At 47.6% G+C, this 57,671-nt stretch carries 55 protein-coding genes (2 of these 55 running past the window's edge); all 55 read left to right on the forward strand.

What is annotated here, in order from left to right; genetic code table 11:
* On the forward strand, nucleotides 1-500 hold the 3' portion of the coding sequence (locus tag QMK20_RS10360) for a MinD/ParA family protein (protein ID WP_283655638.1). Its footprint begins 388 nt before the window's first position; only the last 500 of its 888 coding nucleotides appear in the window; its start codon lies beyond the left edge, outside the window; it ends in the stop codon at nucleotides 498-500.
* 30 nt (nucleotides 501-530) lie between these two features.
* The gene (locus tag QMK20_RS10365; RefSeq protein WP_283656246.1) at nucleotides 531-2,072 is read left to right on the forward strand and encodes a chemotaxis protein CheB; all 1,542 of its coding nucleotides are present in this window, start codon (nucleotides 531-533) and stop codon (nucleotides 2,070-2,072) included.
* Between the two features lie 33 nt (nucleotides 2,073-2,105).
* On the forward strand, nucleotides 2,106-4,205 hold the full coding sequence (locus QMK20_RS10370; protein ID WP_283655639.1) for a chemotaxis protein CheA: 2,100 nt from the start codon (nucleotides 2,106-2,108) through the stop codon (nucleotides 4,203-4,205).
* 62 nt (nucleotides 4,206-4,267) lie between these two features.
* Nucleotides 4,268-4,729 (forward strand): chemotaxis protein CheW, encoded by a 462-nt coding sequence (locus QMK20_RS10375; protein WP_014281101.1) that lies wholly within the window; start codon nucleotides 4,268-4,270, stop codon nucleotides 4,727-4,729.
* Nucleotides 4,730-4,732: 3 nt separating this feature from the next.
* Nucleotides 4,733-5,359: a chemotaxis protein CheC gene (locus tag QMK20_RS10380; RefSeq protein ID WP_044644853.1), complete on the forward strand. Its 627-nt coding sequence runs from the start codon at nucleotides 4,733-4,735 to the stop codon at nucleotides 5,357-5,359.
* Nucleotides 5,352-5,849 (forward strand): chemotaxis protein CheD, encoded by a 498-nt coding sequence (locus QMK20_RS10385; RefSeq protein ID WP_025684946.1) that lies wholly within the window; start codon nucleotides 5,352-5,354, stop codon nucleotides 5,847-5,849. Before QMK20_RS10380 ends, QMK20_RS10385 begins: the two co-directional genes overlap by 8 nt.
* Before the next feature lie 2 nt (nucleotides 5,850-5,851).
* A complete protein-coding gene (locus tag QMK20_RS10390; protein ID WP_283655640.1) occupies nucleotides 5,852-6,274 on the forward strand; it encodes a hypothetical protein in 423 nt (140 codons plus the stop codon).
* A 5-nt stretch (nucleotides 6,275-6,279) separates the two neighbouring features.
* Nucleotides 6,280-7,068 (forward strand): FliA/WhiG family RNA polymerase sigma factor, encoded by a 789-nt coding sequence (locus QMK20_RS10395; RefSeq protein ID WP_013309911.1) that lies wholly within the window; start codon nucleotides 6,280-6,282, stop codon nucleotides 7,066-7,068.
* A gap of 45 nt (nucleotides 7,069-7,113) precedes the next feature.
* Nucleotides 7,114-8,523, forward strand: a complete 1,410-nt coding sequence (locus QMK20_RS10400; RefSeq protein WP_283655641.1) for a flagellar assembly protein A — start codon at nucleotides 7,114-7,116, stop codon at nucleotides 8,521-8,523.
* Between the two features lie 76 nt (nucleotides 8,524-8,599).
* On the forward strand, nucleotides 8,600-8,920 hold the full coding sequence (locus QMK20_RS10405) for a hypothetical protein (RefSeq protein ID WP_283655642.1): 321 nt from the start codon (nucleotides 8,600-8,602) through the stop codon (nucleotides 8,918-8,920).
* A 41-nt stretch (nucleotides 8,921-8,961) separates the two neighbouring features.
* A complete protein-coding gene (locus QMK20_RS10410) occupies nucleotides 8,962-9,588 on the forward strand; it encodes a DUF6115 domain-containing protein (protein WP_283655643.1) in 627 nt (208 codons plus the stop codon).
* Nucleotides 9,585-10,232: a peptidase gene (locus QMK20_RS10415; protein WP_283655644.1), complete on the forward strand. Its 648-nt coding sequence runs from the start codon at nucleotides 9,585-9,587 to the stop codon at nucleotides 10,230-10,232. The genes QMK20_RS10410 and QMK20_RS10415 overlap by 4 nt, the downstream gene beginning before the upstream one ends.
* A 258-nt stretch (nucleotides 10,233-10,490) precedes the next feature.
* A complete protein-coding gene (rpsB, locus tag QMK20_RS10420; RefSeq protein ID WP_013309916.1) occupies nucleotides 10,491-11,189 on the forward strand; it encodes a 30S ribosomal protein S2 in 699 nt (232 codons plus the stop codon).
* Between the two features lie 132 nt (nucleotides 11,190-11,321).
* Nucleotides 11,322-11,972 (forward strand): translation elongation factor Ts, encoded by a 651-nt coding sequence (gene tsf / locus QMK20_RS10425; protein WP_013309917.1) that lies wholly within the window; start codon nucleotides 11,322-11,324, stop codon nucleotides 11,970-11,972.
* Between the two features lie 122 nt (nucleotides 11,973-12,094).
* The gene (pyrH, locus tag QMK20_RS10430; RefSeq protein WP_283655645.1) at nucleotides 12,095-12,823 is read left to right on the forward strand and encodes a UMP kinase; all 729 of its coding nucleotides are present in this window, start codon (nucleotides 12,095-12,097) and stop codon (nucleotides 12,821-12,823) included.
* Nucleotides 12,823-13,377, forward strand: a complete 555-nt coding sequence (gene frr, locus QMK20_RS10435; RefSeq protein WP_283655646.1) for a ribosome recycling factor — start codon at nucleotides 12,823-12,825, stop codon at nucleotides 13,375-13,377. The genes pyrH and frr overlap by 1 nt, the downstream gene beginning before the upstream one ends.
* Before the next feature lie 84 nt (nucleotides 13,378-13,461).
* The gene (locus QMK20_RS10440) at nucleotides 13,462-14,229 is read left to right on the forward strand and encodes an undecaprenyl pyrophosphate synthase (RefSeq protein WP_283655647.1); all 768 of its coding nucleotides are present in this window, start codon (nucleotides 13,462-13,464) and stop codon (nucleotides 14,227-14,229) included.
* 17 nt (nucleotides 14,230-14,246) lie between these two features.
* Complete coding sequence (locus QMK20_RS10445) at nucleotides 14,247-15,038, forward strand: phosphatidate cytidylyltransferase (RefSeq protein WP_283655648.1); 792 nt, start codon at nucleotides 14,247-14,249, stop codon at nucleotides 15,036-15,038.
* An 82-nt stretch (nucleotides 15,039-15,120) separates the two neighbouring features.
* Nucleotides 15,121-16,260: a 1-deoxy-D-xylulose-5-phosphate reductoisomerase gene (locus QMK20_RS10450; RefSeq protein WP_283655649.1), complete on the forward strand. Its 1,140-nt coding sequence runs from the start codon at nucleotides 15,121-15,123 to the stop codon at nucleotides 16,258-16,260.
* Between the two features lie 108 nt (nucleotides 16,261-16,368).
* Entirely contained in the window at nucleotides 16,369-17,640 is a 1,272-nt protein-coding gene (rseP, locus tag QMK20_RS10455) for an RIP metalloprotease RseP (protein ID WP_044644842.1), read from the forward strand.
* Nucleotides 17,641-17,690: 50 nt separating this feature from the next.
* The gene (gene proS / locus QMK20_RS10460; RefSeq protein ID WP_283655650.1) at nucleotides 17,691-19,139 is read left to right on the forward strand and encodes a proline--tRNA ligase; all 1,449 of its coding nucleotides are present in this window, start codon (nucleotides 17,691-17,693) and stop codon (nucleotides 19,137-19,139) included.
* 217 nt (nucleotides 19,140-19,356) lie between these two features.
* Complete coding sequence (locus QMK20_RS10465) at nucleotides 19,357-23,673, forward strand: PolC-type DNA polymerase III (protein WP_283655651.1); 4,317 nt, start codon at nucleotides 19,357-19,359, stop codon at nucleotides 23,671-23,673.
* Between the two features lie 312 nt (nucleotides 23,674-23,985).
* Nucleotides 23,986-24,447, forward strand: coding sequence for a ribosome maturation factor RimP (gene rimP / locus QMK20_RS10470; RefSeq protein ID WP_014281118.1), 462 nt, complete (start codon nucleotides 23,986-23,988; stop codon nucleotides 24,445-24,447).
* A 101-nt stretch (nucleotides 24,448-24,548) separates the two neighbouring features.
* Nucleotides 24,549-25,646 (forward strand): transcription termination factor NusA, encoded by a 1,098-nt coding sequence (nusA, locus tag QMK20_RS10475; protein ID WP_013309927.1) that lies wholly within the window; start codon nucleotides 24,549-24,551, stop codon nucleotides 25,644-25,646.
* Nucleotides 25,647-25,670: 24 nt separating this feature from the next.
* The gene (gene rnpM, locus QMK20_RS10480) at nucleotides 25,671-25,979 is read left to right on the forward strand and encodes an RNase P modulator RnpM (RefSeq protein WP_283655652.1); all 309 of its coding nucleotides are present in this window, start codon (nucleotides 25,671-25,673) and stop codon (nucleotides 25,977-25,979) included.
* Nucleotides 25,972-26,295 (forward strand): L7Ae/L30e/S12e/Gadd45 family ribosomal protein, encoded by a 324-nt coding sequence (locus tag QMK20_RS10485; RefSeq protein ID WP_025720915.1) that lies wholly within the window; start codon nucleotides 25,972-25,974, stop codon nucleotides 26,293-26,295. The genes rnpM and QMK20_RS10485 overlap by 8 nt, the downstream gene beginning before the upstream one ends.
* A complete protein-coding gene (infB, locus tag QMK20_RS10490) occupies nucleotides 26,288-28,846 on the forward strand; it encodes a translation initiation factor IF-2 (RefSeq protein WP_283655653.1) in 2,559 nt (852 codons plus the stop codon). Before QMK20_RS10485 ends, infB begins: the two co-directional genes overlap by 8 nt.
* A gap of 20 nt (nucleotides 28,847-28,866) precedes the next feature.
* Nucleotides 28,867-29,217, forward strand: coding sequence for a 30S ribosome-binding factor RbfA (rbfA, locus tag QMK20_RS10495; protein ID WP_014281122.1), 351 nt, complete (start codon nucleotides 28,867-28,869; stop codon nucleotides 29,215-29,217).
* A 52-nt stretch (nucleotides 29,218-29,269) separates the two neighbouring features.
* Entirely contained in the window at nucleotides 29,270-30,247 is a 978-nt protein-coding gene (locus QMK20_RS10500) for a DHH family phosphoesterase (RefSeq protein WP_283655654.1), read from the forward strand.
* Nucleotides 30,244-31,179 carry a tRNA pseudouridine(55) synthase TruB gene (gene truB / locus QMK20_RS10505; protein WP_283655655.1) on the forward strand — a complete coding sequence of 312 codons (936 nt, stop codon included), beginning with the start codon at nucleotides 30,244-30,246 and terminating at the stop codon, nucleotides 31,177-31,179. Before QMK20_RS10500 ends, truB begins: the two co-directional genes overlap by 4 nt.
* A 57-nt stretch (nucleotides 31,180-31,236) precedes the next feature.
* Nucleotides 31,237-32,175, forward strand: a complete 939-nt coding sequence (locus tag QMK20_RS10510; protein WP_283655656.1) for a bifunctional riboflavin kinase/FAD synthetase — start codon at nucleotides 31,237-31,239, stop codon at nucleotides 32,173-32,175.
* A 132-nt stretch (nucleotides 32,176-32,307) separates the two neighbouring features.
* The gene (gene rpsO, locus QMK20_RS10515; protein ID WP_014281126.1) at nucleotides 32,308-32,577 is read left to right on the forward strand and encodes a 30S ribosomal protein S15; all 270 of its coding nucleotides are present in this window, start codon (nucleotides 32,308-32,310) and stop codon (nucleotides 32,575-32,577) included.
* 245 nt (nucleotides 32,578-32,822) lie between these two features.
* Nucleotides 32,823-34,925, forward strand: coding sequence for a polyribonucleotide nucleotidyltransferase (gene pnp, locus QMK20_RS10520; RefSeq protein ID WP_283655657.1), 2,103 nt, complete (start codon nucleotides 32,823-32,825; stop codon nucleotides 34,923-34,925).
* 232 nt (nucleotides 34,926-35,157) lie between these two features.
* Nucleotides 35,158-36,162 (forward strand): polysaccharide deacetylase family protein, encoded by a 1,005-nt coding sequence (locus tag QMK20_RS10525; protein ID WP_283655658.1) that lies wholly within the window; start codon nucleotides 35,158-35,160, stop codon nucleotides 36,160-36,162.
* Nucleotides 36,163-36,228: 66 nt separating this feature from the next.
* Nucleotides 36,229-37,494, forward strand: a complete 1,266-nt coding sequence (locus tag QMK20_RS10530) for a M16 family metallopeptidase (RefSeq protein ID WP_283655659.1) — start codon at nucleotides 36,229-36,231, stop codon at nucleotides 37,492-37,494.
* The gene (dut, locus tag QMK20_RS10535) at nucleotides 37,472-37,918 is read left to right on the forward strand and encodes a dUTP diphosphatase (RefSeq protein ID WP_014281130.1); all 447 of its coding nucleotides are present in this window, start codon (nucleotides 37,472-37,474) and stop codon (nucleotides 37,916-37,918) included. Before QMK20_RS10530 ends, dut begins: the two co-directional genes overlap by 23 nt.
* Before the next feature lie 221 nt (nucleotides 37,919-38,139).
* Nucleotides 38,140-39,036 (forward strand): dipicolinate synthase subunit DpsA, encoded by an 897-nt coding sequence (gene dpsA, locus QMK20_RS10540; protein WP_283655660.1) that lies wholly within the window; start codon nucleotides 38,140-38,142, stop codon nucleotides 39,034-39,036.
* Nucleotides 39,036-39,629 carry a dipicolinate synthase subunit B gene (locus QMK20_RS10545; protein ID WP_044644831.1) on the forward strand — a complete coding sequence of 198 codons (594 nt, stop codon included), beginning with the start codon at nucleotides 39,036-39,038 and terminating at the stop codon, nucleotides 39,627-39,629. Before dpsA ends, QMK20_RS10545 begins: the two co-directional genes overlap by 1 nt.
* A gap of 135 nt (nucleotides 39,630-39,764) precedes the next feature.
* Nucleotides 39,765-40,802: an aspartate-semialdehyde dehydrogenase gene (locus QMK20_RS10550; RefSeq protein ID WP_283655661.1), complete on the forward strand. Its 1,038-nt coding sequence runs from the start codon at nucleotides 39,765-39,767 to the stop codon at nucleotides 40,800-40,802.
* Nucleotides 40,803-40,838: 36 nt separating this feature from the next.
* Entirely contained in the window at nucleotides 40,839-42,056 is a 1,218-nt protein-coding gene (gene dapG, locus QMK20_RS10555; RefSeq protein ID WP_283655662.1) for an aspartate kinase, read from the forward strand.
* A gap of 41 nt (nucleotides 42,057-42,097) precedes the next feature.
* On the forward strand, nucleotides 42,098-42,979 hold the full coding sequence (gene dapA / locus QMK20_RS10560; RefSeq protein ID WP_283656247.1) for a 4-hydroxy-tetrahydrodipicolinate synthase: 882 nt from the start codon (nucleotides 42,098-42,100) through the stop codon (nucleotides 42,977-42,979).
* Nucleotides 42,980-43,332: 353 nt separating this feature from the next.
* Complete coding sequence (locus tag QMK20_RS10565) at nucleotides 43,333-45,012, forward strand: ribonuclease J (RefSeq protein ID WP_044644827.1); 1,680 nt, start codon at nucleotides 43,333-43,335, stop codon at nucleotides 45,010-45,012.
* Nucleotides 45,013-45,250: 238 nt separating this feature from the next.
* Nucleotides 45,251-46,105, forward strand: coding sequence for a ClpP family protease (locus QMK20_RS10570; RefSeq protein ID WP_283655663.1), 855 nt, complete (start codon nucleotides 45,251-45,253; stop codon nucleotides 46,103-46,105).
* Nucleotides 46,102-46,314, forward strand: a complete 213-nt coding sequence (locus QMK20_RS10575; RefSeq protein ID WP_014281138.1) for a YlzJ-like family protein — start codon at nucleotides 46,102-46,104, stop codon at nucleotides 46,312-46,314. Before QMK20_RS10570 ends, QMK20_RS10575 begins: the two co-directional genes overlap by 4 nt.
* Nucleotides 46,315-46,417: 103 nt before the next feature.
* Entirely contained in the window at nucleotides 46,418-49,099 is a 2,682-nt protein-coding gene (locus QMK20_RS10580) for an FtsK/SpoIIIE family DNA translocase (protein WP_283655664.1), read from the forward strand.
* A 229-nt stretch (nucleotides 49,100-49,328) separates the two neighbouring features.
* A complete protein-coding gene (sleB, locus tag QMK20_RS10585; protein WP_283655665.1) occupies nucleotides 49,329-50,174 on the forward strand; it encodes a spore cortex-lytic enzyme in 846 nt (281 codons plus the stop codon).
* A gap of 157 nt (nucleotides 50,175-50,331) precedes the next feature.
* Nucleotides 50,332-51,612: an EF-P 5-aminopentanol modification-associated protein YfmF gene (gene yfmF, locus QMK20_RS10590; RefSeq protein ID WP_283655666.1), complete on the forward strand. Its 1,281-nt coding sequence runs from the start codon at nucleotides 50,332-50,334 to the stop codon at nucleotides 51,610-51,612.
* Between the two features lie 3 nt (nucleotides 51,613-51,615).
* Nucleotides 51,616-52,896, forward strand: coding sequence for an EF-P 5-aminopentanol modification-associated protein YfmH (gene yfmH / locus QMK20_RS10595; RefSeq protein ID WP_283655667.1), 1,281 nt, complete (start codon nucleotides 51,616-51,618; stop codon nucleotides 52,894-52,896).
* On the forward strand, nucleotides 52,896-53,684 hold the full coding sequence (gene ymfI, locus QMK20_RS10600) for an elongation factor P 5-aminopentanone reductase (protein ID WP_283655668.1): 789 nt from the start codon (nucleotides 52,896-52,898) through the stop codon (nucleotides 53,682-53,684). Before yfmH ends, ymfI begins: the two co-directional genes overlap by 1 nt.
* Before the next feature lie 105 nt (nucleotides 53,685-53,789).
* The gene (locus QMK20_RS10605; RefSeq protein ID WP_014281144.1) at nucleotides 53,790-54,044 is read left to right on the forward strand and encodes a DUF3243 domain-containing protein; all 255 of its coding nucleotides are present in this window, start codon (nucleotides 53,790-53,792) and stop codon (nucleotides 54,042-54,044) included.
* Nucleotides 54,045-54,283: 239 nt separating this feature from the next.
* Nucleotides 54,284-55,057: a DUF3388 domain-containing protein gene (locus tag QMK20_RS10610; protein WP_235332175.1), complete on the forward strand. Its 774-nt coding sequence runs from the start codon at nucleotides 54,284-54,286 to the stop codon at nucleotides 55,055-55,057.
* A 30-nt stretch (nucleotides 55,058-55,087) separates the two neighbouring features.
* A complete protein-coding gene (locus QMK20_RS10615) occupies nucleotides 55,088-56,209 on the forward strand; it encodes a helix-turn-helix domain-containing protein (RefSeq protein ID WP_283655669.1) in 1,122 nt (373 codons plus the stop codon).
* Between the two features lie 81 nt (nucleotides 56,210-56,290).
* A complete protein-coding gene (locus QMK20_RS10620; protein ID WP_162833917.1) occupies nucleotides 56,291-56,455 on the forward strand; it encodes a hypothetical protein in 165 nt (54 codons plus the stop codon).
* 143 nt (nucleotides 56,456-56,598) lie between these two features.
* Nucleotides 56,599-57,090, forward strand: coding sequence for a YajQ family cyclic di-GMP-binding protein (locus tag QMK20_RS10625; RefSeq protein ID WP_025685003.1), 492 nt, complete (start codon nucleotides 56,599-56,601; stop codon nucleotides 57,088-57,090).
* Nucleotides 57,091-57,298: 208 nt separating this feature from the next.
* A protein-coding gene (pgsA, locus tag QMK20_RS10630; RefSeq protein WP_283655670.1) for a CDP-diacylglycerol--glycerol-3-phosphate 3-phosphatidyltransferase crosses the window boundary here: on the forward strand, nucleotides 57,299-57,671 show its 5' portion. It continues 215 nt past the right edge of the window; only the first 373 of its 588 coding nucleotides appear in the window; the start codon lies at nucleotides 57,299-57,301; its stop codon lies off the right edge, out of view.

The following is a 57,671-nucleotide window of genomic DNA, read 5'->3' on the forward strand; positions in this document are numbered from 1 at the left end:
AGGTGGAGAAAATTGCCGCAGATATGGATTATGTTTTGTTTGACACCGGTGCGGGGTTATCTAAAGAAAACCTTAAATTTATCACATCCGCTGACGAATGTATGGTCGTAACTACGCCAGAGCCTACGTCTTTAACGGATGCTTATGCGCTGATCAAAGTCGTCAGTGGATTGCAAAAGGATACAGTATTCAAAATTATAGTCAATCGTGCCGATAACGATAATGAGGCCCGTCAAGTTGCCGATAAGATAGCGCTGGTTGCGCGACGCTTTTTGGAGATCGACATTCCGTTGCTGGGACATATCAGTGATGACACTCATGTCATGCAGGCAGTCAAAAGGCAGGTGCCTTTTTCAATTGCTTATCCGGGATGTACGGCATCCAGAGATGTGTTGAATCTGGCGCACCGTTTTGCAGCGATGCCACAGGCTCCACATTCAGGTGCTTTAAGCGGAATCAAAGGGTTTATGCAAAAATGGTTGCGGCGTTCGGCGCAATGATTTTGATGAAAGGAAACAGAGGTGTTTAACATGTGTGCTTACCGGGTGCTGGTTGTGGATGATTCGGCCTTTATGCGCAAAATTGTTTCAGATTTAATTGTAAGGGATGATTCGTTTGACATCGCAGGTACAGCCGCCAACGGCAAAGAGGCTGTAGAGAAAGTGAAGGAGCTACAGCCTGACCTGGTCACAATGGATGTCGAGATGCCTGAAATGAATGGTCTTGAAGCGCTCCCTCTGATTATGGCGGCCCATCCGCTTCCGGTCATTATGCTCTCTGGTATTAATGAACAAGGTATGAAGGAGACCATTATGGCTCTGGAAGCAGGAGCTTTCGATTTTATACGGAAGCCCTCCGTCTCCCATGCTCAGGATATCCAGCAGGTGGGCAAGGCGCTATTGGAGCAGATGCACACTGCTATGCAAGCAGTCCGCAGCCGATTGGAGCGCAAGGAAGCTAACGAACGAAAAGCGGCGCTGGAACAAGCGAAAAAAACGCCGCTAGAGCAGACTCCAGAAGGACAAGCTGTGGCTGACAAGGGAGCGGAAGGTAAGGCTCTTATTGCACCGATTGCTTCTGCAACTGCTGCACCGGTTCCGCCGAAGCGGGATACTGGCAAGTCTGCTCCGGCAGCCAAGCCGGAACAGAAACGGCCGCAGACGGGCAGCTCTGTGCCTGACAGCCGTTTAAGTAAGCCGGTCGCCCAGCCACGGAAGACGGCGCAAGCACCTGCTACGCAGAAGAAGGAGGAGCCACCTAAGGCAGCTGAACGTACGCCAGGGCAACTGAATATTTCCGATACGGCTGCAGCCAAATCGCTGCACGCCACGGATAAGGGAGGGCTAATCAAGCCGGAGCCTCGAAAAACGGTGTCTACGCCGGTTCCTTCGGCTCCAGTTGCTTCTATGGCTGCTACGCCCCCAGTGACGGCACCAATAGTTCCAGCAGCGCCTAAGGGGTTCTCTCTTAAAAAAGGCGGAGTATATTCGCCCAACTTTCGCAAGCTGGTGGCGGTCGGATGTTCTACGGGGGGGCCGCGTGCGCTCAAGACGTTGCTGGAACACATTCCCGGGGATTTTCCCGCTCCGATTGTCATCGTGCAGCATATGCCGCCAAACTTTACCCGTTCGCTGGCACAGCGTCTGAATACGTTGAGTCCGCTCCGGGTGGTTGAAGCTGAGCAGGGGATGACGTTGGAGACCGGAACAGCTTATATTGCTCCGGGAGGATATCAATTGAGAATTGTGCCGGGAGCCAGTGGTAAATACACCGTATCACTGAAGACGGAAGAAGCTCGTAACGGTCACCGTCCTTCTGTTGACACGATGTTCGAATCGTTACTCCCGTTAACCTCTCTGGAACGGCATCTGGTGTTGCTGACTGGCATGGGAAGCGACGGGGCTAAGATGATGAAAAAGCTTTATGATGCAGGGGTACAATCCACATTTGCTGAAAATGAGGAAACTTGCGTAGTGTACGGAATGCCCCGCTCGGCTGTAGAGTTAAAATGTGTGCGCCACCTTCTGCCGATGCAGGAGATCGCCCCCAAGCTTGTACAAGTTGTGAAATAATCGGAGTGTAACTCATGGAGGAGGTGTCTCACAATGGACATGAACCAATATTTAAACATGTTTATTGATGAGTCGAATGATCATCTGCAATCTCTTAACGAAAAAATGCTTCAACTGGAAAGTAGTCCTACCGATCTGGGCATCGTTCAGGTGATTTTCCGGTCTGCCCATACCCTCAAAGGAATGGCTGCTACAATGGGTTTTGAAGACCTGGCATCGCTCACTCACCAAATGGAAAACGTTCTTGATCTGGTACGAAACAACAAGCTTGCGATGCAGGAATTTATATTCGATACCTTTTTTAAAGGGTTGGATGCGTTGGAGTCCATGGTACAGAACATTACAGAGGGTGGCGATGGAAAAGCGGATGTATCCTCTATTGTAGCTTCACTGCAATCCATCGTGCGTGGCGATTTCCAAAAATCTGGAACAGATGCTGTTACTGAGGCGGTTACGCCGAAAAAAGCGGCGGATAGCGAAAGCGCGGGTCTTGTGCTGGATCAATTCCAGTATTCTGTACTGGAGCAATCTATTTCTGAAGGGCATCGGGTTCACTATATACAGGTAACGATTAGCTCAGAAAGCCAGCTGAAGGCTGCACGTGCCTTTATGGTATTTAATACGCTGGAGAACTCCGGTGAAATCGTAAAAGCTTATCCGTCTGTACAGGATATTGAGCAGGAGAAATTCGAACAAAATTTCTCGTTATATTACATAACGCAGAAAGAGGTAGGAGAGCTGGAGAAGGAAATCGCTGGTATTTCCGAAATCGAATCCGTCTCCGTTGTACAGCTGGATCAGGAATCGCTTAAGCAAATGAGCGAAGTCAAGGCTGGGCTGGCAGAGTCTGCTGCGGTGCAGGAAGCCCCGGTAGCTGTACAACAACAGTCCGCTGCATCTCAGCCGCAGTCTCCAACTGCGGCCTCCGGTGCGAAGCCAGCTGATGGTAAAGCTCAAGTAGCCAAGCCTGCAGCACCTACGCACAATCGTACGATTCGTGTAGATATTGAACGCCTGGACGTATTGATGAATTTGTTCAGTGAATTGCTTATTGACCGTGTAAGGCTGGAGCAGCTGGCGAGTGAGGCTTCTAATCCGGCGCTGACTGAAACGGTAGAACATATGAGCCGCGTAAGCAGTGACCTGCAAAATGTTGTGCTTAAATTGCGGATGGTACCCGTGGACACGGTTTTCAATCGTTTCCCGCGTATGGTGCGTGATCTAGCCAAATCGCTGGATAAAAAGCTGGATTTGGTCATTACTGGCGCGGACACTGAAATGGACCGTACCGTTATCGACGAAATCGGTGATCCGTTAGTGCATTTACTGCGCAACTCTGTGGATCACGGCATTGAGCCAGTAGCGACCCGTATTGCGGCAGGCAAACCGGAGACAGGAACAGTTCATTTACGTGCTTTCCACAGTGGCAATAACGTGTTCATCGAGATTGAAGACGATGGAAGCGGCATTAATCGTGAGAAGGTACTGAAAAGTGCCATTTCCAAAGGGATTATGACGGAGGAACAAGCAGCTGCAATGAGCGATGAAGAGGCCCATCAGGTACTTTTCGCTCCGGGATTCAGTACAGCTGAGGTCATTTCGGACGTTTCAGGACGCGGCGTTGGACTCGATGTAGTTAAATCTAAAATCACTTCCCTTGGTGGTAACGTTACGATTCATTCTGTTCTGGGAAAAGGCACCAATTTTTCTGTGCAGTTGCCACTGACACTATCCATTATTGCGGCCATGATGATACAGATCGGTTCCGAAAAATATGCGATTCCGTTGTCTTCTATTGTGGAGACTGCGATCGTCAAACGGACACAAATCCGTTCTGTACACGGCAACAAAATGATCGCTTTCCGCGAATCCCATATTCCGCTTATCTCCTTGAGTCAGCTGTTTGAAGTACCAGACTTCAATGAGGATGAAGAAGAAGAGACAGAGGTTGTTGTTATCCGCAAGGGTGACCGTCTGGCAGCTCTTTCTGTTCAGGACTTTTTGGGACAAAGTGAAATTGTCCTTAAAAACCTGGGCAAATACCTTCCGAACATCCAAGGAATTTCAGGCGCCACGATTCTGGGTGACGGTCAGGTTGCTTTGATCATTGACCCTAATGTTTTCATTAAATAATGTCTTCATTAAAAATGAAAGAAATGTGAAATTGCTGACATCCATAAGGAGGGTTTTTAGACATGGGAGAAGAAATTAAAGTTATCGTATTTAAACTTGGTGAAGAGGAATACGGTGTCGAAGTAGAAAAAGTCCAATCCATTGAGCGCATGGTGCCGATTACACGTGTTCCAAGAACATACGATTTTGTCAAAGGCGTATTCAATATGAGAGGCGTGGTCATTCCCGTTATTGATCTGCGTGGTCGTTTTGGATTGTCTGAGGCGGAGTATACCGATCAAACCCGAATTATCATCGTTGCAGTGGGTGAGATGCAAGTCGGCTTTATCGTTGATTCGGCGAACGACGTAATCGACCTGAATACCGACAACATTGAGACACCACCAGAAGTCGTTGGCGGAGTCAAGGCTAAATATTTGCGTGGAGTCGCTAAAATCGGTGAAGAGCGCTTGCTCATCATGCTGAATTTGTCTGAGGTGCTGAATCGGAGTGAAATGAACCAACTGGAAGGCTTAGAGGATTAATTTATGGAAAATCTTGAAAATCTCGAAGATTTCAAGTTGGATGTTTTGAAGGAAGTCGGTAACATTGGTTCGGGGAACGCTGCTACAGCGCTCTCCCGACTTCTGAATAAACCGGTTGATATGGGCGTACCTAAAGTACAAATGCTGCCTTTTGAGGAAATTGCCGAAAAGGTCGGCGGGAATGAGCAACTTGTCGTTGCTATATTTTTCAGAGTCGAGGGCGAAGCTCCAGGTAATCTCTTTTTCATATTGCAACCCCATGCGGCAAAAAGTCTGCTTTCCCGGCTTGCGAATATTCCCTCGGATGATGAGGACAGCTTTAACGAAATGGAGCATTCGGCTCTGTCTGAAATCGGGAATATTTTAGCGGGTTCATACTTGTCCTCGTTGGCCGATTTCACCCGGTTGTCCATGTATCCGACGGTTCCCGCACTAGCTTTGGATATGGCCGGGGCCATTCTCAGCTACGGATTGTTGCAGTTTGGTCAGATGGGGGATGCAGCCCTGTTGATTGACACAACGTTTCTGGAGGGGCAGAATCAGATTGAGGGTCAATTTTTCCTGATTCCGGATCCGGAATCGTTTGGTAAAATATTCAGGTCGTTAGGAGTCCCGATGAACGATGATTGAGGATAAAAGCATCATCAAAGTGGGCATGGCAGACTTGAACGTAACCAGCAATCCAAACTCGATTCGCACGACAGGACTTGGTTCCTGCGTCGGATTGACCCTTTACGATCCTCATTTAAAACTGGCTGGTATGGCACATGTAATGCTACCGTCCTCAGACATTGCGCGTGAAGGGCAACTTAACATCGCCAAATATGCCGATACCGCGTTGCCGGAGCTATTTGAGCGGATGCTGAAATTGGGAGCCGAGCGCCGCAGACTGGTCGCCAAAATGGCAGGGGGAGCGCAAATGTTCGCCTTTGCCGGCAGCGGGGACACCATGCGAATTGGTCCGCGCAATGTGGAGTCATGCAAGGAAATGCTCGTAGATCTCGGTATTCCTCTGCTTGCGGAGGATACAGGTGGTAGTTATGGCCGAACGATTGAGCTGGACTGTGAAACTGGCGTTTTGAATATTCGAAGCGTACAAAAAGGTGTAAAGGAATTATAACCATGTTATTTGGCAGCTTACGCATTAATCTTTGGTCTGGAGTAGTCGGATTTATTCTGACTTTTGTGTTGTCCACTGGCAGCAATCTGCTGACCACGAGCTTAATTCGTGGCTTGGTCGCTTTCGTTTTTTGGTTCCTGCTTGCATTTGTGCTGCGCTGGACACTGGGTGTCGTAGCGCGGCCAGATCTGGGTAATGCCCAAAGCCGGGCAAGCTCTCAGGTGGATGGCGTAGGGGGGAATCTGGACCTGACGACACCAGACGAAGATGAAAACCTGAATGAATTGTTGAAGCCGAAACCAGAGCAGACGGACGGGAAAAACACCGGTTTTGCGCCTTTAAACCCGCCTAAGCTGGTTTCAAACAAGGACCCTGAAGAATTGGCCAAGGCCGTTCGTCACCTGACAGACAAACAAGGAGGGTGAAGCCGATGAACGAGCGAAAAGCCGCTCATTTAAACCATTCCGAACTGTGGGAGCAATGGAAAGAACACGGTGACAAGGAAGCAAAAAAGCAGCTAATTGAAAAGTACCTCCATATTGTGGAATATGTGTCGGGACGCCTTGCAGTAGGTTTGCCTAAAAATGTATCTAAGGATGACCTGGCCAGCAATGGTGTCATGGGCTTGATTGATGCTCTTGAAAAGTTTGACTATGAACGTGGTTTGCAGTTTGAGACTTATGCTTCCTGGCGCGTTCGAGGAGCGATTTTGGATGGTCTTCGCCAAGGAGATTGGGTTCCACGTTCGGTCAGGGAAAAAGCGAAAAAAATTGAGGATGCCTACCAGCATCTGGAGCAGAGATACTTACGCACGGTAAGTGACGAAGAGATGAGCCATTATTTGGACGTCTCCGAAAAAGAGTTTCAAAATATGATCCAGGAGGTCGCTGTTATGTCGATCGTTTCACTGGAGGACCCGATCCGCGAAGAAGAATCGGAGACACGACTTTCCCTTTTAGTGGATGAAAAGGCGAAAAATCCGGATCACAAGGTCAATGAATTTACACTTCGTGATGCCCTTGCACAAGGCATTGACAAATTGACTGAAAAAGAACGTATCGTTGTTTCTTTATTGTATTACGAGGATTTGTCTCTCAGTGAAATTGCTGAGGTCATGTCGCTTTCCCCTTCGCGTATTTCACAACTACATTCCAAAGCCATATTGCGGCTGAGGGCGACACTGGACAAACAGCGGGATCTGCTAATGCGTAAAGATTAAACGTACGGGAGGTTACAGTAACAGTTAGACGGAAGGAGCACCCCTGTGGAGAAGCAATATGCTTTGGACCAGTATTTAAAAGTGGTCGTCTCACCCGATAAACTTAGCGCTTATTTGGAGTTTGCCAAACGTGAAGAAGGCTTTTCCTGTTCTGTGGAAGAATTGGAGCGTTTCCTGAGTAACCAAAAAATAAGCCATGGTTTGATTACTGATGAGATTCATACGTTTGTGGCAAGATCGGAAGATTATTTCTTCACCAAATTGCTGATTGCTAAGGGAACACCGCCGATTCATGGTACGGACGGAAAAATTAATTTGGCTGAAGTTGTGACTGGTGAAGATGCACGTAAGCCGCTCGAAACCTTGGACGGACGAGTGGACTATAAAGAATTAACCCGTTTAAAAAATGTAAAGCGTGGACAACTGATTGCCGAGCGGATTGATCCATTGCCGGGTGTACCTGGTATTGCCGTCACGGGAGAGGAAATTCCTTATCTTCCAGGCAAAGAGGCACGTTTTAAAGTAGGGAAAAACGTAGTTGTTCATCCAGAAGGCGTTGCAATGTACGCAGCTATCGACGGACTGGTGACTACGACTGAAAAGGGTAAGCTCAATGTGTTTCCCGTATATGAAGTGAACGGGGATGTGGATTATAGCGTCGGCAACATTGATTTTGTTGGAACCGTCGTCATTCGTGGTAATGTCCTGACAGGTTTTCGTATTCGGGCGGCTGGCGACATTCGTGTCATCGGCGGTGTGGAAGGTGCTGAATTGGATGCGGAAGGCTCAGTCGACATCAGTGGTGGTATTATCGGATACCATAAGGGGTATGTGAAAGCTGCACAAAATGTGAAATGCTCTTTTATACAGGATGGTAACGTGATTGCGGGGGGCGATATACTTGTATCCCAAAGCATCATGCATTCCCAGATCAAAGCCAGTAAGAATGTACTTTGCGGAGGGGCTAAAGGACTCATCGTAGGTGGTAGTGTACAAGCTGGTGAAAAGGTAGTGGCACGTACAATCGGTAATACGATGTCCACAGCCACTATAATCGAAGTAGGTGTACTGCCAGAGCTGCGCGATGAGTTGACTGAACTCCGGGCACGTTTGAAGCAACAGACAGACAGCCAGGATAAGACCAATAAGGCCCTCACCATATTGGACCAGCTTGCTGCTGCCGGACAGCTTGCCCCTGAAAGAATGGCGATGCGAATCAAGCTGACATCTACTAAAAAATCAAATGACAACGAGCTTCTGGAAACCAAATCAAGAATGCTTGAGATCGAACGAACCTTGGAAGATACTAGCCGCGCACGGGTAGAAGTCAAAAACGTTATTTACGGCGGCTCTAAAATAGTTATCGGCAGATATACAAAATTTATTAAAGATTCGGTGGAAAGAATGGCGTTTTATTATCATGAGGGTGATATCAGTATGTCCTCCTCCGTGTAATCTGGCACAGGGATAACGAGTTTCCTTATTCCTCGGAAAACAGATACGGATGCCCAATCGGAAAGGGTGTGGTCCAATGAGCCTGAAAGCTGTTGAATTACAAATCGCCGTACCTCGTACCAGTGAAGCGGGTAAGTATCAAAGCGAATACCAGCAACGTCCGATGAATGAGCAAGCGCTGTTAGGGCAAAAGACCGAGCAGGAGACGGAAAAGATTCGCCAGCGAAGCAGTGCGGTGGATGAATCTGCGGAAACATTCGTCAGTGAGAGGGAAAATGGAGGGCAAGGCAGTGATACTTCCGGCCAGAGCCGATCTCGGTCCGGTGAGAATATACTGCCAAAGGAGCATCCTGCAGAGCATCCATACAAGGGACATCATATAGATTTTTCGCTCTGATCCGACAGGTGGAGAAGCGTTATAAAAGGAGACGATGGGCAGTGGATCAACCATGGATATATATTGTTCTGCTGGGCGCCGCAGCTGTTGTCTACGCCTGGCTGCTGCCGAAGCGGCAGGCAGGCCGGGGAACAGAAGAGGCCGTCGTCCAAAAGGTCGAGGCCACCTTGGAGCAATATATGGCCGATATTGAAAACGGCAATGATGAGCTGATTGAGCTCGTATCCGGCATAAAGCAGGAACATGCGGTTAAACAGGCCTCATTGCAGGAGCAAGTGGCTGAGCTTCGGAACCGGATTGTAGAGCTTGAACGCCAGGCTGCGATTGCTTCAGTTTCTACACAGACAGTGCCTGGATCTGAGGTACTGCTACATACAGGCACCCCGCATCAGGCGGTGGCAGCTTATGCTCAGTTCCGCAATACGCAGACTGTTATTCCCATACAGGCAGAGCAGTCTGACGACTCTATTGTAGCTGTGGAAGACCAGACCCCGTTGCAAGAGGCTGAGCCTGAAGCTCATCAGGAATCTATCCGTGAGCGTTATCAGGAACTGTTCGAGCTGTATGAGCAGGGCAAATCGGTGGATTACATTGCTAAGCAATCAGGCATCCAACGGGGCGAGGTACAGCTCATATTACAATTGGCGGAAAGGGAGGACCTGACGTGATCAAAAATCGTTCATTCATGCTGGGCATGGGCACCGGGCTTGTTACAGGCGCACTACTGCTGCAATTGGCGATGATCGGTCAGGGTCAATCGCAGCCGTCTTCAGCGGACCCGAAAAACATGACTCGTGAGCAATTGGAGGAGGCGGCAGCCAGACTGAATCTTCAAATCAGTGAGAGTTCTGATCCGAAGATGACAGAAGAGGAATGGCGTAACAAGGTGATCAAGGAAGGCAATAAAACACCGGTTGCCCCCAAAAAGGCAGAAGCGGCGCAAATTCCGTCGACACCAAAGACACCTGCCAGCAGAACGCCTTCGGCTACTGCTAAGCCTTCAGCAAGCATGTCTGCACTCCAAAGTCCGGATAAGCCGCAAACTAAAGGTTCGAGTGTTACGACTACTCCAGATACCCCTAAACAGCCGGCCACTCCGCAAGTGCAATATAGCATTGCATCGGGAAGCAATCTGAGGAGTGTGGCATCTGGTTTGCAGAAGGCAGGCATCGTATCGGATGCCAGTGCGTTTGAGGCTGAGGCTAAGGCTCAAAAAATCAATACCAAAATCCGTACCGGTACCTATGAGTTTGCCAAGGGTGAGGATTTTGGTTCTATCATTACTAAAATTACAAAGAAGCCGTCCAACTGACCGTGATCGGGAGAGTGGGCGGCTTTTATTTTTCGCTAGAAAGCTCTATAGGCGGGAATAATCAGTCACATTTCGCGCTTATCCTGCTATTGTCGAAAAGTTGGTTGCAACGCTGCGGGTGTTATGGTATATTAATTGACGGTGTTAAAAACGCACGTCGATTAATTTTGTAAAGGGTGCTTTCCAAATGGAAAGTCTTTGCGAGAAATGATGTCGGCGGAGGACACACAAAAAACCAAACTTAGGAGGTGTGTGAAGATGGCAGTAATCTCCATGAAACAGCTTTTGGAAGCTGGGGTTCACTTTGGTCACCAAACACGTCGCTGGAACCCGAAAATGGATCGTTATATCTTCACTGAAAGAAACGGTATTTACATCATTGACTTGCAAAAGACAGTGAAAAAGGTTGAGGAAGCTTACAACTTCGTAAAAAGCATTGCAGCTGAGAATGGTACAATTCTGTTCGTAGGCACGAAGAAACAAGCACAAGATTCCGTTAAAGAAGAAGCAGCACGCGCTGGTCAATTCTATATCAACCAACGTTGGTTGGGCGGTACGCTGACTAACTTCCAAACCATTCAAAAACGTATTGATCGTTTGAAACAACTGGAAGCTTGGGAAGAAGACGGTACATTCGCTGTACTTCCTAAAAAAGAAGTTATCATTCTCCGTAAAGAGAAAGATCGTCTTGAAAAATTCTTGGGCGGTATCAAAAACATGAAGGGCCTTCCAAGCGCTCTGTTCATCATTGATCCACGCAAAGAACGCATCGCGGTTGCTGAAGCTCGCAAATTGGGTATCCCAATCGTGGGTATCGTTGATACAAACTGCGATCCAGACGAAATTGACTATGTTATCCCAGGTAATGACGACGCGATCCGCGCTGTTAAATTGCTGACAGGTAAAATGGCTGATGCAGTTATGGAAGCAAACCAAGGCGAAGAAACTACAGCATAATATTTCCTTACGGAAATACCTATAAGAATTAAATGAAAAGGGTGGTTGGCAGGTGTATAACCTCTCACTACCCTTTTTTTAAGGAATAAAGCTTGTGTACACCACTGAAAATCAAATTTGGAGGGAAATAATATGGCAGTTAATGCTAGCGCGGTAAAAGAGCTTCGTGAAAAAACAGGCGCAGGAATGCTGGATTGTAAAAAAGCGCTTGAAGAAGCAAACGGTGATTTGACAAAAGCAGTTGAAGTGCTGCGTGAAAAAGGACTTGCAGCTGCAGCGAACAAAGCAGGCCGTATCGCTACTGAAGGCGTTGTTGAATCCTACATCCATGCTGGTGGCCGTATCGGCGTACTGGTAGAAGTAAACTGCGAAACAGACTTCGTAGCTAAAACAGACCAGTTCAGAGATTTTGTGCGTGACATCGCTATGCATATCGCTGCATCGAACCCTCGTTATGTTCGTCGCGAAGAAGTGCCACAGGAAGAGATCGAAAAAGAAAAAGAAATCCTGAAAGCACAAGCTTTGAACGAAGGCAAACCAGAAAAAATCGTTGAGAAAATGGTTGAAGGCCGCATCGGTAAATTCTATGAAGAGTTCTGCCTGTTGGAGCAATCTTTCATTAAAGATCCGGACAAAACAATCTCTACACTCATCAACGAGAAAATCAGTACCATTGGTGAGAACATTTCCCTGCGTCGTTTTGTTCGCTTTGAACTGGGCGAAGGTTTGGAGAAAAAAGAAGATAACTTCTACGAAGAAGTTATGTCTCAAGTGAAACAATAATTACCAACGAACGGTAATTGCATACGGAAAGAGCAAAGAATTGGAACACATCAGTGTTCCTTTTCTTGCAACAGGACATCTATCCTGTACATAATATATAGTCGATATTGGAGGGTGATCATTTGGAAAAACCTGTGTTTAAGCGTGTTGTTCTGAAAGTCAGCGGAGAGTCGCTGTCAGGCCCGAACGGTTACGGTATTGATGCGGATACAATTGCGTCGATCGCTGAGCAGGTCAAGGACGTTGTCGAACTGGGAGTAGAAGTTGCTATCGTGTGCGGAGGCGGCAACATTTGGCGGGGTATTGCCGGAAGCGCCAACGGAATTGACCGGGCAACAGCCGATTACATGGGTATGCTGGCAACGGTGATGAACTCACTGGCACTGCAGGATGCTTTGGAACAAATTAAAGTTCCTACGCGTGTACAGACATCTATCGCAATGCAGCAAATTGCTGAGCCTTACATTCGTCGTAGAGCTATCCGCCATCTGGAAAAAGGCCGGGTTGTTATTTTTGCAGCAGGTACAGGGAATCCGTTCTTCTCGACCGATACTACGGCTGCCCTGCGTGCTGCCGAAATTGAGGCTGAAGTGATTCTGATGGCTAAAAATAAAGTGGACGGCGTGTATTCAGCTGATCCATTTAAAGACAGCACAGCCGAGAAGTATGAGCAACTTACGTATTTGGATGTGCTCAACAAAAATCTCGGTGTCATGGACTCCACGGCTTCCTCGCTGTGCATGGATAACAATATTCCGTTGATTGTCTTTGCTATTACAGAGCAAGGTAACATTAAACGTGTCGTGTTGGGTGAGAAAATTGGCACGATCGTCAAAGGGAGTGTAAAATAATGCCACAATCTGTGAAAAAGAGCGCTGAAGAGCGCATGCATAAAGCAATTCAGTCGTTGCAACGTGACCTTGCATCTTTGCGCGCTGGTCGAGCGACACCAGCTCTACTGGATCGCGTTCAGGTTGAGTATTACGGTGCAATGACTCCAGTCAATCAGTTGGCTAATGTAAATACACCGGACAGCCGGACTCTAATGATTCAGCCTTGGGATAAATCCTCCCTGGCCGACATTGAGCGTGCTATCCAAAAATCCGATCTGGGTTTGACCCCTTCCAATGACGGAAACACCATTCGCCTGAGTATTCCTGCATTGACAGAAGAACGCAGAACGGATCTAGTGAAGCTGACGAAAAAGAACGGCGAAGAAGCGAAGGTCGCCATTCGTAACATTCGTCGCGATGCGAACGATGATATTAAAAAAATGGAGAAAACTGATATATCCGAGGATGAATCCCGTAAATATCAGGAAGAAATCCAGAAAACGACAGATAAATTTATCGCCGAAGTGGATAGAGTTTTGGCTGCAAAAGAAAAAGAAATTATGGAAGTATAAGAGACTGGTAGCCCCTCCCTTACGGTGGGGTTTGTCTCTTTTCAAGCCAGAGGCACATTTTCAGAGAATGCTGGAGGAACTGGAATGATCAAACGGGTTCGGTCTTGGTGGAACGGGGAACAAAAACAGCAAACACCGGCCATTTCAAAAGACAATATTCCGCAGCATGTTGCTGTTATTATGGATGGGAACGGCAGATGGGCCAAACGGATTGGAATGCCGCGTATTGTAGGGCATCAAAATGGAATGAAGGCAGTGAAGCGCACAGCGATTGCTGCGGATGAACTAGGCATTAAATATTTGACCTTATTTGCTTTTTCAACTGAAAATTGGTCGCGTCCCAAGGATGAAGTCGATTTTTTGATGCGGCTGCCGCAAGAGTTTCTGGCTATTGAGCTTGATGAGCTGATTGAAAAAAATGTACAAGTGCGTATGATGGGAAATAAGGAGCATTTGCCATCTCATACCGTTGATGCGTTGACTGAAGCGACTCGGCGAACCGAAAATAATACCGGACTTGTTCTTAATTTTGCATTAAATTATGGAAGCCGGCTGGAAATCACTGAATGTATGCAAGCGTTGGGTCGTGAAATTGAGGATGGAAAGCTTAAATCCGGAGATATTACGCCTGAACTGATTGAGAATTCTTTGCTCTCAAGTGGTATGCCGGACCCTGACCTGCTGATTCGAACAAGTGGTGAGCTAAGACTCAGCAATTTTATGCTATGGCAACTTGCTTACAGTGAGCTATGGTTTACTGATATTTATTGGCCTGAGTTTAAGAAAGAGCATTTATACGAAGCAGTAGTCGAATATCAGCGAAGATCACGGCGGTACGGCGGACTGAAGTAAATGGAGGATGAAAGCCGTTGAGACAGAGATTGATTACCGGTATTGTAGCAGGCGTATTTTTTTTGGCGATGGTCCTGTGGGGCGGCTTAGCCTACCATTTGCTCATTTTGGCTATGGCCTTAATTGGATTCTATGAATTCGCGCGAATGACCAGGGTATCTCCTTTCGGCGGTACAGCGTTAGTTGGCTATGCAGGAATATTAGCTTTTGTATTTCCTTATCAGCCCTTGGGTCTGCACTCACCATTACCGTCTATAAGTCTGCTTTGGCTGCTGATGATTATTTTTATGATCATTACGGTGGGAACGAAAAATAAAATCACAATTCAAACGGTGTCCATACTATTTCTCGGTACCGTTTATATAGGCTTTGGATTTTCCTATATGGCGGAATCACGCCATATGGAACATGGGCTTTTATGGACCTTTTTGTTGCTGGCTTGCATTTGGGCAAGTGATGCAGGGGCTTATTTTGTAGGCAAAATGGCGGGGAAGAGAAAGCTATGGCCTGCGATCAGTCCAAACAAAACAGTCGAAGGGTCTATTGGCGGGATTGTTTTAGCGTTAGCTACAGCACTGGTGTTTGCCGGATTGTCAGAAGGGCTGCTGCCGTGGGATAAAGCTTTCGCTATCGGTTTATCTTGTGCAGTTGTGGGTCAACTCGGCGATTTAGTGCAATCTGCGTACAAGCGGGTGTACGACATTAAAGATTCCGGTAATCTGCTGCCAGGGCACGGTGGTATATTAGACCGCTGCGACAGCTGGATTGTCGTTTTTCCAATTGTACATATGATGCTGCTGCTTCCATGACCCTTACCTGGTGCTTACAGTTTATGCTCAGGTCAAAGTTAGCCGCAGAGTAACGGTTATTTTCAAGATAGGAAGGTGCTTCATGAAAAGAATTACGGTACTCGGTTCAACCGGGTCTATTGGAACACAGACGCTGGATGTCGTATCTATGCACCCGGATCAGTTTGCCGTAGAGGCTTTAGCAGGTGGCTCAAATATAAAGTTGCTTGCCGAGCAGGCGCATCTATACCAACCCAAGAAGGTATCCGTCGGCACCAAGCAACTGGCGGAGGAAATCCGTCCTTTGTTGCCTTCCGGAATGGAACTGCATTGGGGGGATGAAGGACTCGTCGAGCTGGCTGCGAATACAGATGCAGATATGGTTGTGACAGCTGTAATGGGCAGTGTCGGATTGCACTCCACGCTGGCCGCGATTGAGGCTGGAAAACAGATCGGTTTGGCCAATAAGGAAACACTGGTTACCGCCGGTCATCTGGTCACAGAACGGGCACGGGCGAAAGGAGTGCCGTTGCTGCCGATTGACAGTGAGCATTCGGCTATTTTCCAATGCTTGAATGGTGAGGGTATGAAAGATGTGGCACATATTACTCTCACGGCATCGGGTGGTTCTTTTCGTGATTTGACAAGGGAACAGCTTCTGGAGGTTACGGTAGAAGATGCATTGAAGCACCCCAATTGGTCGATGGGTGCCAAAATTACGATTGATTCGGCAACGATGGTAAACAAAGGGCTAGAGGTCATTGAGGCGCACTGGTTGTTCGGACTTGATTATGAGCAGATTCACGTACTATTGCATCCTGAAAGCATCATTCATTCCTATGTAGAATTTGTGGATACCAGTATTGTCGCCCAACTGGGCAACCCTGATATGAGAGTGCCTATTCAATACGCTTTAACCTATCCTAAACGGATGAAGTCTCCGGCCAAGCCGCTGTCACTGGCTGAGGTGGGTAAGCTCCATTTTAAGAAAATGGACTTTAATCGTTTTCCTTGTTTAAGGCTTGCCTTTGAATGTGGTAAAATGGGTGGTACAGCACCAACTGCATTTAATGCGGCTAATGAGATTGCTGTTGCCCGTTTTCTGCGTGGAGAAATTCCTTTTCTGCATATCGAAGCCGTTATTGAGCGAGTACTGGAACGGCATGTCAATGTCACTAACCCTGATCTGGCTGCGATTGAAGCCTGTGACCGTGAGGTTCGCAGCGTAGCTGCCGGGATATAAGCTGAATTTGGGTTCGAGAAGCGAATTGTGATTCTCTTGTGTGGGATCGGAGAATAATGATAATCTAGGAAGACAAACTCGATCTCATTGAAAGGGGAACGGAAACGATTGGAAACGATTCGAATAGTTTTGATGACGGTGCTCATGTTTTTCGTCATAGTGACGGTGCATGAATGGGGGCATTATTATTTTGCCAAACGCGCCGGGATTCTGGTACGGGAGTTTGCGATCGGTTTCGGTCCGAAACTGTTTTCTTATAAAAGAAACGAGACGCGATTTACACTACGTTTGCTGCCGTTCGGTGGTTTTGCCCGCATGGCAGGAGAAGATCCGGAAATCAATGAAATTGAAGCCGGACAAACAATTGCTGTACGCGTAACGGACGGTATCGTCAAAACCATTTATTTGGACCAATTGGATAACCGCAAAAATGTGGTGCGCGGCGAAGTGCAGCACATTGATCTGGAGCAGGCACTAACTGTAAAATTGGATGTGGATGGCGAGGATCAGCAATATACTGTACACCCGCAAGCGATGATGGTAACCAAAGGGCAATCCATCCAGATTGCGCCTAAGGATCGACAGTATGGCAGCAAAACAGTAGGACAGCGTGCGATGGCTATTTTTGCTGGACCGCTGATGAATTTTATCCTTGCCTTTGTTCTGTTTGGTCTGCATATCCAGATGGTCGGCGTACAAGTGGACAACCCGACTTATGTCCAGATTAATGACATTACAGCGGGTATGCCAGCTGCTGAAGCTGATTTGCATAAGGGCGATATCATTGAATCCGTGAACGGGGTTGCGATTGGTGCGAACGTTGAAAATATGATCAAACTGATTGCCGATTCCCAAGACAAGCCGATGAAATGGGTTGTTCGTCGTGATAACAAAACTTTTGATCTGACGATTACACCTCGTGCAATGGAAGGACAAAAGGGTGGTAAAGTGGGCATCGTGCCTGAACTTCCGACACGGCAAGCCGGAGTCGGGGAAACATTTAAATTTGCTGGACAATCCATGGTACGAACGACCGATATTATTTTCCAGGGGTTTAGTCAGCTTATCCAACGCTTCTCCATTAATGATCTGGGAGGTCCGGTACGTACCTTTGAAGTGACAGGACAAATTGCCAAACAGGGCATTGAGCAGCTTACGTATTGGACTGCTATAATGAGTCTTTATTTGGGGATATTTAATCTATTGCCAATTCCGGCGCTGGATGGAAGCAGACTTGTTTTCCTCGGCGTAGAGGCGGTAAGAGGACGTCCGGTTGATCCGAGCAGGGAAGGTATGGTCCATTTCGTTGGTTTTGCTATGTTATTCCTGCTCATGATTGCGGTCACGTACAATGATATTTTACGATTAATTAACGGTTAATTAGAGACGGACTTATATAAAAGGGTCTGTATGGGAGGACATGCGTTTCTATGTCGAACGATAAACAGTTTGTCGAGGAAATTACGCCACAGAGCGAAGATTTTTCCCGATGGTACATTGATGTTATTAAAAAGGCAGAGCTGATGGATTACTCCCCGGTTCGCGGGTGTATTGTGTTCCGTCCCGACGGTTTTGAAATTTGGGAGCATATCAAGGAAGCCATGGATGTGCGTTTCAAAGAAACAGGTCATCGCAATGCCTATTTTCCGATGTTCATTCCCGAGAGCTTTTTCCAAAAGGAAAAAGAGCATGTCGAAGGGTTTAACCCTGAGCTTCCTTGGGTAACCGAGGCTGGCGGGGAAAAGCTGGAGGAGCGCCTTGCGATCCGTCCTACTTCAGAGACAATGATCGGTCATATGTACTCCAAATGGATTCAATCCTATCGTGATCTGCCAGTGCTTATCAACCAATGGGCCAACGTGGTTCGTTGGGAAAAACGCACGCTACCGTTCTTGCGTACAAGTGAGTTTTTGTGGCAGGAAGGTCATACTGCTCATGAAAATGAGGAAGAAGCACGCGAAGAAACGATGAAAATGCTGGAAGTATACCGCGAGGTTATCGAGGAAGTACTGGCTATCCCAGTTATTACCGGACAAAAAACGCCTTCTGAAAAATTTGCAGGTGCGAAGGATACATTCTCACTGGAAGCGATGATGAAGGATGGACGTGCGGTGCAAGCGGGGACTTCTCACTATATGGGAACCAATTTTGCCGTTGCTTTTGATATTAAATACTTGAGCCGAGACAATAACCTGGAATACGCTCATACCACTTCATGGGGAACAAGTACGCGTCTGATTGGTGCACTGATTATGGTCCATGGGGATGACCGGGGTTTGGCCTTGCCTCCTAAAGTTGCACCTACGCAGGTCATTATGGTGCCTATCGGGCCGCCTAAGAAGCGTGACGCAGTTATTGCCCGTGCAGATGAACTGTTCGCTGCACTGAAACAAGCGGGTGTACGTGTGAAAATGGACGACCGCAGCGATGTGAGTCCAGGTTGGAAGTTTAATGAGTACGAAATGCGTGGTGTACCGGTGCGTCTTGAAATCGGACCTCGTGATATGGAAAACGGTGTTTGCGTGCTCGTATCCCGTATCAGTGGCGAGAAAAAGATTGTACAGCAGGATAACCTTGTTGAGGAAGTCCATGCGATGCTGGCACAGGTACAGCAGGAAATGTTTGATCGTGCCAAGAGCTTTATGGATGAAAACTTCTATTCCGTAGATACGCTGGATGAAATGAAGGCGCTCATGGAAGAAAAACGTGGCTTTACTTTGGCAGGCTGGTGCGGATCTGTAGAATGTGAAGACAAAGTCAAAGAAGCGACAGGCGCTACAAGCCGTAATATACCTTTCAAAACTACCGAGCAAAAGACCACATGTCTGTGCTGCGGCAAACCAGCCAAGCATACTGTAGTGTTCGCACGGGCGTACTAATAAAGAAGTAAAGCTATACTACTATACTCACTTCATTCTCTCCACTAACGAGCATAATTGTAAGAGGTTGCTATGGTGGAGGATTGAGGGGGCTACGAAAAGCTTTTGCGGTCGGAGATGTTTTAGACGCAGAAGCTTTTCATGTTTTCAGAATTGTAGATTTGGAATCCGGGGTACGATTAGAGTAGTTAAGTCAATGGAAAACGGGGGGAGAGCCATGGGCGGAGCTGAAGAAAAGAGAAAACGGCTGGAACTGCTGATGAAGCAGGTAGTGATGCCGGCGGGAGTGGTGGAACCTTATTTCTTGGACGGTTGGATTGAGCAGGTGGAAATAAGCCGTACCAATAAGGATTGGAATATTATCATCGCCAAGGAAACACTGGTTCCCGCTCAGGTATATCGGGCCTTCTGTATTCAGGTGCAGGAGAAAATGAACCACATCGCTAAAATTACCTTTCGGTTTCGGTATAGTGAGCAGGTTCAGTCTGCGGATATCATCAGTGAATACTGGAAGCTTTTTCTGGAATGGGTGCACCGTGAAATCCCATCCGTGAACGGCTGGATGAACCGGGCTGTACATGAGTGGGAAGACGGCCTGTTATTGCTGACGATGAGCGATAGCATGTCACTGGAGCTGGCACGCAAAAAGCAGATTGACCAAGCAATCATCAAATTCTACGATAAATATTTTGGTCTCTCGATGCGCATTAAAATCCAGGTGGGAGAAAGTAACCAAGAGGCTTTGCAGCAGTTCCAAGAGAAAAAGATGCAGGAAGAACGTGAAGTTATTCAGCAGATGATGGAAAGCATGGAATCAGAAATGCCGCCTCTGGATGAAGAGGAAGGAGATGTACGACTTCAATTTGGCTATGACATCAAGGAGCCGCCTGTTCCGATGCAAGAAATTCAGGATGAAGAGAAGAAAGTCACGTTGCAGGGAACGATTTTCGGTCTCGATAGTAAAGAGCTGCGCAATGGAAGTACATTGTTCACCTATTATTTGACCGATTTTAGTGATTCGCTGCAAATGAAAATGTTTGCCAAAACAAAAGAAGATCTAAAAATTCTCAGCTTGCTGGCTAACGGAAAATGGGTTAAGGTCCGTGGCCGCGTCGAATATGATCGGTTTATGCAAATTCCTGAGCTGGTTATGATTCCTTCTGATCTGGTAGAGGTGCAGGCTCCTCCTTCCCGTAAAGATAATGCAGAGGAAAAACGGGTTGAGTTTCACCTTCACACAAAGATGAGCGCGATGGATGCTGTTAGCTCTATTGACCAGTATGTTAAAACAGCCGCCAAGTGGGGGCACAAGGCGATTGCGGTCACTGATCATGGTGGAGTGCAATGTTATCCCGATGCCGCTAAGGCCGCCAAGAAAAACGGAATTAAAATGATTTATGGTATCGAGGCCAATGTGGTCAACGATGCGGTTGAGGTTGTGATGCAGGCACAGCCACTTAATTTGAAAACAGCGACTTATGTCGTTTTTGATATTGAAACCACTGGTCTGTCAGTCACACAAAACAGAATTATTGAGATTGCTGCTGTCAAAATGCATGAGGGTAAAGAGGTAGAGCGTTATGCTACCTTTGTAAATCCGCATGAGCGTATACCATACAATATCCAGCAACTGACCAACATTAACGATGAAATGGTCAAGGATGCACCGGATGTGGAGCCCGTTATGAAGGAGTTTGTGGCTTTTGCTGGCGATGCTGTACTGGTTGCCCATAATGCGCGATTTGATGTCGGTTTTATCCAGGCTACGCTTAGGAATATGGGATTGCCTGAGATGACGAACCCGGTACTGGATACACTGGAATTGGCCCGCTTGCTGTTTCCTACGATGAAAAATCATCGTCTGAACACATTGACTACCAAATACAAGGTTGCGCTCGAAAGCCATCACCGGGCCATTGATGATACAGTTGCGCTAACAGAAGTGTTGAATGGACTTTTAAATGATGCGGAACAAATTAAAGGTATGAAAGTGCTCGACCGCTTGAACGACTATGTTGGTAAGGATTTATCGACCGTTCGTCCTTACCACTGCTGCATTTATGCGCTTAATCCGATTGGCAAAAAAAATCTGTACAAGCTGGTTTCAATGTCACATACCGAATATTTTAAGCGTGTCCCTTCTATTCCTAAATCGAAATTGTCAGAGATGAGAGACGGGCTGCTTATTATTTCAGGTTGCGAAAAGGGAGAGTTTTTCGAGGCAGTTCTGAACAAATCGGAGGAGGAAGCCGAGGAAATTGCACAGTTTTATGATGTGCTGGAGATCCAACCTTTAACCATGTACATGCATTTGGTGGAAAAACAACTGGTAAGTGGCCCTGATGCTCTGAAAACGGCAGTTCGTAAAGTATGCGAAATTGGGCGGCGGCTCGATAAGCCCGTTATTGCTACAGGCAATGTTCACTATTTGGAAACGCGTGATAAGCTGTACCGTGATATCACGATACATGGAATTACTGGCTTTAGCCCGTTAAAAGATATCCGAAAACCGGATGCGCATTTGCGCACTACAGACGAAATGCTGGCAGAATTCGAGTTTCTGGGCGAGGCGAAAGCCTATGAAGTCGTTGTGAAGAATACCAGCGAGTTGGCGGAGCGGTTTGAGGAACTGGAGCTGTTCCCTGACAAGCTGTTCACGCCTTTGCTGGATGGGGCAGACGAGGAAATCCGCAATACTTGCTACGAAACGGCTAAATCCATTTATGGTGAGGAATTACCCGAGGTGGTCGTAGCCCGTCTTGAAAAAGAACTGGAGCCGATTATTAAATACGGTTTCTCTGCCAACTATCTCATTTCCGAGCGACTGGTTAAAAAGTCCAATCAGGATGGATACCTGGTAGGTTCGCGGGGTTCTGTTGGATCTTCTGTGGTCGCTACCTTCCTTGGTATTTCCGAGGTTAATCCACTACCTGCACATTATATTTGTGGTAATCCTGAATGTAGACATAGCGAATGGATTTTGGATGGCAGTGTGCCGAGCGGATTTGACTTGCCTGACAAAAACTGTCCGAAATGCGGTGGCAAGCTGAAGGGTGAGGGACAGGATATTCCGTTTGAAACGTTCCTGGGGTTTAAGGGAGATAAAGTTCCCGATATTGACTTGAACTTCTCCGGGGAATATCAGCCAGTCGCACATAACTATACGAAAGTACTGTTTGGTGAGAAAAGCGTATTCCGTGCTGGAACCATCGGTACGGTTGCAGAAAAAACGGCCTTCGGCTTTGCGAAGAAATATGAAGAGGCGCATCATAAAAAATGGCGTGGGGCCGAATTAAACAGGCTGGCTTCCGGCTGTACGGGCGTTAAACGCAGCACCGGACAGCATCCGGGCGGGATCGTCGTCGTTCCGGATTATATTGAGGTCGAGGACATTACGCCGGTACAATTCCCGGCTGATGATACAAGCTCGGAATGGAAAACGACGCATTTTGATTATCATGCTTTTGATGCGAACTTACTCAAGCTCGATATTCTGGGCCATGATGATCCGACCATGATGAGAATGCTTCAGGATTTGACTGGAGTCGACCCAACGACGATTCCGATGAATGATCCGAAGGTTATGAGTATGTTCAATTCCACGGAGGCGCTTGGCGTATCGCCGCAGCAGATCCGTACTCCTGTCGCAACCTACGGTGTACCCGAGATGGGAACCAAGTTTGTACGTCAGATGCTAGTGGAATCACAGCCGAGTTCTTTTGCCGATTTGCTACAAATATCGGGTCTGTCCCATGGTACGGGCGTATGGTTGGGGAACGCGCAGGATTTGATCAAAAACAATACCTGCAACATCAAGACCGTAATCGGTTGCCGGGATGATATCATGCTATTCCTGATTTATAAGGCGGGGATGGATGCAGGTCTGGCCTTTAAAATTACGGAGAGCGTGCGTAAAGGTAAGGGGCTTAGTGCGGAATGGATCGAGGAAATGAAAAAATGCAAGGTGCCACAATGGTACATTGATTCCTGCCTCAAGATCCAGTACATGTTTCCAAAGGCCCATGCCGCAGCCTATGTTATTTCAGCAGTGCGGACCGCCTATTTCAAGCTGTATCATCCGATTGAATATTATGCGACCTATTTCTCGGTACGCGCAGCCGATTTTGATATTGAACTGTGTTGTCAGGGGTATGATGCCATCGCGCGAAAAATTGTCGAAATCGAGCAGCTCGGTTTTCAGGCTCCACCAAAGGAAAAAGGAATGCTTCCGATCCTGGAAATGGCGCTGGAAATGACGGCTCGCGGCTTCAGTTTCAAGACGATTGATTTGTACCGTTCCGAGGGCACTCGCTTCAAGGTAGACGGAGATTCACTCATTCCGCCGTTCGGAGCGCTTCAGGGGATTGGGGAAAACGCGGCACGTAACATCGCAGTCTCCCGTGAACAGGGTGAATTTTTGTCTGTCGAGGATTTTCAGCAAAAATCGAAGGCTAGTAAAACGATTGTCGAAATGCTGTCCCAGATGGGCTGTTTCCGTGGACTGCCGGAGAGTAATCAGCTGTCTCTGTTTTAATTGGAATCCCAGTAGTCAAGCTCTGGCACTTGTCACATAACTACGGTTATGTTATAATTTTTTTGGTAATCATGGAGATAAAACCGTTGCTTAAAGAGTGGGGAAACCCACTCTTTACTGTTTGATATACAGTTACAACGTGAAAAGACGATTTTTGGGCAGGAACCGGTACGCCGGTTTATTTGCAGTGAGCCCAAAATGAACATTACATCAAATGAAAATGGAAAATGCCGGTGATGGAGAAGCATTGTCCATGGCAATGGGGCGTCTCTTTTTCACCACAGGAAAGTTTACTTTTGGAGGTTATAATCTTTGAGCACACCAAAGATCAAGTCAGTAGTAGAAGAAATGGCCCAACCTTACCTCGATGAGCATGGTTTTGAACTGGTCGATGTCGAGTATGTCAAAGAGGGCAGCAATTGGTTTCTTCGCGTTTTTGTAGACAAAGACGGGGGAATTGATCTGGACGACTGTAGTATGATCAGTGAATACCTGGGTCAAAAGCTGGACGAAAATGACCCTGTTTCTACAGCGTATTTTCTGGAAGTGTCTTCACCAGGCGCTGAAAGACCGCTGAAAAAAGCGGAAGACGTAACCAAAGCGGTAGGCAAAAATGTATTCGTTACTACATACGAGCCGATCAACGGCCTGAAGGAATTTGAAGGTCGTTTGCTTTCTTTTGAAGATGGGGAACTTACTGTTCAGAGCGGACAAAAGAAGCATGCCATACCTTATGACAAGGTGGCTGGAGCTAGGCTCGCGATCATATTTTAATTCGGATTTGACCGTTGCTGTTTGACATGTACTTCATGTTTTTTTGCCTCGTGTGCCGACCAGGACGCAGGTGCATCATTTGAAAGGGGGAGCAGTAATCCATGAGTATGGATTTTATTGAAGCAATGAACGAGTTGGAACGGGAAAAGGGGATCAGCAAGGATGTGCTGTTTGAGGCCATTGAAGCAGCCTTGATTTCCAGCTACAAACGGAATTTCAACACCGCACAAAACGTGCGTGTCGATATGAACCGCAACTCGGGTGTCATTAAGGTATATGCCCGCAAGCTGATCGTTGAGGAGGTATTGGATCCTCGCACCGAGATTTCGTTGCCAGCAGCCCGTGAGATTAACCCGCATTTTCAGCTGGAGGATATTGCTGAGATTGAAGTTACTCCTCGTGATTTTGGACGGATTGCCGCACAAACAGCGAAGCAGGTCGTAACCCAACGTATCCGTGAAGCGGAGCGGGGATTGATCTACAACAAGTTTGTGGACAAGGAAGAGGATATTGTAACAGGGACCGTACAACGTCAGGACCCGCGTAATATTTATATTGACCTGGGTAAGGTGGAGGCGGTTCTCCCGTTGGGCGAGTTGATGCCTAATGAGAAATTCAGTCATCTGGACCGGATTAAGGCTTATATTACCAAGGTAGAGAATACGACCAAAGGGCCTCAAATCATGTTGTCCCGCTCACATCCAGGTCTGCTTAAGCGTTTGTTCGAACTCGAGGTGCCGGAAATTTTTGACGGTGTCGTTGAGATTCGTTCTGTAGCGCGTGAAGCAGGCTTCCGTTCTAAAATCGCAGTTCATTCCCGCAATGCCGAGGTAGATCCGGTCGGTTCTTGTGTAGGACCGAGAGGAACGCGGGTGCAGACGATTGTGAATGAGTTGCGTGGTGAAAAAATCGACATTGTGCGTTATTCCGATAATGTTGACGAATATGTGGCTAATGCGCTGAGCCCGTCCAAGGTGCTTGAGGTGCAGGTGTTTGAAGAAGAAAAAATGGCGCGTGTCATCGTGCCTGATTACCAGCTTTCTCTGGCCATTGGTATCAAAGGGCAAAATGCCCGCCTTGCTGCCAAGCTCACTGGCTGGAAAATTGATATCAAGAGCGAAACGCAGGCGGAGGAAGAACTCGGCAGACCGAGAACATCCACCGATGAAATGCATCAGGATTCCGTTTCTGTAGATTAAACGGGAGTGTAGGGGGGTTAATGCATGAAACAGAGAAAGGTACCTTTGCGCAAGTGTGTGGCCTGTCATGAAATGATGCCTAAGAAGCAGTTGATCCGTGTCGTCAAAACCCCTGAAGACGAAGTGCTGATTGACTTGACAGGCAAAAAGTCGGGACGCGGCGCTTACTTGTGCGGCAAAGCCGCCTGCTTCAAGCTTGCTCAAAAAAGCAAGGCACTGGATCGGGCATTGAAGCACTCGGTTCATCCTGATATTTATGAGCAGCTAAGTCGTGATTTTGCTGCCGTCGAGGAAGAATTCCTGGCGGCACAAGGCAGCGTGCATGATGAATAAGGCGCTGTCTGGATTGGGCCTTGCCATGAGAGCTGGCAAGCTGCTAACAGGTGATGAGATCGTTTTTAAAGCGATCAGGTCTTCAGAAGCCAAGCTGGTCATTCTTGCGAAAGATGCTTCAATGAATACTCAAAAGAAATTCCGCGACAAATGCGGGACGTACAAAATCCCCTTATTGATAGGATTTGACCGGGAAAGCTTGGGAAGCAGCATCGGCAAGCCTGAACGGGTTGTGCTGGCTGTGACGGATCAAGGATTCGCGAAATTGATCAAGAAACATGCGGGGATAATGTCGGAGGTGGAGTATATTGAGTAAACAAGAAAGCAAAGACAAAGTGCGGGTATACGAATACGCCAAATCGTTGAACATGAGCAGCAAAGAAATTATCACCATTCTTAAACGGCTGGATATTCCCGTGAACAACCATATGAGCGTCATGGAACACGATGCCGTGGGTAAAGTGGAAAATTTTTTTAAGGATATTAAATCCAATGCTGCGGCCAAGCAAGGCGGAGCAGGCACGGCGCAAGTAAGCTCGAACCAGGCCGGTTCAAGCCAGAATAGTAATCATTCAACTGAGCAAACCAAAAATCAACAGGAAAAGCAGGTAAGTATGAATAGGACAAACAACAACCAAAACAGTAACCGAAGCAGCGCTCCAAAAGCGCAAGGCAGTCAGCAGGGCGGTCAAAACCGCAGTCAACAGAGTACAAGCAGACCAAGTGGACAGCAAGGCAGCCAGAACCGTAGTGGCGGCCAGCAACAGGGAGGACAACAGCGCCCGAGCACTAACACGGGTTCACGTCCTCAAGGTAGCCAAAGCACCAACTCACGTCCACAAGGGAGCAGTCAAGGTAGTACGGCAGTAAGAACGGCATCGTCCACGGGAAGTAGCAATGCGAACCGTAGCGGTGGTGGCAACCGTACAGGCAGCAACTCCAATAACGGCGGTAATCGTTCCGGTCAAGGCCGTTTCGACGATAACCGTCAAGGCGGAGGACGCGGTGGTAACGGTGGTCGTGGTGGTAATAGCCGCGGTGGTAACAATCGTGGTGGAAAATTCAACAATCGTGGCAGAGGTCAACAACAGGAGCGCCGCGAGAAAATCGACAACACGCCTAAGAAAATCATTGTGCGTGGTGAGATGACAGTAGGCGAAACAGCGAAGCTTCTCCACAAGGATGCATCGGAAGTTATCAAAAAGCTGATCACGCTCGGAACGATGGCGACCATTAACCAGGAACTGGATATGGATACTATCCTTCTGCTTGCCGGAGATTTCGGTGTAGAAGTAGAAGTGAAAATTCCGGTCGAAGAGGATCGCTTTGAAACAGTGGAAGAAAACGATGATCCAGAGCTTCTGAAAGCACGTCCTCCCGTTGTTACGATTATGGGTCACGTCGATCATGGTAAAACAACTTTGCTGGATGCTATTCGCTCCACTAATGTAACGGGTGGCGAAGCTGGTGGTATTACACAGCATATCGGTGCGTATCAAGTTGAAATCAACAGCAAAAAAATAACTTTCCTGGATACACCGGGTCACGAAGCGTTTACGGCAATGCGTGCTCGTGGTGCTCAAGTTACGGATATGACGATCATTGTTGTTGCAGCTGATGACGGTGTTATGCCACAGACAGTTGAAGCCATCAACCATGCGAAGGCAGCTGGTCTGCCGATCATCGTGGCTGTGAATAAGATCGACAAGCCGGATGCGAATCCGGATAAAGTAAAGCAAGAATTGACTGAGTATGAATTGGTTCCTGAAGAGTGGGGCGGCGATACGATCTTTGTCAACGTTTCCGCGAAACAGAGAATGGGTCTTGAAGATCTGCTCGAAATGATTCTGCTCGTAGCTGAAGTAAATGAGTACAAAGCGAACCCGGACAAACGGGCACGTGGTACGATCATCGAAGCTGAGCTGGACAAAGGCCGCGGTTCCGTAGCCCGTATCCTCGTTCAGAATGGTACACTGAAAGTTGGCGATGCTTTCGTAGCAGGTAACTGTTTCGGACGTGTACGTGCCATGGTCAATGACAAAGGCCGCCGTCTGAAGGAAGCTGGTCCTTCCACACCAGTTGAAATCACTGGTTTGACAGAAGTGCCACTTGCTGGCGATCCGTTCATGGTGTTCGAGGATGAGCGCAAAGCTCGTGCTATCGCTGACAGACGTTCGATTACGCAACGTCAGTCCGATCTGGGCAGCAACACCCGCGTAACGCTGGATGACCTGTTCCAGCACATCAAGGATGGCGAGATGAAAGATCTGAACGTCATTATCAAGGGTGATGTGCAAGGTTCCGTCGAAGCGCTGAAAGGTTCCTTGAACAAGATTGAAGTTGAAGGTGTACGCGTTAAAATTCTTCACAGCGGTGCAGGTGCAATTACCGAATCCGATATTATTTTGGCTGCGGCTTCCAATGCCATTGTGATTGGTTTTAACGTTCGTCCTGATAATCAGGCGAAATCTACAGCTGAAGCTGAAAAAGTGGACATTCGTCTGCACCGCGTCATTTACAATGTCATTGAAGAAATCGAGCAAGCCATGAAAGGCATGCTGGATCCTGAATATAAAGAAAATGTGATTGGGCATGCTGAAGTTCGTAACGTGTTTAAGGTCACTAAGGTCGGTACGATTGCCGGTTGTATGGTGACGTCCGGTAAAATTGCCCGTTCAGCAGAAGCGCGCCTGATACGTGATGGCATTGTTATTTTTGAAGGTAAAATCGACTCACTGAAACGCTTTAAGGACGACGCAAAAGAAGTTGCCCAAGGTTACGAATGCGGTATTACCCTTGATGGCTATAATGATGTTAAGGAACTCGACATTATTGAAGCGTTCGTCATGGAAACAGTGGAGCGCTAACGGCAGAGAGGTGAGCATCCATGGCTAAAATACGTACAGGTCGGGTTGGCGAGCAGATTAAGAAAGAGCTAAGCCAACTCATACAGACCGAATTAAAAGATCCCCGTATCGGTTTTATTACGGTAACGGGTGTTGATCTGACAAACGATTTGTCCCAAGCGAAAATATACTTGAGCGTGCTTGGGGATGAAGAGCAAAAAACTTCTTCCCTGAAAGCATTGGACAAAGCGAACGGTTATCTTCGTTCTGAACTTGGCAAACGGATACGGCTTCGCCATATTCCCGAGCTGATTTTCAAAATTGACGAATCTATCGCTTATGGCAGCCGGATTGAAAAGCTGCTAAGTGATATCGACAAGGATGAGAAATAGCAAGAGCTAGTTTATCCGAAGGAACCATGAACTGAATGTAAAGGAGACGGCAATGCATACCTATGAACAGGCGCTTCAACAAGCGAAGGAATTTATTCTGGAGCATGATGATTACCTGATCGTATCGCATGTACAGCCGGACGGAGACGCAGTCAGCTCCACCGTAACGGTGGGCTGGCTTCTCTCATGTCTGGGGAAGAAATTTACCATGCTGAATGAGGGGGCTATCCCCAAGCGCATGGATTTTTTATGGCATGCTGATGAGATTATGGATATGAGCCAGCAACCGCCGGAACGGAAATACAACCGGATTATTTGTGTAGATTGTGCAGATTTTCGTCGTGTTGGTCTAACAGAGCAGTTTTTTGCGGAAGATGCCATCATTTTGAATATTGATCATCATCCGACGAATGATGCGTATGGAACAGTTAATGTGATTAAGTCGGATGCTGCGGCAACGGCAGAAATTCTTTTTGATCTACTGGAAAAGTTTGCGATCAACTGGGACGTTGAAGTGGCGACGGCTGTATATACCGGACTGCTGACGGACACAGGAGGCTTCAGGTATTCGAACACTTCGCCTAAAGTCATGTCTACAGTGTCACAGCTGCTTGCCTATGGTGTAGACGGTCCCTATCTATCCGAGAGCCTGCTGGAAGAAATGACATTCCCGCAAATGAAGGTCCTGACCAAAGCATTGCAAACGCTCGAGATTTCGGAGGATGGTAAAATCGCCTGGGTGGTTGTAACCCCTGACGATATGAAGGAATGCGGAGCTGTTAATGAGGATTTGGAAGGCATCGTCAATTATCCGAGGAATATTCGTGGCGTTGAAGTAGGCATTTTCTTTAAAGTGATTAGTGATCAAGCGGTCAAAGCCAGTCTGAGATCGGCAGGTAACGTTAACGTAGCTGCGCTTGCCCAATCGTTTGGGGGCGGGGGACACGTACGTGCTGCAGGTTGTCGTCTGGAGGGTAAGCTGGAGGACATTATTGAGGTCGTTGTAGGGCGGGTGAAGGCCGAGCTATGAAACCGATGAAGCAGGAACAAGCAACTTGGGAAGGCGTACTACCCGTCTACAAACCCGCTGGATTCACCTCTCATGATGTGGTGGCCAAGACTCGCCGTTTGCTGGGAATGAAGCGAATCGGACATACCGGAACACTTGATCCTCAGGTGACAGGCGTGCTGCCGTTGTGTCTGGGACGTGCTACCCGGGTAGTTGAATACATGCAGGAGTTACCTAAGGAATACCATGCAACATTACGCTTGGGACTTGCCACTGATACAGAGGACCTTACGGGTACGATTACCGAGAAGTGTGACCATCCAGTAGAGGTGACGGAAGAGGAAGCCAAAGCGGTTCTGGAGCGTTTTGTCGGTACGATTTCCCAAGTGCCACCAATGTACTCGGCCCTCAAAGTGGATGGCAAACGTCTATACGAGCTGGCCCGAGAAGGCAAGACCGTGGAGCGTAAAAGCCGTGAAGTGACTATTTACGAGCTGGAAATGACGGGATTCGCGGAGTCGGGATCATATGTGGATATTTCTTTTCGTGCATTATGCTCCAAAGGAACTTATATCCGTACGCTCTGCGTCGATATCGGCCGCGAATTGGGATATCCTTCGACGATGGTCAAGCTGGAACGAACCATGTCTGCGGGGATTTCTGCGAATCGTTGTTTAACATTCGAAGAAATTGAACGCTACGTAGCGGATGGCAGCCTGGGTGAGCGGCTTATTGCCACTGATGAGGCCATTGACTATATGCCTGATCATACGGTGGCCGAAGTGAAGGCCGCTGCCGCTCTTCAAGGTCAGCGCTTGTCGCTGAGCATGATTTCTCCGCCTGTGACGGACAGCCAGCCCTTCCGGTTGTATAAAGAGGATCGAACGTTTTTGGGCGTATATGGACGTGATGAATCAGGGGCTATCGCGCCAATTAAAGTTTTTTTACCTTGAATTGTGCTATAATTTTGACGAAGTTAGTCAAATGATGTGAAATGCAGGTGAAATAATATGATTACTGTATCATTATCTTATCCATTGAGCGATGAGCTTTTGCACCAATGGGGACGTTCACAGGTCACGGCGATCGGTCAGTTCGACGGTCTTCATCTCGGACACACAAGTGTCATACGCAAGGCTGTCGAGCTGGCTCGGGAACAGAAAGTGCCGGTATCTGTTATGACATTTCATCCTCACCCGAAGGAAGTCATGAAAAAAGGCGACTATGAAGGCTATTTGACCCCGCTTGTGGACAAGCAGGATATTTTGGCCGATATGGGTGTGGACGTGCTTTATATTTTGAGATTTGACGAGGACTTTTCCAAAGTCAGCCCTGAGGCGTTCATCACGGACATCTTGCTTCCATTGCAGATTCAAACGGCAGTAGTGGGCTTTGATTTCCGGTTTGGCTACCGGGGAGCCGGACATGAGCATACACTTCGGGAACTGGGAGGAGAACGTATGTCCGTCCACACCGTATCGCCATTCGAGCTGGATGGGGAAAAAGTGAGCAGCTCCAGCATCCGCCGTGCCTTGCAGACAGGGGATTTAACGCATGCCTCTCGCTGGCTGGGGCGCTCTTACCACATTCGGGGCACCGTAATGGATGGAGAGAAGCGTGGACGCACCATCGGCTTCCCAACAGCCAATCTCAAGCTGGATGATACTTACGTAATTCCAGTCAAGGGCGTATATGCCGTACGGGCACTGGTGGGTGAGCGTTGGAAAAGCGGGGTAATGAATGTAGGGGTTAAGCCTACTTTTCATGAAGGTGTGCTGAATCCGTCGTTTGAGGTTCATCTGTTTGATTTTGATCAGCAGATTTATGGTGAGCCTGTGCTGGTTGAGCTTCATCATTACATCCGTCCTGAACGCAAATTCTCTTCGGTGGACGAGCTGATTACCCAGATTGGCAACGACGCACAAACGGCTAAAAAGCTGTTAGGCTAATTTATTTACATAAGACAGGCGCTGTGTTATACTGACTTATGTTGTGTAAACAACGATGAACCTTGGCTTGGTTGTCCGCTTTCACCAGCGGCTACGAGGCTAATGGCGATTATAATGAAGGAGGTGAACAGGATGGCATTGACTCAAGAGCGTAAACAGCAATTGATCGAGGAGTACAAAACTCATGAATCCGATACAGGATCTGCAGAGGTACAAATCGCTATCCTTACTGAAAATATCGTTAACTTGCAAAGCCACTTTCGTTCGCATAAGAAAGACCATCACTCCCGCCGCGGGTTGTTGAAAATGGTCGGTCAGCGTCGTAAACTTTTGGCTTACCTGAAGAAGACTGATGTTAGACGTTACAGTGCGTTGATCGAGCGTCTCGGACTGCGTCGTTAATTTTCAGACATGTAATGAGAAAAGAAGCCTGGTTGTTCACCGCTTGTCCCTGCTAAGGCGACGGCGGACAGCAGCCGGGTTCTTTTTTGAAGTAAGGAATTTTTTTGACGTACAGATCCTTTAGAAGTGCGAGTCTAGTAAGGTTCTGGTGCTTATTGTGCATAGGGCTTCTTATGAATCAGGCCCGTCTAGGAAATACTGGATATGTATAGAACTTTTACAATGGAATGAAATGGAGGGATACCATGGAGCAACGTGTGGAAATTCAGCTCGGCGGAAGAAAGCTGGTGCTGGAAACAGGACGTCTTGCGAAACAGGCCAATGCCGCAGTTAAAGTAAGCTATGGCGAAACGGTTGTTCTCTGTACCGTGACCGCTTCCAATGCGCCGAAAGATTTGGACTTTTTTCCGCTGACGGTGAACTATGAAGAAAGATTGTATGCTGTGGGGAAAATCCCAGGCGGATTTATTAAACGGGAAGGACGCCCAAGTCAAAAAGCGATTTTGTCCAGCCGTCTGACAGATCGTCCGATTCGCCCATTGTTCCCGGAAGGCTTCCGGAATGATGTACAGGTATTAAACCTGGTGATGAGTGTCGATCAGGATTGTGAGCCGGAAATTGCAGCGATGATCGGAACCTCGGCAGCGCTTAGCATTTCGGACGTACCTTTTAACGGACCGATTGGCGGAGTTGCTGTAGGCCGTGTGGACGGACAATTCGTGATTAACCCGGACATTGCGCAACAGAATGCAAGCGATTTGTATCTGGTTGTAGCCGGGACGAAAGATGCCATCATGATGGTAGAAGCGGAAGGCAACGAAATTCCGGAAGAAGTCATGCTGGAAGCAATCATGTTTGGCCATGACGAGATCAAGAACATTGTGGCAGTCATTGAGCAACTGGTTCAAGTGGCAGGTAAAGAGAAAATGCAGGTTAAACTGCATGCTGTCGATGAAAAAGTGAACAGCGAAGTTCGTGCATATGCGGCTGAACGTTTGGTGGAAGCCGTCAAAATTATAGAAAAACATGCCCGTCAAGAGGCGATTGATGCAGTCAACGAAGAGACGGTTGCACATTTTGAAGCACAGTACATAGAGACGCCTGAGCTTTTGAAAGACGTGAGCGAAGTTCTCTATGATATCGTTAAAGAAGAAGTCCGTCGTCTGATTACGCATGATAAAGTGCGTCCTGACGGTCGTAAGCTTGACGAGATTCGTCCGATCGAAAGCGATACGAGCATTTTGCCGCGTACGCATGGCTCGGGCTTGTTCACACGCGGTCAAACGCAAGCGCTTAGCGTTTGTACACTTGGCGCATTGGGTGATGTGCAAATTTTGGACGGCATTGATCTGGAAGAAACGAAGCGTTTCATGCATCATTACAATTTCCCTCCATTCAGTGTAGGCGAGGCTCGTCCTTTGCGTGCACCGGGTCGTCGTGAAATTGGACATGGTGCTCTTGGTGAGCGTGCGCTTTCCAAAGTCATTCCTTCTGAAACTGAATTTCCATATACGATTCGTCTCGTTTCCGAGGTGCTGGAATCGAATGGCTCGACTTCCCAGGCTAGTATCTGCGCAAGCACACTGGCTATGATGGATGCGGGTGTACCGATCAAGGCTCCGGTTGCAGGTGTAGCGATGGGATTGATCAAGGACGGGGAGCATGTTTCCGTGTTGACCGATATCCAGGGCATGGAAGATCACTTGGGCGACATGGACTTTAAAGTGGCTGGTACAGCAGAAGGCGTAACTGCTATTCAAATGGATATCAAGATTAACGGTATCGATCGTAACATTTTGCAGGATGCGCTCAAACAAGCCAGAGAAGGACGCTTGTTCATTCTTAGCAAAATGATGGAAGCCATCCAGACGCCGCGTGAGCAATTGTCTCCGTATGCGCCGAAAATTATGACGATGCACATTAACCCGGATAAAATCCGTGATGTTATTGGTGCGGGTGGTAAAATCATTAACAAAATCATCGAAGAAACCGGCGTAAAAATTGATATCGAACAAGATGGTCGTGTATTCATCGCTTCCACAAACCAAGAGATGAATGAGAAGGCGCGTTCCATTATTGAAGGTATCGTGAAAGAAGTCGTGATTGGAGAGATTTACATCGGCACAGTGAAGCGGATTGAAAAATTCGGTGCATTCGTCGAAATTTTACCGGGCAAGGACGGTCTGGTTCATATTTCCCAACTGTCTACTGAACGTGTAGCCAAAGTTGAGGATGTAGTTGCTATTGGAGATACGATTACGGTGAAAGTTACCGAAATTGATCAACAAGGTCGTGTCAATTTATCCCGCAAAGCTGTTCTGACGGCTGAAGCTCCTGCAAAGTCCTAGTACCTGCGTACAGCGGATCACTATAAAAGGAGTGCTGTTCGTTTTTTACAGAAGACTCGGGATTGGAATAGCATCTTTTAAGCTTTTGGAAAGAGGCAGAGCTACGTTTCTGGCTCTTTTTTCATACATATGCACAAGCTGTGTCGAAGTGGGCTTCCAGAGGCTTGCTGCGTCATAGTTCTTGTCCTCCCCGCATACAATGTGGACAAACGGGCGGGAGGATGAAGGGATCATGAGAAAGGCAAAGAGAGCAGCGTGGGTTGTAGCCAGTCTGGTCATTACGCTGGTGATTGGGCAGTTTAGCGGGGTGCGAGAGTATGTGAGTCAACTACGCGCCGGACACAGCACGGAAACGAGTGAGCCCGAGGCTGCAACAACGATGGCGATAGCCGCTTTACCAGATAATGCACTCATGCAGCGACTGCGATCAGAGGCTGCCCGACAAAGACGAGAGCCGATTGATGCCAAGATCGACCGGGTATGGAAGGCTATTCCCGGCTATAACGGCTTGGAGGTTGACCTGGACGCGACTTATCGTAAGGCAATTGCGGCTCCGGACCAACCCATACAATATGTGTATCGACAGCTTGCGCCCAAGATACATTTGAACCAGCTCGGCAATGTCCCGATTTACCGGGGAAATCCCGAAAAGCCGATGGTTTCTTTCATGATCAATGTAGCTTGGGGAAACGAGTATATCGCGCCTATACTGGATACGCTGGATCAGGAAAAGGTCAAGGCTACGTTTTTTTTCGATGGTAGCTGGCTGAAAAAAAATCCTGAACTCGCCAAAGAGATTCAAAAAAGAGGACATGAGCTTTCGAACCATGCTTACTCCCATCCGAATATGAGCCGTCTGAGCAGGGAAAGAGCTACACAGGAAATAGAGAAGACACAAGTGCTTCTTCAGGACATTTTAGGTGTGAAAAACGGCTGGTTTGCCCCACCATCGGGCGATTTTAATCAGGAAACAGTTGATTTAGCAGCAGGTCTTGGGCTTAAAACAGTGCTGTGGACACTGGATACAGTGGACTGGAGACATCCTTCGCCGGAAACGGTAATTGCTAAAATCAGCAGCAAGGTCGAATCGGGATCACTGATTTTGATGCATCCGACAGATTCTTCATCGGCGGCTCTCAAAGGCATGATTCATGCCATTCGCAGCAAGGGACTGGTGCCCGGAACCGTCAGTCAGACGCTTTCCCCTGATCGGCAGCTACCTGCTCCGGTTGAGTGAACGTCTTTTTTCTGTTAGGATTGAACATTATGGCAAAGTTTGCAATTCAGTTTAGGAGGGCCAATCGTGGAAAGAATTCAACTCAAAAACGGCCTAAGAGTGGTCATTGAAAAAATTCCAACCGTGCGTTCCGTTTCTTTCGGCATCTGGGTTAAAACCGGCTCCCGAAATGAAACCCCGGACAATAGCGGTATTTCTCATTTTATTGAACACATGCTTTTCAAAGGAACAGAGCGCTTCGACGCGAAGGAAATTGCCGAGCAATTTGACGCCATCGGAGGGAATGTTAATGCATTCACTTCGAAGGAATATACGTGCTATTATGCAAAAGTGCTGGATGAGCATCTGCCGATTGCGGTTGATGTACTGTCCGATATGTTTTTTAATTCTAAATTAGATCATGAAGAGCTGGAAAAAGAGAAAAACGTGATCCTGGAGGAAATCTCCATGTACGAGGACACACCAGACGATATGGTGCATGATCTCTTATCACGGGCCGCTTATGGCGACCATCCGCTGGCTTATCCCATTCTCGGTACCGAAAAGCATTTATTAGCTATGGACAGCTCCCATCTCAGCAATTATATGAAAGAACACTATACAATCGACAATACGGTCATCAGTGTGGCTGGTAATATTGATGATAGTCTGGTAGAGCTACTGGAGCGTCACTTTGGGCACTTTGATAACCATGGAACTGCTTCGCCCCTGACGGTTCCTGCGTTTAACGGTGAGCTGTTGTATCATGAAAAGGCAACGGAACAGAATCATATTTGCTTGTCTCTGCCTGGATTTGCAACGGGTGACGATCTCCAGTATGCTATGGTATTGCTGAACAACGCGATCGGCGGCGGTATGAGCTCACGTCTGTTTCAGGAAATTCGGGAGAAGCGTGGGCTGGCTTATTCGGTCTATTCCTACCATAGCTCCCATGCGGACAGTGGTATGTTCACCATTTATGCCGGTACGGCTCCCAAGCAGACGAAGGATGTGCTGAATCTGGCGCTTGAACTGTTGCAGGATGTGGCTGTTAAGGGACTGGATGATAACGAGCTTCGTAAAGGCAAGGAGCAGTTAAAAGGAAGCTTGATATTAAGCCTTGAGGGCACAGGAAGTCGGATGAATCGTCTTGGAAAAAATGAGTTGATGCTAGGTCAGCATTACACGCTGGATCAAATGATTGAGCACATTGAGCAAGTGACAGCTGATGATGTGAACAAGGTACTGGACCGGATGTTCTCGGAGCCGTTTGCCCTGTCGATGGTCGGAGCGAGCGATTCAGCGGTTAAGGATATGAGGAGGGACTATTTTGTTAACTTACGTGGAAATTAACAGACTTGGGGGCAATGAGGATATTGAGCTGCCCCGTAAAATGTCAGAGCTTGCATCCGGGTTTGACCTGTATGCTGCGGTACAGGAAGACTTAGTTTTGGAACCCGGCAAGCGTTGTCTTGTTCCAACCGGATTGGCTATAGCGATGCCGGCAGGGCTGGAGGCACAAATCCGTCCGCGCAGCGGACTGGCTCTCAAGCATGGTATTACCTGTCTCAACACACCGGGCACAATTGATGCGGATTATCGTGGGGAGATTAAGGTATTGCTTATCAATTTGGGCGAGGAACCATTCACCATTACACGTAATGAGCGAATTGCACAAATGGTATTTCAGACTGTGCCTGAGGTAGAGTTGAAGCAGGTAGACCGTTTGTCTGAAACTGTGCGTGGTGCTGGAGGCTTCGGTCATACAGGACGCTGAGTCCACAGTTTCCTTCAAACGACTGAATGTCACGGCTTTAATCGGCATTTTGGAGAATGTAACTGAATTGTCGATTTTAAGCTAGAGCATGAATAGCATATGAATATGGATACACATAAAAAGCCGTCCCGAAAAGGGGCGGTTTTTTTGTGTTTCTTCACCTATCTATGGGTGGCTGCATAGACTAAAAACATATCGTGTCTCGGAAAGGAGTGATCCGGATGCTAACAGGAATACGCATCGTTGTATTGGGTGGCGATGCGAGGCAGCTTGAGGTAATCCGAAAATGTGTAGACATGGATGCTACCGTCAGCGTGGTCGGCTTTGACCAGCTTGAAGAGCCGCTCAGAGGAGCATCGCGGGATTCGTTGTCTGTCAAGCTGCTTGAATCGGCAGATGCGCTTGTGCTGCCAGTTGTGGGGTGTGATGAGGGAGGCAATGTGAACGCACTTTTTGGATCGCAAAAGCTGCAGTTTCTGAATGAGCACGCCGCTGCTCTTCCGCCCCACTGCGTCGTATATACGGGGATGGCGCGGACGTACTTAAAAGAAATTTGTTCCAGACATGATTTAAAGCTGGTGGAGTTGCTGGAAAGAGACGATGTGGCCATATATAACTCGATACCTACGGCGGAAGGCGCACTGATGATGGCGATTCAGCATACGGATTTTACGATTCATGGTGCAAATTGTATGGTTCTGGGCATGGGACGGACTGGATTTACCATGGCCAGGGCGCTACAAGGATTGGGAGCCAGAGTGAAGGTCGGGGTACGTAGGGCAGAAGATGCGGCGAGAGCGGTAGAAATGGGCTGGAAGCCTTTTATGACAAGGGATTTGGCGGATGAGACTCAGGGAGTTGACTTGATTTTTAATACGATACCCTCTATGATTATCACAGCGCAAATCCTGTCTAAATTGCCACAGGCTACCGTGATTATTGACCTTGCTTCCGCCCCGGGCGGGTGTGATTTTCGTTTTGCGGAAAAGCGTGGAATTACGGCCATGCTCGCCCCCGGTCTTCCCGGTATTGTCGCTCCCAAAACTGCTGGTGCCATTATAGCGAATACGCTGGTGCAGTTGTTAATGGAAGATAATCCTGATCGGGGTGATGCGTAATGAGTTGGCAAGGGAAAACGGTAGGTTATGCAATTACAGGTTCACACTGCACATTTGAAGAGGTTATGCCTGTTATACAGCGTTTTGTTGACGAGGGCGCGAAGGTTGTTCCCATTATATCCAATACGGTATTAACAACGGATACCCGCTTCGGTACTTCGCAAAGTTGGCAAAAACAGTTGAAAGATATAACAGGGAATGATATCATTTCTACAATTGTGGAGGCTGAGCCACTGGGTCCCTCCCAAATACTCGATGTACTGGTGATTGCACCCTTGACGGGGAATTCGATGAGTAAGCTGGCGAATGCCATGACAGACAGTCCGGTTCTGATGGCCGCCAAGGCCCAATTGCGCAACGGTCGTCCACTTCTTTTGGCCATATCAACCAATGATGGGCTTGGTTTGAATGCTGCGAATATCGCCAAGTTACTGGTAGCCAAAAATATATTTTTTGTGCCGTTCGGACAGGACAATCCAGTTAAAAAGCCCAATTCACTTGTGGCTGACATGGAGCTGATTCCAGAAGCCGCTTACGCTGCTATGCAGGGCAAACAGCTTCAACCGATGATTGTGGAACGCAAGACTCCATGAAGTACTATAGTTAACTGCTGAGCATCCCTCGCCTAGAAGATGATTCGATGATGCATCGGGTCTAATTTCTTGTTGGCGGTGGATGCTTTCAGAATAAAAAAATGGTTTTTTAGTCGAGAAGGGGAGATACACCAGATGAGCAATAGAAAGTTTAATGTAGCTGTCGTTGGAGCGACAGGCGCCGTAGGAGAACAAATCGTAAATCTGCTGGAAAAACGGGATTTTCCTGTGGATAAAATTAAATTTCTTTCTTCGCCTCGTTCTGCCGGCACTTTAATTAGCTTTAAAGGTCAGCAAATTCCAGTAGAGATTGCAACCCCCGACAGCTTTGAAGGAATCGACATTGCCTTGTTCAGCGCAGGCGGAGACGTAAGTAAGGAACTGGCACCACATGCTGTTCGTCATGGCGCAGTATGCATTGACAACACAAACGCCTTCCGGATGGATCCTACAGCTCCTCTTGTCGTTCCTGAGGTGAACAGCGACAAAATTGCCAAGCATCAAGGGATCATTGCCAACCCGAACTGCTCCACCATCCAGATGGTAGCTGCTTTGAAACCATTATATGATCAGTATGGCATTTCCCGTATCATCGTATCCACATATCAAGCGGTGTCCGGGGCTGGAAGCCGTGCCATTGATGAACTGAATCGTCAAAGTGCAGCGATCCTTAACGGTGAAGAAGTTCAGCCTGATCTGCTGCCAGTCGGTTCATTGCCGGTGAAGCATCAAATTGCTTTCAATGCTATCCCGCAAATCGACAAATTCCAGGACAACGGCTATACACTGGAAGAAATGAAAATGGTACTTGAAACGAAAAAAATATTGGATGATGAATCCGTGGACGTAACAGCAACGTGTGTACGTATTCCTGTCGTATACGGACACTCGGAATCCGTCTATGTAGAGCTTAAAAAAGATTATGATTTGGAAGAAATCCGCAATCTGCTTGCTTCGGCACCGGGAGTAACCCTGGTAGACAATCCTGCTGCGCAGCTCTATCCGCTGGCATCCGAAGCCGCAGGGAAACCTGACGTATTCGTTGGACGTGTACGTCGTGATTTGGGCAACAGCCGTGGATTGAATCTGTGGGTCGTATCCGACAACCTGCTCAAGGGAGCAGCATGGAACGCGGTGCAAATCGCGGAGATTATTGCTGCAAATGCGGAATAACGTTCCTGAAGCAGGGAGTAAGATGGGGGAAAAGCGATGAGTATTTTAGTACAGAAATTTGGGGGAACCTCGCTGTCCACACCCGAAGCGCGTCAACTGGTGCTAGGACATGTGAAGCGAGAGCTGGAACAACATTTTCAACTGGTTGTCGTTGTGTCGGCCATGGGGCGGAAAGGAGAGCCTTATGCCACGGACACGCTGCTCGAATGGGCGGCGTCTAACGGCGACAGTCTTCCTAAGCGTGAACGGGATTTACTGCTGTGCTGTGGTGAAATCATTTCTGCCGCTACATTATGCAGCCTGATGGAAAATGAAGGTATTCCTGCTACGGTGCTGACTGGGGCACAGGCGGGCTTTATTACGGATGATCAATACGGCAATGCTCGTATTTTGGATATAAAGCCAGACCGTATCGTGGAAGAGCTGAACCAGGGCCGTGTCGTCATTGTGACAGGCTTCCAGGGTCAGACTGTAAGCGGTGATATGACTACCTTGGGTCGTGGTGGCAGCGATACTTCCGCTACCGCTCTGGGTGCCGCTCTACAAGCGGACATGGTAGACATTTATACGGATGTGAACGGCATCTTGACCGCCGATCCGCGCATCGTGGAAAATGCAAAACCGCTTGCCCATGTCAGCTATACGGAGATTTGTAATATGGCTCATCAGGGGGCAAAGGTTATCCATCCCCGTGCTGTTGAAATTGCCATGCAGGCGAATATTCCGGTTCGGGTTCGCTCTACCTTTTCCGAAGGGGAAGGAACGCTGGTCACCCATCCGGAGGGCTTTAAGGACGTACAGGCAGACATCGTTGACCGTTTCGTGACCGGTATTGCGTATGTCGGCAACGTCACACAAATTACCGTAGAATTAAAGCCAGGCTCGGAGCATTTGCAATTACAAGTATTCAAATCCATGGCTGAGCATGGAATCAGCGTCGATTTTATTAATGTAACTCCATCCGGAGCGGTTTATACCGTGTTCGATGCTGATGGAAGCAAAGCGGTTGAAGTACTGAACGGTCTGGGCTTGGAGCCTAAAATTTTGGCAGGGTGCGCTAAAGTATCCGTCATAGGCGGCGGTATCAATGGGGTACCTGGCATTATGGCGACGATTGTAGAGGCATTGGCAGAATCAGACGTACAGATTCTTCAATCGGCAGATTCCAACACGACGATTTGGGTACTCGTTAAAAAAGAAGATATGGTGCAGGCTGTACGCGCATTGCATAATAAATTTGAACTCCATCAATAGGCGCAATGTCCGTGCTCGGACTTGCAAAAAAAGGAGGCAGCATGGTGAACTTCGGCAGACTGATTACCGCAATGGTGACACCTTTTGATCAGCAAGGAGAGATTAACTGGACTGCATTGTCCTCGTTGATTGATTATTTAATAGAAGAACAACATTCGGAGTCTCTTGTCGTATCAGGAACGACGGGCGAGTCTCCTACCCTGAGCGATGATGAAAAAATCAAGTTGTTTGCATTTACTGTAGAAAAAGCAGCCGGACGATGTAAAATCATTGCCGGTACCGGTAGCAACAATACACGTCACTCCATTCATCTGACCCGTGCTGCGGAGCAGGCGGGGGTAGACGGTATTTTGCTGGTAGTGCCTTATTACAATAAACCGAATCAGGAAGGGATGTATCAGCATTTTGAAAGTATTGCAAATTCCACATCCCTTCCAGTCATACTGTATAATGTACCAAGCCGTACCGCAGCCAGCTTGACCGTGGAAACGACGCTGCGTCTTGCGCAAATCTCTAACATTGTAGGAACCAAAGAATGCGCGTCGCTGGCGCAGGTCACACAGATTGCAGCCGCAGCTCCGGAGGGATTCTTCATTTATTCGGGGGATGACGCTTCCGGGTTGCCTGCTATGGCTGTAGGGGCTTATGGTATTATCAGCGTGGCGAGTCATGTAGTAGGCGCAGAAATGAAGCAGATGATTGATGCACTTGTAGGGGGACACGCACAGCAGGCAGCAAAATTGCATCAGCAGTTGTTTCCGGTTTTCAAGGGTTTGTTCGGCTGTCCTCATCCGCTGCCTAATCCGGTGGCTGTAAAATATGCATTGGAGTTACGGAATGTTTCGGTAGGTTCTGTTAGGTTGCCGCTTATTCCTCCGACCGAAGAGGAAGCGGAATTTATTAAGAAGTTATTTGCCCGCTAATCGGGAAGAATGAATTTTAAATGTTAAATGAATACGGGGAGTACGCTTGTTAAAGGCAGCCGGGAGTAAAGAAGCCGGAGGATTTTATAGCCTTGAAAAGGTACTCCGGCATGAGGGCGTTCTTATAGGGCGCCCTTTTTGCTGTGCCTTTTAACCATGTATCAAGATAATTGAACAGGGAGTAATGGTTTTAGACGGCAGTGGGAAACCTATGCGCAACGAACAGGATGACTTGTTTTTTCTTATTTTAATCATGTATAATGAGGTCAAGTGACTGGGTGCGGTATTCTTTTGAAAATTAAATAAATAAATCAAGGTACGACGTCCAACTACCATAGGAGGTTTAGATTCATTTGTCTAAAAAAACAAACAACGATAAATTGATGATTTTCGCTTTGGGCGGCGTCGGTGAAATCGGGAAAAATATGTATGTCGTTCAATACGGCAATGACATTGTCGTGGTGGATTCGGGTCTGAAATTCCCGGAAGAGGACATGCTTGGCATTGATATCGTTATTCCTGATATTTCCTACCTTACGGAGAACCGCGACAAGGTAAGAGGCATTGTGCTGACTCATGGTCATGAGGACCATATCGGCGGTTTGCCTTACGTGCTGAAACATTTGAATGTACCGGTATACGGTACCAAATTGACGTTGGGGCTGGTGGAAAACAAGCTGAAGGAAGCGAATCTGCTTGGCGAAACCAAACGTATTTTGATCAATGCTGATTCCGAAATCAAGCTGGGTTCCACACTGAAAGCAACATTCTTCAGAACAAACCACAGTATTCCGGATTCTGTAGGTGTATGCATTGATACTCCTGAAGGTGCTGTTGTTCATACAGGTGACTTCAAGTTTGATCATACTCCGGTAAACGGACAATATGCAGATTTGCAGCGTATGGCTGAAATCGGCACACGTGGCGTACTGGCTCTTTTGTCAGACAGTACCAATGCGGAAAAACCAGGCTTTACTCCATCGGAAAAAAGCGTCGGCATCGTGCTGGAAGACATTTTCCGTAAGTCGAAACAACGTGTAGTTGTAGCTACTTTTGCTTCCAACGTACACCGTATTCAGCAGGTTATTAATGCTGCTGAATCGACAGGACGCAAAGTGACGGTTATCGGTCGCAGTATGGTTAATGTCGTAGGGATTGCTTCCGATTTAGGCTATTTGGAAATTCCGGATGGAATGCTGATCGAGCCTGAGGAAGTTGGCAAAATGTCAGCGGATCGCGTAGTTATTCTCTGCACAGGTAGCCAAGGCGAGCCTATGTCTGCTCTAACAAGAATGGCGCGTTCCACACATCGTAAGGTGGATATTCTTCCGGGAGATTCGGTTATCATCGCAGCTACACCGGTACCGGGTAATGAAAAATATGTCGGTCGCACGATTGATGAACTGTTCCGTTTAGGTGCCAATGTTTATTACAGCGCAGCTAATCCGGGAATTCACGTTTCCGGACACGGAAGCCAAGAAGAACTCAAACTGATGCTGAATCTGATGAAACCTAAATTCTTCTTGCCAATTCATGGTGAGTTCAGAATGCAACGTCGTCATGCCCTCCTTGCCGAATCGGTGGGTGTAGAGCCGGACAACATTTTCATCACAGATATCGGTGAAGTTATTGAAATTCAGAACGGCGGAGCACGCAGAGCTGGTAAGGTTACAGCGGGCAACGTGTTAATCGACGGACTGGGTGTAGGAGATGTAGGGAATATCGTATTACGCGACCGCAAATTGCTGTCACAGGACGGTATTTTGGTTGTTGTTGTCACCCTGAGCAAGCAGGACGGCACGATCAAGTCTGGACCGGATATCATTTCCCGTGGTTTCGTATATGTCCGCGAATCGGAAGGTTTGCTGGATGAAGCGAATCGTATTGTCTCAAGCACACTGCATAAGCTCATGAGCGAGAATGTAAATGAATGGGCTTCCCTTAAAACAAATGTCAAGGATGCGCTGGGTCGCTTCTTGTATGAGCAAACTCGTCGCAGACCGATGATTTTGCCAATCATTATGGAAGTGTGAGTCAATTGAAATTTGCTCAAAAACCTGAATTAAAAACTTAAGTCACAGGCACACAGTCGCCTCTCTTCCCGCAGGAAATATTGGACGGTTTCCGCGGGAGGGGAGGCTTTTTTGGCTTTTTCGGGTGAGGAAAGAAGGAAAAACATGGGGGGCGGGTATAAAATATTCCATTTCCATCCCATACTATAGGGTGAATACGGGTCACAAAGACGCGTAAAGCGAAAGGAAGATCGCCCACATGGAACAATACAGCAACCTATCATCCGGCAGACAAGAAACGGAAGCACCGGATCAACCTATGCCTGAAGTTGGGCAAAGACCCATTTCCCCCGCTATGGAGGCCTTGCAGCAACTGGGACAAACCTCCATGCCCGGAAGCGAATCCAATATTTTTTGCATGACAATAATTGGTCAGATTGAAGGGCATCTGATTCTGCCACCGCAAAACAAAACGACCAAATACGAGCACATTATTCCCCAACTGGTAGCAGCGGAGCAAAATCCCCGTATTGAAGGCTTAATGATTCTGCTGAATACAGTAGGTGGGGATGTCGAGGCAGGGCTGGCTATTGCTGAAATGATCGCTTCAATGAGTAAACCGACGGTGACCATTGTCATTGGAGGCGGGCATAGTATCGGTGTACCTATCGCGGTTTCGTCCACCTATTCTTATATTGCTGAGAGCGCGACGATGACCATTCACCCGATTCGTATGAATGGCTTGGTTATCGGAGTTCCACAAACGTTTGAATATATGGAAAAAATGCAGGAGCGTGTTGTACGTTTTGTGGTTTCCCATTCGCGTATTACCGAGGAGCGGTTCAAGGAGCTTATGTTTAAAACCGGTGAACTGAATCGGGATATTGGTACTGCCGTTGGGGGAGCCGATGCAGTGAAATACGGCTTGATGGACGCGGTTGGTGGCATCGGAGAAGCATTGAAACAACTGAACACCATCATTGAATCTCGACGTCAGCAAAACGGGATTACAGGGACTCAGCAGCAGGCTCCGTTCGTATCTTTTTCCCCAAATGCTACAGATACCTCGACTGGAACGCTTCCTAATGAGCATAGTGGGGAGTTGCCTCAATGACCTTATATACCGTAATGCCAATGGAAATGGTGTGGGAGGGCATGTGGAAGGAGGCGGAGACGTTTGCGGAGATTCGGGTTGACGGTTTACTTATGCAGGTGCAGCCGCTCGAAAGTCGCAGGGGGATTATCGTGCGATTGCTAGATTGTCCGCTGGAAACTTACCTGAATCCGCGTTATGCACCAGGACAAGTCATCGAATGGTCGTAGAAGGTGTCGAATAGGATGAAAATAGGTCGTTTGATGTTGAAAAAGAACATATGTGCGGATACCGGGTGACGTGGTATAATATTCTTCTGGGGGGTGACCTTGAATGTCCAGAAGAAGGAAAAGGAAAAAGAAAGCCGCGTTTGGCGGAGTTCTAAAATTCGAAATTTACGGCATTGTGCTGATAACTTTGGCGGTCATTGCGCTGTCGGGTGAAGCGGCAGTCGGTCGGTCGCTATCCAAGATGTTTGGGCTGGTACTGGGGAAATTTTATTTTGTCATACCCCTGATCGGCATTTATTATGGTCTGATGGTGATGATTCACCGCAAATGGCCAAACCAGTGGAACTCACGTAAAACAGGGCTGTTGCTGCTGGTATTTGCCTTTACGCTTATGAGCTCTATTTCATCTATGGAGCAGCGTTTGGGGCCGATTAATGCACTTCAACCAGGCGGGGTGATGAGCCAGATACATATAGATATGCGTGAGCAGTTGCTATCGCCTGACAAGGAAGGCCATATCTCAATGCTGAACAAGGATATTAGCGGGGGATACATCGGCGCATTGCAGCTTACTGTGCTGTTGTGGCTGTTTGGTCTTACGGGTGCCAAGCTGATTATGATTGTAATGTTTGTGATTTGTTTTATGCTGCTGACCCAGCTGTCTTATGTGGATCTGGTGCGAATTGTTCGGACGAAGATGCTGGCAGCAGGGGGTAGCGTTCGGAAAAAATGGATTGGTAAAGCCACTCCACTTTCGGCATCTGGCAGAGGTACCGGGAATAAAAAAATCAAGTCCGAGTCGATTCCTGCTTATGAGGAAGATATGGATGATGATTTCGATGAAATGCAGCCTCCGGCGCGTAAGCAGCCGATTTTCTTTCAGCTGTTTGGCCTGAAAAAATCGGCTGGAGAGGACAAGGATGATCGTTCTGTTCATGCTGATGAGGATGATCAAGAGCATGCTTATGAAGCTGAGGAAGGACAGCCCTTGTGGAGAAACGCCAAGCAAGCAGAAGAATTGTCCGATACTGCTGAACACATAGAGGAGGAAGCTTCTGTTTCGGTAAAAAGGTCACCGATCATTCGGGATTTCTTCGAGCAGGTGAAGCATGAGGAAAGAAGACCTGAGGATGAATCAGAGGCATCCTTGGCCGGGTCAGAGCAGACGGATTCAGCTTATGATGAGTCGCTGGATGACAACTTTATGGATGCCGCTGTAAACACAGATACGGACGGTATGGCAACAACAGTTCATAATACACCGGACAGTGCAGATGGACAGGCCCAAGCGAATGCAACGGGGACGTCAGGCGAAGAGACTGCAGGCACAACTGCGGCCATTCCTGCTCCACCGCCACCCAAGCCTTACAAGCTCCCGTCGTTCCGTTTGCTTGCCAAGCCACAAAACGTGGGCAAAGGCCTTGGGCAAAAGGATTACATGCAAACGGCACGCAAGCTGGAGGCCACATTGGAAAGCTTTGGCGTACGGGCAAAGGTACTGGAGGTTGTCCGTGGACCTGCGGTGACGCGTTATGAAATTCAGCCGGACATTGGTGTGAAGGTCAGCCGTATTGTAAGCCTGACGGATGACATTGCGCTTGCGCTCGCTGCGAAGGATATTCGTATGGAGGCTCCAATTCCAGGCAAATCGGCTATCGGTATTGAGGTTCCGAACAACGAGGTTTCTATTGTAACGATGCGTGAGGTTATGGAGACGACCATTTTCCAGGAGTCTGTATCCAATTTGTCCATTGCGTTCGGACGTGATATTGCAGGCCAGACGATTGTTGGTAATTTGGCCAAAATGCCCCACTTGCTTGTAGCCGGAGCAACCGGTTCAGGTAAATCGGTGTGTATTAACGGTATTATTACGAGTATTTTGTACAAGGCGAAGCCAGATGAGGTTAAATTTCTCATGGTCGATCCCAAAATGGTGGAGTTAAACGTGTACAACGGTATTCCGCATTTGTTGGCACCGGTCGTTACCGATCCGAAGCGCGCTTCACTCGCTTTGAAAAAAATTGTAGTAGAAATGGAAAAGCGTTACGAATTATTTTCCAAATCAGGAACCCGTAACATAGAAGGCTATAATAATTTGATGAAAGACAATCCTGCTGCGTTCCTGCCTTATATCGTCGTTATTGTGGACGAGTTGGCGGATCTGATGATGGTAGCTGCGGGGGATGTGGAGGATGCGATTGCACGATTGGCCCAAATGGCGCGTGCCGCAGGGATTCATCTTATCATTGCAACGCAGAGACCGTCGGTTGACGTAATTACCGGGGTTATCAAAGCCAATATTCCTTCGCGTATTGCCTTTGGTGTGTCCTCGCAGGTGGATTCCCGTACAATACTGGATATGGGCGGAGCCGAGAAGCTGCTTGGACGCGGGGATATGCTGTTCATGCCGATGGGCGCTTCCAAGCCGGTTCGCGTTCAGGGAGCGTTCATGAGCGATCAGGAAGTGGAGAACATCGTTAACTATGTGCGTGAGCAGGGTGAAGCACAATATGATGAAACGCTTGTACCGGAGGTAGAGGAAGTATCTGCTGATGCCGATGAAATGCTGGATGAGCTGTACGATCAGGCTGTCAACATCATTTTAGAGGCCAAGCAAGCATCTGTATCTCTGCTTCAGCGCCGAATGAGGATCGGCTATACACGTGCGGCCCGGTTGATTGACTCTATGGAGGCTCGTGGCGTCATCGGCCCTTACGAGGGAAGCAAGCCCCGTGAGGTGCTTATTTCAATGGAGCAATATCAGCAAAACAAAGTCAGTTCCTGACCATAGGCTTTACCGGAAATCGCATCCAAAATCGCTGTTTGTAAGTGTGGTGTTTGTTTAAATTCGACAACACTATGCGTACAGACAGCGATTTTTTTTTGCTTTTTTTCAGGAATAGAGGAGTAGCCGAATGAAAGAAGATTAAAAGGGTGAATAGCTTTAAGCAGAGCTTGTCATAATAAACGTAGCCATCCTGTTAATCCCACAAAAGAAAGGTAGAGCGCAGCATATGAAAAAGACAATGGTCTGGATTTGCACGGGTATTCTCGCAGCCTCGGCTATCACGTACACAGGACTTATTGCGAACGTCTCTGCGCAGCATGCAGAGCCGCTGAGCACGCAGCAGGAAGTACAAGCAACACAGCCTTCCCAAGCAACATTTAGCACAGAGGCGGTTAATTACGGCTCCTACGGTCAGGATGTATATGAACTGCAATCCCGTTTGAAGCTGTTGGGCTTTTTCGGTGCAGAAGTGGACAGTCATTTTGGCAGTAGTACATTGAAGGCTGTTAAGGGCTTTCAAAAAGAGTTTGGCATCACCCCTGACGGAGTGGTTGGAGCAAAAACAAAGCTAAAGCTGGTGAATGCAACCCCTAATTGGAAACCGACGGAAACGCCTTTACATCGTAAAAATGAGGCTTCTGCTCAGGGGAAGACAGCGGATAATAATAAAACAGATCAAAAAGATGAAACAATGGGATCAGCTAACGCGATGGGACTGTCTGACAACGATCTCAAAATTATGGCTAACGCAGTCTACGGTGAATCCCGTGGCGAGCCGTTTGAAGGACAGGTAGCCGTGGCGGCAGTTATTTTGAACCGGGTCAAATCCCCCAGCTTTCCAAACACACCGTCTGGAGTGATTTTTCAGCCGGGGGCCTTTACAGCTGTAGCTGATGGTCAAATCTGGCTCACGCCAAATGAAACTGCAACAAAGGCAGTTCGCCAGGCACTGAACGGCTGGGACCCAAGCGGAGGCTGCCTCTATTATTTTAATCCAAAAACAGCCACCTCCAAATGGATTTGGAGCCGCCCGCAGGTGAAGACGATTGGTCAGCATATTTTCTGCATGTAAACCGCCGAAGCAGCCGGGAGCTTGTCTCCGGTTGCTTCTTGGCTTTTGCATCGTTAGAATAAAGATTGGCACACTTTACCTCTTTACAGGATAATGATTCACAGCGGCTCATGCTAAAAAGGCTAGACGAAATTGACGTCACAAAGGAGTTTTGGACTTGAACAAAACAGGTTTCGAGCGTGGGACGCGCAGACAATTAAGGATTCATGTACTGCCAACCAAACGCTTCAAGACGTTTGCCATATCATTGTATGTAGGTACTCCACTACGAGAGGAAACGGTAACCCGAGTGGGACTGACACCATTCGTACTACGACGGGGTACAGAATCATATCCGCAGACTACACAATTCAGAGAACAATTAGAGCAATTGTATGGCGCGGGCTTTGGATTTGATGTATATAAACGCGGAGATTATCAAATCGTGCAATTTCGAATGGATACGATTAATGACAGCTTTGTAAACAGCTCGGACAGCTTGCTGGATCGTTCATTTGCTTTTCTCGGAGAGGTGTTGACGAAGCCTGCATTGGAGAATGGAGCATTTCAGACCGGATACGTCCAGCAGGAACGGGAAAACGTACGCAAGAAGCTGGAATCTATAGTCAATGATAAAATTCGTTATGCTGGAGAGCGCTGCATGGAGGAAATGTGCAAAAATGAGCCTTATCGTCTGCATCCCCTCGGTCAGCGGTCTGATCTGGATAGTATAGATGCGCAAGGCCTGTATCAGGCTTATGGAGAATGGCTGGATAACGCCAGCATGGATTTGTATGTGGTTGGAGATACGACGCTGGAGGAAGTGGAGAAGTTCGTAGACCGCTATTTCCAACTGAACCGTTCGGAAGAAAAGGGATATGCTCCTGAACAACCAAAAGCGGTGGAGCGTGATGTACAAACGGTGGTGGAGCGTCTTGATGTAAATCAGGGGAAGCTGAACATGGGATTGCGCACTCCAATTACGTATGGTGACGATCGATATGCCTCCGCCCTGATGTACAACGGGATTTTAGGCGGTTATCCTCACTCCAAGCTGTTCGTCAACGTGCGGGAGAAGGAAAGCTTGGCGTATTACGCCTCATCACGGTATGACGGGCACAAGGGCATAGGGACGATTCAATCCGGTATTGAAATACCCAATTATGAAAAAGCGGTTACCATTATCCGCAAGCAACTGGAAGATACGCAAAATGGGGCGATTACCGAGCTGGAAATGACCCAGACACAGGCGATGATCCGCAATTTATTGAAGGAAATGCAGGATTCCGCTTTTGAAATGATCGCTTACGATTTTAACAGACAGCTTTCCGGCAAAGAGCGTACGGTAGATGAGCTGCTGAGCCAGGTGGAGGCTGTCAAGGTGAAGGATGTTCAGGATGCCGCCCGGACGTTCCGACTGGACACCATTTATTTCTTGAGAGACCAGAAGGGGGAATAGCGGGTGGAGCACATACCTTATGAGCATTTGCAGGAAACGCTGTACTATGAAGTGATGGATAACGGATTACACGTTTATGTGTTGCCCAAACCGGGCTTTCAGAAGACATACGCAACATTTTCGACCAAATACGGCTCAGTCGATAATCATTTTCGTGTGGAAGGTCAGCAGCCGGTTAAGGTTCCGGATGGCATCGCCCATTTTTTGGAGCATAAAATGTTTGAAGAGCCTCAAGGTGATATTTTCGCTACTTTTTCCTCCAATGGGGCATCGGCCAATGCATTTACGAGCTTTGATCAAACGGTATATTTATTTTCCGCAACCGAGCATATTCAGGAGAATTTGACCACATTGGTCAATTTTGTACAGCACCCTTACTTTACAGATGAAAATGTGGAGAAGGAAAAAGGCATTATCGGTCAGGAAATCAATATGTATGAGGATAATCCGGACTGGCGGAGTTACTTTGGCCTGATCGAAGCGCTATACAAGGTCCATCCGGTGCATATTGATATTGCGGGTACCGTTCAATCCATCAGCACGATTACGAAAGAAACGCTGTATAGCTGTTATGAGGCTTTTTACCACCCGAGCAATATGATTCTTTTTGTGGTAGGAGGAGTGGACCCGACGGAAGTAATAGAACTGGTGCGTAACAATCAGGCGAAAAAGGATTACAAGCCTCAAGGAGAGATTGAGCGTATTTTTGACGAAGAGCCTGCTACTGTGGCAGAGAAGCGTCGTGAGGTAAAGCTGGCGGTTTCTCTCCCTAAGCTGTTGTTCGGATTCAAGGAAGCCAAGGTAGGTCTCACGGGTGAGAAACTGCTTCGTCATGATCTGGAAACCAAGTTGATGCTTGATCTTTTGTTTGGCTCCAGTACGCAGCTGTATCAAAAGCTCTACGATGAGGACCTCATTTCAGATAGCTTCGGCCATGAGTACAACAGTACACCGCAGTATGCGTTCTCTGCTATCGGTGGAGATACAAAGGACCCGGATGGGCTGTTGGCGCGGATACGTGAAGAGGTGGGGTCCATTCAAAAACAGGGCTTCAAGGCAGAACATTTTGAACGGGCACGTAAAAAGAAAATCGGCGGTTACCTGCGTATGCTCAATTCGCCCGAAAATATAGCGCATGAGTTTACGAGACATCGCTTCCGGGACGGCGATTTTTTCCAATTGCTTCCGGTCTATGAAAGTATTACACTTGAGGATGTTAACCGTCGTCTGAAGGATCATATTCAGTGGGATCAGATGGGCATATCGCTGGTGGTGAGTCCGTAATGTCCAGGGAGAGGGAAACGATAACCACCAAGGATGGGGAATTAAAAGCCATTGGCGATACGACTGTGCTGATCACAGGAGCAAGCGGCGGGATTGGAGCGGCTATTGCGGAGCGTTTTGCGGCTGTTGGGATGAATGTGGTCATTCACTACATGAAGTCCCATGAAAAAGCGAATGAAGTTGCCCGCCGTTGTATGGCTTATTCAGGCAAGGTGATGACCGTCTCAGCGGACCTGCGGAGCAAGGAGCAGATTGAACGCATGCGTGAGAAGCTGGAGAATCACGGAATGAAGCCAGATATTCTTGTGAATAACGCTGGATTATCTCATTACGGATTGCTGACGGATGTGTCGGAAGAGGAATGGGATGATGTGATGGCCGTCAATGTGAAGGGAACCTTTCTGTGTACGCAGGTTTTTATGCCGCATATGATTTCCCAACGCTATGGCCGTATCGTGAATGTGTCTTCTGTATGGGGAATATGCGGCGCTTCGTGCGAGGTGCTGTATTCCACCACCAAAGGCGGGATCAACGCATTCACTAAAGCACTGGCTCAAGAAGTTGCACCTTCTGGAGTAACGGTAAATGCGGTAGCTCCGGGTGCAGTGGGTACGTCTATGCTGGATCATCTGGACGAAGGGGAAATTTCCAGTCTCGAAGAAGAAATTCCTGCCGGTCGATTGGCTCGGCCTGATGAAATTTCATCACTGGTTTATTTTCTGGCGCTTCCTGAATCCGGTTATATTAACGGGCAGGTCATTAGTCCTAACGGAGGATGGGTGACTTGACGAGAAGTACAGCGTTTGGAGGAAACCACCAGTATAGAGAGCACCTGAGAAGAACATATTATAACTGTTGATTTTAAATCTGAATCATCTAAGGAGGATTTAAGTATGTCAACAGTTGTTCAGAATTTCGATACCTGGAAGAAGTTCCTTGGTCAGCGTGTGGAACAGGCGGAGAAGCTTGGAATCAGCCAGGATACCATTTCAGAGCTTGCTTATGAAATCGGTGATTTTCTGGATGAGAAGGTCGATCCGGCCAACCACTCCAACCGCGCACTGAAAGAACTGTGGGGAGTTGCCGATGAGGACGAGCGTCACACTATCGCCCGGCTGATGGTCAAATTAGCCAAAAGCAACGCATAAGCAGGAACCAACATGAAAAGCTCCCTTTTGGGGGCTTTTCTGTAATGGTTACAGAGCTGTTCTTGTAATTCCTTTGTAATTTATATATCATAAACGTGATCGAGGCTTATGCAATTGTGTTGAATACAAGAAGCCTTTGTGGTCTCAATAATTGATTTTGTCGATTGGTGTTATTTTATGATACAATAAGGCTTTGATTTGGAAATGTTGACGGTTTTGAATGTGAATGAGGTGCTAATGTGACGGAAGAATTGAAACAGTGGTACATGGAGTACAAGATACATAAAAATCGTCCCGGATTGCTGGGAGACATTGCTTCCATGCTTGGTATTCTGGGGGTTAATATACTGACGATCAACGGTGTTGAAGGCGAAAGACGGGGGATGTTGCTGGAAACGGACGATGACGAGAAGATACGCATTCTCGGAGATACTTTAAAAAAGGCCAGCAATATTACAGTTACCGCCTTACGCGCTCCAAGGCTGGTCGATATATTGGCAGTAAGGCACGGACGTTACATTGATCGGGATTCGGATGACCGCAAAACATTCCGCTTTACACGCGACGAGCTTGGGTTACTGGTCGATTTTTTGGGTGAAGTATTAAAGAGGGATGGAAATCAGGTGATTGGACTTCGCGGAATGCCTCGTGTGGGAAAAACCGAATCCATCATTGCCAGCAGCGTATGCGCCATGAAGCGCTGGACTTTTGTGTCTTCAACGTTATTACGGCAGACGGTGCGCAGTCAGCTCTCCGAAGAGGAAATGAACCCTAACAATGTATTTATTATTGACGGCATTGTGAGTACAATTCGGTCAAATGAAAGACATTATCACCTGCTTCAGGAAATAATGAGCATGCCGAGTACGAAGGTTATTGAGCATCCTGACGTTTTTGTACGTGAATCGGGATACAGCTTCGACGATTTCAATTTCATTATTGAACTTCGCAATAATCCGGCTGAGGAAATTATTTATGATACCTTTACAGCCAGTTATACAGAAGATCTTTAAATAAGCGTAATTATACAAGGAGATGATGACATGTCAGAACTGGGTCAGCAATTAAAGGAGGCCCGGCTGCAAAAAGGATTGAGCCTTGACGATGTTCAGGAAATGACGAAGATACGCAAACGTTATCTGGAAGCCATTGAGACGGGCGATTACAAAGTGCTGCCGGGAAGCTTTTATGTCAGAGCTTTTATTAAAACTTACGCTGAAACGGTCGGTTTAAACCCCGACGAGATTCTGGAAGGACATAAAAGCAATGTACCTGAACCAGAGCCGGAAGCTGTCATGGAGCCTGTGACACAGAAACGCTCCAGCCGTCCGGCTACGATTGGGAATCTCAAATGGTTGCCGACAGCTTTAATGTGGCTTTTTCTGGTTCTCATTGTTGGGGTTATTTATGCATATTGGGTGAGTAACAATCATACAGCTCCAAAAACAGCCGAGAATACAACGCCGATTACGACACCGAGTACGTCCATTCCTAACAGCACCAAGGAGGGAACTACGACACCACCGCAAAATACGACGACAACCCCTCCTCAGGAAAGCGCTCAGACAACAACGCCGAATAACGGTCAGACGGCAGCTCCAAATGGTGGCGGCGGACAAACCACTCCTGATGCTGGGCAAACGGGGCAAACCCAACCACCGGAAGGAACAGGTACAGGAACGGATATGACCACTCCTGACAGTAGCCAGCAGCCGAGTACCACTACGCCGCAACAAGGTGTAACCGTGGCTCAGGATGGCAAGCAAGGCAAAACGACGATTTTCAAAGTTTCCAGTGCAACCGGAGCTACAGTCAAGGTGGATATTAAGGCAACGGGGGAAAGCTGGCTTGAGGTGTACAAGGGGCAAAACTCACGTGGTGAAAAGCTGAGTTATGGCATGACCAAAAGTGGAGATTCCGTGTCCTTTGACATCGGTCCGGAAGGCTTGTATATCAAATCAGGACGTTCTTCTGCCACGGATATTTCCGTAGCAGGTCAACCGATAACTGATAATAAATCGACGACTCGTGTTTTGATACAGCAAGGAGAAGCTTCCTCGACCGGAACGAGTGCCGGGGTGAGTGGTACTACTACGGATTCGACTACTGGCAGTACGGATTCAACACAGAGCGGTACAGATTCTTCAACTACTGGCGGTGAATAAACCCTCTATTGCGCGGAAATACTAATGACTGTAATTCATGGGAAGCCCATTTCATTTTCCGCAAAGTGAGGTGTATACATTATGACTGTCAGCTGGATTGTGACAGGGCTTGGTATAATTGTCAGCCTGCTTGGCTATTATCTGACCCCAAGTGCATGGGGCTATGGCATACTGGGCTTTGGTCTTGCTCACATTGTGCTGGGACTTCTGGATATGTTCCGGAATCCGACCCGCAGCCACAGTTAGATATGTTGACCGTGGAATGAAATAAAGGCGTTTTTGTCATTAACTGGCAAGAGCGCCTTTTTAGTGATCGGATTATTGGATTTTTGTAAATGACTAGCCTATAATTAGTTATTGAACTTTGTTGTGGAAAGGAAAGTGAAACGATGGCTTCAGAAAATTCATTTGATATCGTCTCCAAAATGGATATGCAGGAATTGACCAATGCGGTTCATCAGACGGAGCGTGAAATTGAAACACGGTTTGATTTTAAGGGGAGCAAAAGCAGCCTTAAGCTTGAAAAGGAAGCTCTTACAATTGCATCGGAGGACGAATACAAGCTCAACGCGGTAATTGATATTTTGCAATCTAAAATGGCCAAGCGTGGTTTATCCCTTAAAAACGTAGAATACGGGAAGCTGGAGCCAGCGTCTTTGGGTTCAGTACGCCAGCGTCTTGCTCTCAAGCAGGGAATTGATCAGGATAATGCCAAAAAAATTAACATTCTTATCCGGGACTCCAAGCTGAAAGTTAAAAGTCAGATTCAAGGTGATCAGATCCGCGTGACCGGAAAAAACAGGGATGATTTACAAGCAGTCATTCAGTTATTGCGCAAAGCTGATCTACCATTGGAACTTCAATTTACGAATATGAAATAAAGCCGTTTTCCCTCATGCAGATTGTAAGAAAAAATGATGCTTGATGCGCGGCAGGTTATTTTGACATGCGTTTTGCACCATATTATACTTGTAACGAAAATGCAGATGATCAGGTGTATAGCGGTAGTCAAAACGATTTACATAGGATTGAATCCAATCCGAAAACTGCCATTTTTAATCAAGTACGATAATCAGGGGAGAGTGTGTTGTGAATTTACCCAACAGAATTACAATAACGCGGATTTGCCTCATCCCGGTGATGATGCTGGCCTTGCTGGTGGATTTTGATTTCTATCCGCCGCCGATTGAGATCGGAGCTTTCGAGCTGCCGTATAATCAGTTGATGGCGGCTATCATTTTCCTCATAGCCGCCAGCACGGATGGTCTTGACGGATACTTGGCCCGTAAAAATAACATGGTCACCAACTTGGGGAAATTACTGGACCCTCTTGCGGATAAGCTTCTGGTAACTGCTATTTTGGTTTCTTTGGTGGAAATGGGCAAGATTGATTCGTGGATTGTTGTTGTCATTGTTAGCCGTGAGTTTGCGGTTACTGGTCTGCGTCAGATTGCTTTATTGG

The sequence above is a fragment of the Paenibacillus sp. RC334 genome, assembly GCF_030034735.1.
GTDB lineage: Bacteria > Bacillota > Bacilli > Paenibacillales > Paenibacillaceae > Paenibacillus > Paenibacillus terrae_A.

Coding starts and splice junctions, on each gene's coding strand:
- QMK20_RS10365 (WP_283656246.1), top strand. CDS start 531: ATGTGTGCTTACCGGGTGCTGGTTGTGGATGATTCGGCCTTTATGCGC.
- QMK20_RS10370 (WP_283655639.1), top strand. CDS start 2,106: ATGGACATGAACCAATATTTAAACATGTTTATTGATGAGTCGAATGAT.
- QMK20_RS10375 (WP_014281101.1), top strand. CDS start 4,268: ATGGGAGAAGAAATTAAAGTTATCGTATTTAAACTTGGTGAAGAGGAA.
- QMK20_RS10380 (WP_044644853.1), top strand. CDS start 4,733: ATGGAAAATCTTGAAAATCTCGAAGATTTCAAGTTGGATGTTTTGAAG.
- QMK20_RS10385 (WP_025684946.1), top strand. CDS start 5,352: ATGATTGAGGATAAAAGCATCATCAAAGTGGGCATGGCAGACTTGAAC.
- QMK20_RS10390 (WP_283655640.1), top strand. CDS start 5,852: ATGTTATTTGGCAGCTTACGCATTAATCTTTGGTCTGGAGTAGTCGGA.
- QMK20_RS10395 (WP_013309911.1), top strand. CDS start 6,280: ATGAACGAGCGAAAAGCCGCTCATTTAAACCATTCCGAACTGTGGGAG.
- QMK20_RS10405 (WP_283655642.1), top strand. CDS start 8,600: ATGAGCCTGAAAGCTGTTGAATTACAAATCGCCGTACCTCGTACCAGT.
- rpsB (WP_013309916.1), top strand. CDS start 10,491: ATGGCAGTAATCTCCATGAAACAGCTTTTGGAAGCTGGGGTTCACTTT.
- tsf (WP_013309917.1), top strand. CDS start 11,322: ATGGCAGTTAATGCTAGCGCGGTAAAAGAGCTTCGTGAAAAAACAGGC.
- frr (WP_283655646.1), top strand. CDS start 12,823: ATGCCACAATCTGTGAAAAAGAGCGCTGAAGAGCGCATGCATAAAGCA.
- QMK20_RS10440 (WP_283655647.1), top strand. CDS start 13,462: ATGATCAAACGGGTTCGGTCTTGGTGGAACGGGGAACAAAAACAGCAA.
- QMK20_RS10450 (WP_283655649.1), top strand. CDS start 15,121: ATGAAAAGAATTACGGTACTCGGTTCAACCGGGTCTATTGGAACACAG.
- proS (WP_283655650.1), top strand. CDS start 17,691: ATGTCGAACGATAAACAGTTTGTCGAGGAAATTACGCCACAGAGCGAA.
- QMK20_RS10465 (WP_283655651.1), top strand. CDS start 19,357: ATGGGCGGAGCTGAAGAAAAGAGAAAACGGCTGGAACTGCTGATGAAG.
- nusA (WP_013309927.1), top strand. CDS start 24,549: ATGAGTATGGATTTTATTGAAGCAATGAACGAGTTGGAACGGGAAAAG.
- rnpM (WP_283655652.1), top strand. CDS start 25,671: ATGAAACAGAGAAAGGTACCTTTGCGCAAGTGTGTGGCCTGTCATGAA.
- QMK20_RS10485 (WP_025720915.1), top strand. CDS start 25,972: ATGAATAAGGCGCTGTCTGGATTGGGCCTTGCCATGAGAGCTGGCAAG.
- rbfA (WP_014281122.1), top strand. CDS start 28,867: ATGGCTAAAATACGTACAGGTCGGGTTGGCGAGCAGATTAAGAAAGAG.
- QMK20_RS10500 (WP_283655654.1), top strand. CDS start 29,270: ATGCATACCTATGAACAGGCGCTTCAACAAGCGAAGGAATTTATTCTG.
- truB (WP_283655655.1), top strand. CDS start 30,244: ATGAAACCGATGAAGCAGGAACAAGCAACTTGGGAAGGCGTACTACCC.
- QMK20_RS10510 (WP_283655656.1), top strand. CDS start 31,237: ATGATTACTGTATCATTATCTTATCCATTGAGCGATGAGCTTTTGCAC.
- rpsO (WP_014281126.1), top strand. CDS start 32,308: ATGGCATTGACTCAAGAGCGTAAACAGCAATTGATCGAGGAGTACAAA.
- pnp (WP_283655657.1), top strand. CDS start 32,823: ATGGAGCAACGTGTGGAAATTCAGCTCGGCGGAAGAAAGCTGGTGCTG.
- QMK20_RS10525 (WP_283655658.1), top strand. CDS start 35,158: ATGAGAAAGGCAAAGAGAGCAGCGTGGGTTGTAGCCAGTCTGGTCATT.
- dpsA (WP_283655660.1), top strand. CDS start 38,140: ATGCTAACAGGAATACGCATCGTTGTATTGGGTGGCGATGCGAGGCAG.
- QMK20_RS10545 (WP_044644831.1), top strand. CDS start 39,036: ATGAGTTGGCAAGGGAAAACGGTAGGTTATGCAATTACAGGTTCACAC.
- QMK20_RS10550 (WP_283655661.1), top strand. CDS start 39,765: ATGAGCAATAGAAAGTTTAATGTAGCTGTCGTTGGAGCGACAGGCGCC.
- dapG (WP_283655662.1), top strand. CDS start 40,839: ATGAGTATTTTAGTACAGAAATTTGGGGGAACCTCGCTGTCCACACCC.
- dapA (WP_283656247.1), top strand. CDS start 42,098: ATGGTGAACTTCGGCAGACTGATTACCGCAATGGTGACACCTTTTGAT.
- QMK20_RS10570 (WP_283655663.1), top strand. CDS start 45,251: ATGGAACAATACAGCAACCTATCATCCGGCAGACAAGAAACGGAAGCA.
- QMK20_RS10575 (WP_014281138.1), top strand. CDS start 46,102: ATGACCTTATATACCGTAATGCCAATGGAAATGGTGTGGGAGGGCATG.
- QMK20_RS10580 (WP_283655664.1), top strand. CDS start 46,418: ATGTCCAGAAGAAGGAAAAGGAAAAAGAAAGCCGCGTTTGGCGGAGTT.
- sleB (WP_283655665.1), top strand. CDS start 49,329: ATGAAAAAGACAATGGTCTGGATTTGCACGGGTATTCTCGCAGCCTCG.
- ymfI (WP_283655668.1), top strand. CDS start 52,896: ATGTCCAGGGAGAGGGAAACGATAACCACCAAGGATGGGGAATTAAAA.
- QMK20_RS10605 (WP_014281144.1), top strand. CDS start 53,790: ATGTCAACAGTTGTTCAGAATTTCGATACCTGGAAGAAGTTCCTTGGT.
- QMK20_RS10615 (WP_283655669.1), top strand. CDS start 55,088: ATGTCAGAACTGGGTCAGCAATTAAAGGAGGCCCGGCTGCAAAAAGGA.
- QMK20_RS10620 (WP_162833917.1), top strand. CDS start 56,291: ATGACTGTCAGCTGGATTGTGACAGGGCTTGGTATAATTGTCAGCCTG.
- QMK20_RS10625 (WP_025685003.1), top strand. CDS start 56,599: ATGGCTTCAGAAAATTCATTTGATATCGTCTCCAAAATGGATATGCAG.